53 protein-coding genes and 6 pseudogenes (1 of these 59 only partly in view) are annotated in these 56,514 nt (G+C 58.6%); 19 read left to right on the top strand and 40 right to left on the bottom strand.

What is annotated here, in order from left to right:
* Positions 1–254: 254 nt before the first annotated feature.
* Together WGT02_RS34275 and WGT02_RS34280 are read left to right on the top strand one after the other, a co-directional pair.
* Positions 255–458 carry a CsbD family protein gene (locus WGT02_RS34275; RefSeq protein ID WP_024314134.1) on the top strand — a complete coding sequence of 68 codons (204 nt, stop codon included), beginning with the start codon at positions 255–257 and terminating at the stop codon, positions 456–458.
* A 1,620-nt stretch (positions 459–2,078) separates the two neighbouring features.
* Positions 2,079–2,603 (top strand): adenylate/guanylate cyclase domain-containing protein, encoded by a 525-nt coding sequence (locus tag WGT02_RS34280; RefSeq protein WP_263623195.1) that lies wholly within the window; start codon positions 2,079–2,081, stop codon positions 2,601–2,603.
* On the opposite strand, the pseudogene WGT02_RS34285 reads toward WGT02_RS34280, so the two are convergent.
* The 19 genes and pseudogenes from WGT02_RS34285 to oiaX form a co-directional block, all read right to left on the bottom strand.
* Positions 2,584–2,730: pseudogene (locus WGT02_RS34285) on the bottom strand (transposase domain-containing protein); the annotation flags it as partial. The gene WGT02_RS34280 and the pseudogene WGT02_RS34285 overlap by 20 nt on opposite strands.
* Positions 2,731–2,788: 58 nt before the next feature.
* Entirely contained in the window at positions 2,789–3,859 is a 1,071-nt protein-coding gene (locus tag WGT02_RS34290) for an ABC transporter ATP-binding protein (RefSeq protein ID WP_208245473.1), read from the bottom strand.
* 21 nt (positions 3,860–3,880) lie between these two features.
* Positions 3,881–5,401 carry a DUF5060 domain-containing protein gene (locus WGT02_RS34295; protein WP_208245471.1) on the bottom strand — a complete coding sequence of 507 codons (1,521 nt, stop codon included), beginning with the start codon at positions 5,399–5,401 and terminating at the stop codon, positions 3,881–3,883.
* 34 nt (positions 5,402–5,435) lie between these two features.
* On the bottom strand, positions 5,436–6,320 hold the full coding sequence (locus tag WGT02_RS34300; protein WP_024314130.1) for a carbohydrate ABC transporter permease: 885 nt from the start codon (positions 6,318–6,320) through the stop codon (positions 5,436–5,438).
* On the bottom strand, positions 6,317–7,216 hold the full coding sequence (locus WGT02_RS34305) for a carbohydrate ABC transporter permease (protein WP_024314129.1): 900 nt from the start codon (positions 7,214–7,216) through the stop codon (positions 6,317–6,319). Before WGT02_RS34305 ends, WGT02_RS34300 begins: the two co-directional genes overlap by 4 nt.
* A 90-nt stretch (positions 7,217–7,306) precedes the next feature.
* The gene (locus WGT02_RS34310) at positions 7,307–8,560 is read right to left on the bottom strand and encodes an ABC transporter substrate-binding protein (protein WP_208245469.1); all 1,254 of its coding nucleotides are present in this window, start codon (positions 8,558–8,560) and stop codon (positions 7,307–7,309) included.
* A gap of 69 nt (positions 8,561–8,629) precedes the next feature.
* On the bottom strand, positions 8,630–9,277 hold the full coding sequence (gene dhaL, locus WGT02_RS34315) for a dihydroxyacetone kinase subunit DhaL (protein WP_208245468.1): 648 nt from the start codon (positions 9,275–9,277) through the stop codon (positions 8,630–8,632).
* Positions 9,278–9,280: 3 nt separating this feature from the next.
* Positions 9,281–10,285 (bottom strand): dihydroxyacetone kinase subunit DhaK, encoded by a 1,005-nt coding sequence (locus tag WGT02_RS34320; RefSeq protein WP_208245467.1) that lies wholly within the window; start codon positions 10,283–10,285, stop codon positions 9,281–9,283.
* A gap of 55 nt (positions 10,286–10,340) precedes the next feature.
* A complete protein-coding gene (locus WGT02_RS34325; protein ID WP_208245465.1) occupies positions 10,341–12,212 on the bottom strand; it encodes a hypothetical protein in 1,872 nt (623 codons plus the stop codon).
* The gene (locus WGT02_RS34330) at positions 12,209–13,243 is read right to left on the bottom strand and encodes a Gfo/Idh/MocA family protein (RefSeq protein WP_024314124.1); all 1,035 of its coding nucleotides are present in this window, start codon (positions 13,241–13,243) and stop codon (positions 12,209–12,211) included. The genes WGT02_RS34325 and WGT02_RS34330 overlap by 4 nt, the downstream gene beginning before the upstream one ends.
* A gap of 1 nt (position 13,244) precedes the next feature.
* Positions 13,245–14,309: an ABC transporter permease gene (locus tag WGT02_RS34335; protein WP_024314123.1), complete on the bottom strand. Its 1,065-nt coding sequence runs from the start codon at positions 14,307–14,309 to the stop codon at positions 13,245–13,247.
* A complete protein-coding gene (locus WGT02_RS34340) occupies positions 14,306–15,856 on the bottom strand; it encodes a sugar ABC transporter ATP-binding protein (protein WP_040680813.1) in 1,551 nt (516 codons plus the stop codon). Before WGT02_RS34340 ends, WGT02_RS34335 begins: the two co-directional genes overlap by 4 nt.
* Positions 15,853–16,497, bottom strand: a complete 645-nt coding sequence (locus tag WGT02_RS34345) for a DUF2291 family protein (protein WP_024314121.1) — start codon at positions 16,495–16,497, stop codon at positions 15,853–15,855. Before WGT02_RS34345 ends, WGT02_RS34340 begins: the two co-directional genes overlap by 4 nt.
* A gap of 73 nt (positions 16,498–16,570) precedes the next feature.
* The gene (locus tag WGT02_RS34350) at positions 16,571–17,512 is read right to left on the bottom strand and encodes a D-ribose ABC transporter substrate-binding protein (RefSeq protein WP_208245463.1); all 942 of its coding nucleotides are present in this window, start codon (positions 17,510–17,512) and stop codon (positions 16,571–16,573) included.
* A gap of 79 nt (positions 17,513–17,591) precedes the next feature.
* Complete coding sequence (locus WGT02_RS34355; protein WP_024314119.1) at positions 17,592–18,419, bottom strand: phosphogluconate dehydrogenase C-terminal domain-containing protein; 828 nt, start codon at positions 18,417–18,419, stop codon at positions 17,592–17,594.
* Between the two features lie 76 nt (positions 18,420–18,495).
* On the bottom strand, positions 18,496–18,942 hold the full coding sequence (locus WGT02_RS34360; protein ID WP_024314118.1) for an RpiB/LacA/LacB family sugar-phosphate isomerase: 447 nt from the start codon (positions 18,940–18,942) through the stop codon (positions 18,496–18,498).
* A gap of 11 nt (positions 18,943–18,953) precedes the next feature.
* Positions 18,954–19,742 carry a triose-phosphate isomerase gene (locus WGT02_RS34365; RefSeq protein ID WP_024314117.1) on the bottom strand — a complete coding sequence of 263 codons (789 nt, stop codon included), beginning with the start codon at positions 19,740–19,742 and terminating at the stop codon, positions 18,954–18,956.
* A gap of 1 nt (position 19,743) precedes the next feature.
* Positions 19,744–21,081 (bottom strand): four-carbon acid sugar kinase family protein, encoded by a 1,338-nt coding sequence (locus tag WGT02_RS34370; protein ID WP_208245462.1) that lies wholly within the window; start codon positions 21,079–21,081, stop codon positions 19,744–19,746.
* A gap of 5 nt (positions 21,082–21,086) precedes the next feature.
* Complete coding sequence (oiaX, locus tag WGT02_RS34375; protein ID WP_208245662.1) at positions 21,087–22,343, bottom strand: 3-oxo-isoapionate-4-phosphate decarboxylase OiaX; 1,257 nt, start codon at positions 22,341–22,343, stop codon at positions 21,087–21,089.
* Positions 22,344–22,520: 177 nt separating this feature from the next.
* Between oiaX and WGT02_RS34380 the strand changes: the two genes are divergently transcribed.
* From WGT02_RS34380 to WGT02_RS34390, 3 genes are all read left to right on the top strand, one after another.
* Positions 22,521–23,225 (top strand): transcriptional regulator NanR, encoded by a 705-nt coding sequence (locus WGT02_RS34380; RefSeq protein ID WP_024314114.1) that lies wholly within the window; start codon positions 22,521–22,523, stop codon positions 23,223–23,225.
* Positions 23,226–24,015: 790 nt separating this feature from the next.
* A complete protein-coding gene (locus WGT02_RS34385) occupies positions 24,016–24,420 on the top strand; it encodes a hypothetical protein (protein ID WP_208245461.1) in 405 nt (134 codons plus the stop codon).
* A gap of 49 nt (positions 24,421–24,469) precedes the next feature.
* Complete coding sequence (locus WGT02_RS34390; RefSeq protein WP_157997381.1) at positions 24,470–24,634, top strand: hypothetical protein; 165 nt, start codon at positions 24,470–24,472, stop codon at positions 24,632–24,634.
* A gap of 782 nt (positions 24,635–25,416) precedes the next feature.
* Here WGT02_RS34390 and WGT02_RS34395 read toward each other — a convergent pair.
* Positions 25,417–25,659, bottom strand: coding sequence for a hypothetical protein (locus tag WGT02_RS34395; protein WP_024314112.1), 243 nt, complete (start codon positions 25,657–25,659; stop codon positions 25,417–25,419).
* Between the two features lie 170 nt (positions 25,660–25,829).
* On the opposite strand from WGT02_RS34395, the gene WGT02_RS34400 reads away from it, so the two are divergent.
* Positions 25,830–27,830 carry a BTAD domain-containing putative transcriptional regulator gene (locus tag WGT02_RS34400; protein WP_208245460.1) on the top strand — a complete coding sequence of 667 codons (2,001 nt, stop codon included), beginning with the start codon at positions 25,830–25,832 and terminating at the stop codon, positions 27,828–27,830.
* Positions 27,831–28,197: 367 nt separating this feature from the next.
* On the opposite strand, the gene WGT02_RS34405 is transcribed toward WGT02_RS34400, so the two are convergent.
* The gene (locus WGT02_RS34405; protein ID WP_208245459.1) at positions 28,198–29,199 is read right to left on the bottom strand and encodes an NADP-dependent oxidoreductase; all 1,002 of its coding nucleotides are present in this window, start codon (positions 29,197–29,199) and stop codon (positions 28,198–28,200) included.
* Between the two features lie 56 nt (positions 29,200–29,255).
* A complete protein-coding gene (locus WGT02_RS34410) occupies positions 29,256–30,071 on the bottom strand; it encodes an oxidoreductase (protein WP_208245458.1) in 816 nt (271 codons plus the stop codon).
* Positions 30,072–30,162: 91 nt separating this feature from the next.
* Here WGT02_RS34410 and WGT02_RS34415 point away from each other — a divergent pair, with 91 nt between their 5' ends.
* Entirely contained in the window at positions 30,163–30,594 is a 432-nt protein-coding gene (locus WGT02_RS34415; protein ID WP_208245457.1) for a helix-turn-helix domain-containing protein, read from the top strand.
* A gap of 184 nt (positions 30,595–30,778) precedes the next feature.
* On the opposite strand, the gene WGT02_RS34420 is transcribed toward WGT02_RS34415, so the two are convergent.
* Entirely contained in the window at positions 30,779–31,150 is a 372-nt protein-coding gene (locus WGT02_RS34420) for a VOC family protein (protein ID WP_024314107.1), read from the bottom strand.
* A 975-nt stretch (positions 31,151–32,125) separates the two neighbouring features.
* Here WGT02_RS34420 and WGT02_RS34425 point away from each other — a divergent pair.
* Positions 32,126–32,521: a DUF1236 domain-containing protein gene (locus WGT02_RS34425; protein ID WP_024314105.1), complete on the top strand. Its 396-nt coding sequence runs from the start codon at positions 32,126–32,128 to the stop codon at positions 32,519–32,521.
* A gap of 101 nt (positions 32,522–32,622) precedes the next feature.
* Positions 32,623–33,525 carry a DUF1236 domain-containing protein gene (locus WGT02_RS34430; RefSeq protein ID WP_208245455.1) on the top strand — a complete coding sequence of 301 codons (903 nt, stop codon included), beginning with the start codon at positions 32,623–32,625 and terminating at the stop codon, positions 33,523–33,525.
* 556 nt (positions 33,526–34,081) lie between these two features.
* Here WGT02_RS34430 and WGT02_RS34435 read toward each other — a convergent pair.
* Positions 34,082–34,516 (bottom strand): hypothetical protein, encoded by a 435-nt coding sequence (locus WGT02_RS34435; RefSeq protein WP_024314103.1) that lies wholly within the window; start codon positions 34,514–34,516, stop codon positions 34,082–34,084.
* Between the two features lie 75 nt (positions 34,517–34,591).
* Between WGT02_RS34435 and WGT02_RS34440 the strand changes: the two are divergent.
* Positions 34,592–34,777: pseudogene (locus tag WGT02_RS34440) on the top strand (hypothetical protein); the annotation flags it as partial.
* A gap of 299 nt (positions 34,778–35,076) precedes the next feature.
* On the opposite strand, the pseudogene WGT02_RS34445 reads toward WGT02_RS34440, so the two are convergent.
* The 5 genes and pseudogenes from WGT02_RS34445 to WGT02_RS34465 all read right to left on the bottom strand — a co-directional run bounded on the left by WGT02_RS34445 (position 35,077) and on the right by WGT02_RS34465 (position 37,554).
* Positions 35,077–35,726: pseudogene (locus WGT02_RS34445) on the bottom strand (hypothetical protein).
* Positions 35,727–36,084: 358 nt separating this feature from the next.
* Complete coding sequence (locus WGT02_RS34450; protein ID WP_024314101.1) at positions 36,085–36,279, bottom strand: hypothetical protein; 195 nt, start codon at positions 36,277–36,279, stop codon at positions 36,085–36,087.
* Positions 36,280–36,289: 10 nt separating this feature from the next.
* Positions 36,290–36,436, bottom strand: a complete 147-nt coding sequence (locus WGT02_RS34455; protein ID WP_157997382.1) for a hypothetical protein — start codon at positions 36,434–36,436, stop codon at positions 36,290–36,292.
* Positions 36,437–36,751: 315 nt separating this feature from the next.
* Positions 36,752–36,991, bottom strand: coding sequence for a hypothetical protein (locus WGT02_RS34460; RefSeq protein WP_024314100.1), 240 nt, complete (start codon positions 36,989–36,991; stop codon positions 36,752–36,754).
* Positions 36,992–37,275: 284 nt separating this feature from the next.
* Positions 37,276–37,554: an HU family DNA-binding protein gene (locus WGT02_RS34465; protein ID WP_024314099.1), complete on the bottom strand. Its 279-nt coding sequence runs from the start codon at positions 37,552–37,554 to the stop codon at positions 37,276–37,278.
* A 373-nt stretch (positions 37,555–37,927) separates the two neighbouring features.
* On the opposite strand from WGT02_RS34465, the gene WGT02_RS34470 reads away from it, so the two are divergent.
* The 4 genes from WGT02_RS34470 to WGT02_RS34485 all read left to right on the top strand — a co-directional run bounded on the left by WGT02_RS34470 (position 37,928) and on the right by WGT02_RS34485 (position 41,162).
* Positions 37,928–38,851 (top strand): ArdC family protein, encoded by a 924-nt coding sequence (locus tag WGT02_RS34470; protein WP_208245454.1) that lies wholly within the window; start codon positions 37,928–37,930, stop codon positions 38,849–38,851.
* Positions 38,852–39,197: 346 nt separating this feature from the next.
* Positions 39,198–39,737: a hypothetical protein gene (locus tag WGT02_RS34475; RefSeq protein ID WP_024318498.1), complete on the top strand. Its 540-nt coding sequence runs from the start codon at positions 39,198–39,200 to the stop codon at positions 39,735–39,737.
* Complete coding sequence (locus WGT02_RS34480) at positions 39,730–40,146, top strand: phage holin family protein (protein ID WP_208245453.1); 417 nt, start codon at positions 39,730–39,732, stop codon at positions 40,144–40,146. Before WGT02_RS34475 ends, WGT02_RS34480 begins: the two co-directional genes overlap by 8 nt.
* Positions 40,146–41,162 (top strand): DUF3618 domain-containing protein, encoded by a 1,017-nt coding sequence (locus WGT02_RS34485; protein ID WP_208245452.1) that lies wholly within the window; start codon positions 40,146–40,148, stop codon positions 41,160–41,162. The genes WGT02_RS34480 and WGT02_RS34485 overlap by 1 nt, the downstream gene beginning before the upstream one ends.
* Before the next feature lie 893 nt (positions 41,163–42,055).
* Here WGT02_RS34485 and WGT02_RS34490 read toward each other — a convergent pair.
* Positions 42,056–42,157 (bottom strand): annotated as a pseudogene (locus tag WGT02_RS34490) (AzlD family protein); the annotation flags it as partial.
* Positions 42,158–42,278: 121 nt separating this feature from the next.
* On the opposite strand from WGT02_RS34490, the gene WGT02_RS34495 reads away from it, so the two are divergent.
* Both WGT02_RS34495 and WGT02_RS34500 read left to right on the top strand, forming a co-directional pair.
* Positions 42,279–44,057, top strand: a complete 1,779-nt coding sequence (locus WGT02_RS34495; protein WP_208245451.1) for an adenylate/guanylate cyclase domain-containing protein — start codon at positions 42,279–42,281, stop codon at positions 44,055–44,057.
* A gap of 19 nt (positions 44,058–44,076) precedes the next feature.
* A pseudogene (locus tag WGT02_RS34500) lies at positions 44,077–44,500 on the top strand (hypothetical protein); the annotation flags it as partial.
* 243 nt (positions 44,501–44,743) lie between these two features.
* Here WGT02_RS34500 and WGT02_RS34505 read toward each other — a convergent pair.
* From WGT02_RS34505 to WGT02_RS34520, 4 genes and pseudogenes are all read right to left on the bottom strand, one after another.
* A complete protein-coding gene (locus tag WGT02_RS34505) occupies positions 44,744–45,598 on the bottom strand; it encodes an aminoglycoside phosphotransferase family protein (RefSeq protein WP_208245450.1) in 855 nt (284 codons plus the stop codon).
* Positions 45,599–45,798: 200 nt separating this feature from the next.
* Positions 45,799–45,984, bottom strand: coding sequence for a hypothetical protein (locus tag WGT02_RS34510; protein WP_208245449.1), 186 nt, complete (start codon positions 45,982–45,984; stop codon positions 45,799–45,801).
* Between the two features lie 144 nt (positions 45,985–46,128).
* Positions 46,129–47,535 (bottom strand): adenylate/guanylate cyclase domain-containing protein, encoded by a 1,407-nt coding sequence (locus WGT02_RS34515; RefSeq protein WP_208245448.1) that lies wholly within the window; start codon positions 47,533–47,535, stop codon positions 46,129–46,131.
* Positions 47,536–47,992: 457 nt separating this feature from the next.
* Positions 47,993–49,870: pseudogene (locus WGT02_RS34520) on the bottom strand (ABC transporter ATP-binding protein).
* Between the two features lie 507 nt (positions 49,871–50,377).
* On the opposite strand from WGT02_RS34520, the gene WGT02_RS34525 reads away from it, so the two are divergent.
* The 3 genes from WGT02_RS34525 to WGT02_RS34535 all read left to right on the top strand — a co-directional run bounded on the left by WGT02_RS34525 (position 50,378) and on the right by WGT02_RS34535 (position 52,717).
* The gene (locus WGT02_RS34525) at positions 50,378–50,668 is read left to right on the top strand and encodes a DUF982 domain-containing protein (protein WP_024318507.1); all 291 of its coding nucleotides are present in this window, start codon (positions 50,378–50,380) and stop codon (positions 50,666–50,668) included.
* 138 nt (positions 50,669–50,806) lie between these two features.
* On the top strand, positions 50,807–51,847 hold the full coding sequence (gene ligD, locus WGT02_RS34530) for a non-homologous end-joining DNA ligase (RefSeq protein WP_024318508.1): 1,041 nt from the start codon (positions 50,807–50,809) through the stop codon (positions 51,845–51,847).
* A gap of 666 nt (positions 51,848–52,513) precedes the next feature.
* On the top strand, positions 52,514–52,717 hold the full coding sequence (locus tag WGT02_RS34535) for a hypothetical protein (RefSeq protein ID WP_024318509.1): 204 nt from the start codon (positions 52,514–52,516) through the stop codon (positions 52,715–52,717).
* Between the two features lie 121 nt (positions 52,718–52,838).
* On the opposite strand, the gene WGT02_RS34540 is transcribed toward WGT02_RS34535, so the two are convergent.
* The 6 genes from WGT02_RS34540 to WGT02_RS34565 all read right to left on the bottom strand — a co-directional run.
* Complete coding sequence (locus WGT02_RS34540; RefSeq protein ID WP_208245447.1) at positions 52,839–53,276, bottom strand: hypothetical protein; 438 nt, start codon at positions 53,274–53,276, stop codon at positions 52,839–52,841.
* Between the two features lie 314 nt (positions 53,277–53,590).
* Positions 53,591–53,962: a DUF2934 domain-containing protein gene (locus tag WGT02_RS34545; RefSeq protein WP_208245445.1), complete on the bottom strand. Its 372-nt coding sequence runs from the start codon at positions 53,960–53,962 to the stop codon at positions 53,591–53,593.
* 430 nt (positions 53,963–54,392) lie between these two features.
* Positions 54,393–54,674: a response regulator gene (locus WGT02_RS34550; protein WP_375680005.1), complete on the bottom strand. Its 282-nt coding sequence runs from the start codon at positions 54,672–54,674 to the stop codon at positions 54,393–54,395.
* Between the two features lie 475 nt (positions 54,675–55,149).
* Positions 55,150–55,290 carry a hypothetical protein gene (locus tag WGT02_RS34555; protein ID WP_208245441.1) on the bottom strand — a complete coding sequence of 47 codons (141 nt, stop codon included), beginning with the start codon at positions 55,288–55,290 and terminating at the stop codon, positions 55,150–55,152.
* A 339-nt stretch (positions 55,291–55,629) separates the two neighbouring features.
* Entirely contained in the window at positions 55,630–55,986 is a 357-nt protein-coding gene (locus WGT02_RS34560; protein WP_208245439.1) for a response regulator, read from the bottom strand.
* A 142-nt stretch (positions 55,987–56,128) separates the two neighbouring features.
* Positions 56,129–56,514, bottom strand: partial view of a PAS domain-containing protein gene (locus tag WGT02_RS34565; protein WP_318246600.1) — the 3' end only. The gene runs 601 nt beyond the window's last position; 386 of the gene's 987 nt are visible here — the last part of the coding sequence; the start codon falls outside the window, past its right edge; its stop codon occupies positions 56,129–56,131.

Raw genomic sequence — 56,514 nt, forward strand, 5'->3', positions numbered from 1 at the left:
GTGGTTGAAATCTTGCAGTGGCTTGCCTTCCCTTCCAGTCATGCCCGGCTGTTCGTGCTCATTTGCGGCGGGGTGATATGCAGGCATGCGTCATCGATTCCTACAGGCTTCGTTGCGCTGCTGAATGGCCAGAGCTCGCGCCGGAGCCATGTCTGAACTCCTTCATATCGCTTGGGCCAAAGGCGCTCGAGCCCAGGGAACACTAATGTTGCTGCCTCGTTACCTGCACAGTCGCAGCATGAAGGAGAAGCGAAATGGATTGGAATCGTGTCGAAGGAAACTGGAAGCAGATGAAAGGCAAGGTCAAGGAACAGTGGGGCAAGCTCACTGATGACGATCTCGATCAGATCGCCGGCAAACGCGACCAGTTGGAAGGCAAGATCCAGGAACGTTACGGTATTGAGCGGGATCGCGCTCGCCGCGACATCGACGATTGGTATGGCAGCCAGACCTGGTAGTAACGCTCGATCAGCCCGGATTTTTCGTCCGGGTCTATTCTGGCCGCGACGAGGCACGCGAAACGAAAAAGAATAGTGATTTGGCGTGCCTCCGCCTCACGATTTGCAAACATCATGATTTGGCTCGTCGGCGCGATCCGCGCCGTGATAGTCATGGAGGAGTCCGAGGCCGCCGCCGCAGCGGCGACCTGGCTGTAGAGACAGGCACACAAAGCCTGACAGGGGTTCGACGGCCTTGTGTGTTAATCCTGCTCACAGAGGGATGGATCTGAGGAGCCTTTAGGATAGCGTTTTGCAGCCGGAAAAAGGATGCATCCGTTCGCATAGGCGGCTTTAGCAAATTTGGTGAGGAAGGCGTGAAAAGTGAGAGGTCCGCAGGGGTGATAGCGGACCCTCAGCACTTTTACAGGGAAACTGGCCGTCTTTCGGCCGCCGCCATAAGAGCACAACCGGGCACGGCTCGCACGTACGCCTTTAGCGGTACGCGCACCTACCATGACGTGAGAAGACCTGAAGATCCGGGACGCAGTTGTTGCGCTCCAGCAGCTTGTTGTGCGTCGCGCTATTGCGAGCTATCGTCGGTCTCAAAGTGCCCTCGGATCAGGCGAGAGACAGATGTTGGAAGACTGGTTCACAATGATCGTCGGCAAAGGCAACGTAAACGAGGGCCTTCTTCGGATCATCGTCTTCATAGCCATATTTATCGGCGGTTTCGGAACGCTTTTTTGGTGGCTTCTGCGATAGTTCGCTCGACCCGAGTGAATGGTGGCGGACAAAAAGAGTACGCCGACCCCTCTCGCCGGGTTTTGCAGAAGCTGTCGCCGGGTCGTGGGACCCAGGCTGTGAGCGTAAGACAATTCTCAGGATCACCCGAATGGCGGGTGGCCGACGGGTAGCCTACATCAGTGCGCCTGCATTTTAGTCGGCACAGACGGTCCTGTATCTCGTTATCTCATGGTTGTGACTGCGAACCTGGTATGGCTGCCTCCAGCACCTCGGCTGTTCGTATCGTGACGGATAGTACCGATCGCGATAATACCGAGGAGGCGCACGGTAGAGCCTTGGTGAATCATCGTCGTAGTAACGCGGGCTATCGCCGAACTCAAAGTATATTCCTTGAGCAGACGCGGGCGAGAAGGGAACTAGACTCGCGCATGCGGCAACCGCTAACAGCAGTTTTTTCATGGGCTTTACTCCAAAAGTTCATCCGCTCTGATAACGCTTTGAGACGACGAATTGTTCAAGCCCAGCTCTTATTGTGACTTAGGAGTTTTCTTCCGGGCTAGTGCGAACACCAGGCCTGACTTTCAAATTTGTCAGGATTACCCAGGAGAAATTGCCTGACTGATCGCCGCAACCGAGGCCTGTCTTGTTCGTTCTGCCCGAGGGCAGCGTCGGAAAAGGCGGCACTTTGCGCAGGACACGGCATGTCTTCCGCCCCAAAGGATCTTTCAACGGTTCACGTTTTCAGAGCGGCGCTTTAATGGACTTCTCGGGGCGGCAAGAATACCAGTGGCGGGCCAACCACTGTCGAAGCGTGTCACAGAGATGGCTGATTTGCCCGTCCAGCGTCGACTTGCCGCCATCGCTGTCGCCGATGTGGTCGGTTACTCGCGGCTGATGGGTGCCGACGAGATTGGCACGCTGGCGGCGCTGAAGCAGCGGCGGACGGAGATACTCAACCCCACGGTGCGCGATCATGGCGGGCGCATTGTCAAGGTGATGGGCGACGGGGTGCTCGTGGAGTTCGCCATTGCGATGAACGCCGTCACCGCGGCGATCGAATTGCAAAGCAAGATGGCGGAGGCCAACGAGCCACTGCCGGAGAACCGTCGCATCGTGCTGCGTGTCGGCATCAATCTCGGAGACGTCATCGGGGAGGGCAGCGATATCTATGGCGACGGCGTCAACATCGCCGCGCGGCTGGAAGCAATGGCCGAGCCTGGTGGCGGTTTGCATCTCGGGCAAGGTATTCGACGACGTGCGAACCGGGTGACCGAGCGGTTTCGCGACTTGGGCGGAAGACGCTCAAGAACAGCCCGGCCGGTGCGCGCCTATGCTCTGAACACGGCGCCCGCGCCAGCAATCCCGCCCGTCGGGCACGAAGTGTTTCCCTCGCTCGCCATAGTTCATCGATCCTGTTAATCGGATGATCGGCAGAGACGTCACGAAGGTATGCTCCGGGATCAAGGCCGTTGAGCTTTACAGCCTCGATAAGCGACAAGCCGCGGCGGCGCGTTCACCGCCATCCGGCGAATATCCAGTTCATCCTCACAGCGCTGCGCTGACATTGGACGTGGCGGTGCCAGCGACAATCGCTCCAAACAACGTCAGGCGTTCAGGCGTTGCTGTGTCTGTCGGTCGAAGAAGTGAATCTTGGCCGTTTCGAAAGAAAGCTTCACCCGTTGCTCCGGTACCAATTCGACCCGTTCGCGCACGACCCATGTCAGCTCCTTGCCTTCGAGCTCCACGGCGACATGGGTTTCCGATCCCGTAGGTTCGACAACCTTGACCACCGCGTCCACGCCGTTCTCGCCGCCCAAGGCGATATCCTCCGGACGAATACCCAACGTCATTGGTCTCTTTGCCGAGTTGGCAGGAGCCCGCGACAGCTTCAGGCGTGAACCGCCCTGCAGCGACAGCGTGGGAGCTCCGGCGTCTTGCAGTGTTCCCTCAAGAAAATTCATTGCGGGAGAGCCCAAGAAACCTGCAACAAAGATGTTGCGCGGTCTGTCGTAGAGCTCGAGCGGGCTGCCGATCTGCTCGACGCGACCACCGTGGAGCACGACGATTTTGTCAGCCATGGTCATGGCTTCGATCTGGTCATGGGTGACGTAGACGATCGTGGTCTTCAGGCGTTGATGCAGTGCTTTGATCTCCGCTCTCATCTTCACGCGCAGTTTTGCGTCCAGATTCGAAAGAGGTTCGTCAAAGAGAAATACTTTCGGATCTCGAACGATAGCGCGACCCATGGCGACGCGCTGTCGCTGTCCGCCTGACAACTGCGCCGGCTTTCGATCGAGGAGGGGCTGCAATCCCAGAATTGCTGCAGCCTCACCTACCTTTTGCTCGATTTCCGGCCGTTTGGCGCCAGCGAGCTCAAGAGCAAATCCCATATTCTGGGCGACCGTCATTTGCGGATACAATGCATAGTTCTGGAAGACCATCGCGATATCGCGGTCCTTCGGTTGCAGATTGTTCACCACGCGACCGTCGATGCTGATTTGGCCAGCCGTGATCTCCTCGAGTCCCGCGATCATGCGCAGCAATGTCGACTTGCCGCAGCCAGACGGGCCGACGAGAATGGTAAATTCACCGTCGGCGATCTCGACGTCGACACCATGAATTATGTCCACCGCGCCGAAGGATTTCTTGACGTTTTTGATGCTCAAGCCAGACATTTTGGGACCTCTTGATATCCTCTAGCGCTTCCTGCGTACGCGCAGGGCCTGATATGGCTTGCGCGGAATCTTGACGCCGAAGGCAGCGTCCGGCTTGCCACCCCTGACAATCGCGCCATGGCGTGTGGGATGGGGAACAGGGGCCTCCACTTTCCGAAGCGGTGTGATCGTCATCTCCCATGTGTCGATGAGATCGACCTCATAGTCGTCGCTGTCGACCGGAAGTCCCGAAGACCAGATGACCGGCTGATGCTCGCCGAAATAGATCAGGCGGAAATCGCCGTCACCGTCACGCACGCCAGACACGCGGGACCAGGGCCACTCGCCGACCGACCCGAGCGGCTCGAGGCCGTGCGTCACATCCGCTTCCAGAAGATCCCTGAGGAAGCCGATGCGCTTCCATGCTTCGCCATGCAATTCTCCACCCTTAGCCCACCAGATCAGGTCGTCTGGATGGGAATAGGTTTCGCCATGACCGGCATAGCCGCCGCGCGCCATCGTGATCCAGAAGCGGTGCACGAGCTCCTGGGCGCTGAGGTTTCCCCATGACTGCAGGATGTCGCCCTCGTATTCCGGCTCGTCGTTGACAACAGGCTTGCCGTAGGCGTTGCGCCACTCCTGGGTCCGCTTGACGTCAGGATTTTGAATGCAGGTGTGCGTGACCCATGGCTTGCGATGATCGAAATTCGCAGTCACGTCGCCATTGTGGATGGAACGCAGGTGCTGGTAAGGGTCGTTTTCTTCCAGGATGTGGAAATAGCGATCCCACTGCGCCATCGGCTTCGTGTCGATGAGGAAATCATACTCGTTGGCAAGCGACCACCAGACATTGCGGTAGGCGGACAGACGCGCGGCCAGATATTCGACATAGCGGAAATCCTGTTCGGCCGACATATCCGCATAACCCCACCGGTCGTAGGGGTGGAACATGATGATGTCGGCTTCGATCCCGAGTTCGCAAAGTGTTGCGACCTGTTTGTCAAAATGCTGGAACATGGCGGGATTTGGACGGTCAAAGTCCTCCTTGCCATCCGCTCCTCGTTCGAAGCAGGCGTGTAGCGGCTCGTTGACGTTGTAGGGATAGTCTTTGGGAAATACGCCCATCCGGATCTTGTTGAAACGCGTCTTCCCAAGGGTCTCGAGAGTTTGCCTTTGCATCTCCAGCGGCTGGTGCGTCCAGGCATAGCAGGTCGTACCGAATGACAAAAATGGAGTTCCGTCGGCATAGGCGAAGTGGAATTTGTTGCGTACCCGGACCGGGCCGTGATTGCCTGTCGATGGTGCCGTTGCGATCAAGGAGCCCGTTTTTCCGGCGAGTGCAGTAGTTCTGGAACGCGTTACAAACGACCACTCGCCCTCAACGTCGGGCATGAAGCGCATCCGGTACGTCCCGTTTCCATCATAAAAACCGGGGACGCGCACGTCCCGGCTCTTGTGGGTGAACACGGCATCGAATGCCACGTCGAGATAGGGATTCCCGTCGGAGGGTCCATCAAAGGAGGCCTCGAACACGCCCCATTTTTCGACTGTTGCATTAGGCATAGAATTCTCTCCTCGTGGAATACTTTTATGGTCTCTAGCCCTTGACCGCACCGGAGGTGAGGCCAGACACGAAGTAGCGTTGGAATATGAGATAGACGATGGTCGCCGGCAGGACGGTCATCACGATGGCCGCATTGAGCTGGCCGTAGTTGCTTGAGAACTGCCCCTGAAACGACATCAGACCGAGCGGCAACGTCCACATGTGCTGATCCTGGAGCAGCACCAGCGCCATGGCGAATTCGTTCCAGGTGGAGACGAAGTCGAGAATGAGCAATGCCGCAAGGACGGGTAGGCACACGGGCAGAAATATCCGTCTGAAGATGGTGAAGTGGTTCGCACCGTCAATGAGTGCCGCTTCAGAAAGCTCTTTGGGAATTCCCTTGAAGAAGCCGTGCAGGATGAAAACCTGATACGGAACGCCGAAGGCGATGTAGGGGAGAATGACGCCTGGGTAAGTGTCGATGAGGCCGAACGAGTTTACCAGGGTAAACAGGGGGGCAAGCATCACCTGAAAGGGGATCATCGTGCCGAACACGACAAGAAGCAACAGGGCCTGTGTGACCTTCAGCTTGATCTTGGCAAGGGCATAGGCGGCCATTGCGGAAAGCAGGAGCCCAAGCGGCACCTTGATGACTGTAATGATGGCGCTGTTGAAGAAGGAGCTTGCGAAGTTGCCGCGGCTCCATGCGGCGCTGTAGTTTTCGAACGCGAGGTCGGTAGGTGGCACGAAAGCACCCGTGTTCGTCACCGCCGCAGGCGTCTTCAAGGACGTGAACACGATGAAGACAAATGGCGCCACCCAGACAAGCGCTACGATGATCAGGGTTATCCAGAGACCGATCAAAATCGGATCCCGCTTCATCGACGATGGTTCGACCTGGAGCCGCAAGAGGGTCGTGTCAGTTGGGACTGCTGTCACGATTCAACCTCCTCGTGCTTTTGGGTCCGTCTGAGATAGGGAATGACCACGGTCATGGTGATCAGGAGCAGGACGACGGAAATTGCGGCGCCTCGTCCAAAATCGAAGATCTGCATGGCCTGTGTGAACGCCCAGAGTGCCAGCATCTGGGTGGACTGCGCCGGGCCGCCGCCCGTCAGACCGTAGACGATGTCGAATGCCTTCAACGACGAGATGATGGAAAGAACCAGAACGATCGTCACCGTCGGGCGCAATGCTGGCAACGTCACATGCTTGAACACCGCCCAACGACCGGCGCCATCGATGCGTGCGGCCTCGACAAGCGTTTGTGAGACATTTTGCAGGCCTGCCAGGAACAGGACCATCGAGAAACCCACCGTCTGCCAGAGATACGCCAGGAAGACGGAATAAAGGGCGATATCCTTGTTGCCCAACCAGTCCTTGATCCAGCCCTGCATGCCCCACGACGTGAGCAACTGACTGAAAAGGCCGAAGAACGGATCGTACATCCATTTCCACATGGTGGCGACAGCGATCGGCGCGATGATGACCGGCAGATAAAAGATCGCCCTGAGGCTATTGCGGCCAAAGATCTTCTGATTGAGACTGAGGGCCAACAGGAGTCCGACCATTGGCGGGAAGATCAGGCTCATCACCGTCCAGATCACAGTATTCCTAAAAGCGACCCAGAAAACCGGATCTCTCGTGAAAATCGCGGTATAGTTTGCAAGCCCGACGAATTGCCGATGCGGATCCAGTCCATTCCATTTTTGGAAGCTCAGGATGATGACATTGAGCATCGGATAAAGGGCGAACACGGCATAGATTGCCAATGCCGGCACAAGCAGGATGAGCGCTTGCACGCGCGGATCGTGTGTCGATTGTCGAAGTGACATGCTTTCCTCCTGGCAATGAGAGCCGCTGCCAGCTTATGAAATGGGCCAGCCGATCAACACGAGGGTCGATCGACTGGCGCCTGGGAGGAATTAGGTTCGGCTTGCGATGAAGCTCTGCAGCTGCTTGGCCGCGTCAGCAGGTTCAGCGTTGCCGGAGGCGACGTCATTGATGACGCGGAAGTATTCCGTCGTGACATCAAGCGGGAACGCCTGATCGCCGTTCATGTACACCTTGCCGTACTTTTTGAAGATATCCAGCCATTCTGCCTCGAGCGGCTTCTGGTTGGTATACTCTACGTTCTTGTTGACGGAGGTCGAACTGAGCTGACCGAGCAGATCCTGCTGCACCTTCGTGGACAGGAAATAGTCAAGAAACTTCGCCGCCATATCCGGATTCTTGCTCTTGGTACTGATGTAGTTGTACTCGGCGAAGCCGTAGAGACGATCGGTATTGGTCGGGAACGGGAAAATGCCGTAGTCGTCGAGATTGGCACCGGAGCCGTTAAGCTGGCTGACCAGCCAATCGCCTTCGAGCATCATTGCTGCACGACCTGCCGTGAAGAGGCTGTAGGACTGTTTGTTGTCGATGCCCATGAACGGCTGCAGCGTGTAGTCCTTCGTCCACTTCGCAAACTCCCCGAACGCTTCCGTCGCGCAGGGTTCCTTCGTCCAGTCCAGCGTCATCGCTTTCAGGGCGTCATGCTTTTCAGCGCCGCACTTTGTTTCAAGGATAACGTCCATGAGACGCATGACGTGCCAGTTGACCGTTCCGCCGAACGTGAAGGCAGGAATTCCTGCGGCCTTCAGCTTCTCCGCCGCTGCAACGAGTTCGTCGTAGGTCTTGGGTTCTTCCTTGATGCCAGCCTGGTCAAAAAGCTTCTTGTTATAGTAGACGGCTTCACCCTTGAACGTGAAGGGAGCGCCATGCTTGCCGCCGGGATATAAGTCGGCGAAAGCCGCTGCAGAGGGAAGCAGTTCGTCGTTCCATTTGTACTCGGTGTAGTACTTGTCGAGCGGCAGCGACAGACCGGCTTTCACGTATTCGCCGCCAAGGCCAAGGCCCGCCCAGCTGAAATAGATGTCGGGTCCTTTGTCGGAGCCTGCAGCGACGCGCAAAGCAGTCTTGTGCTCATCGACGGCGCGCTGGACAATCTCGACATGTGTCCCAGGGTTTGCCGCTTCGAAGTCCGTTGCTACCTTCTTCAGGGCCGTATTTGCAGCATTGTTGTCGAAGTTGAGCGTCCAGAGCGTGATATCTTCGGCAAGAACCGGCGTTGCAGACAGGGACGCGATCGCCAGCGCAACGATGCTCGTAGACTTCAACGTCGTGGATAGGGTCAGCATTACGTCCTCCTCTTGTAAAGCCGGCCCGTTTTCGCAGATAGTCATTGACATGCCAACGGGTATGATGAGCTAACCATCATGTTGCTGTGCAAATTTCGATATCGCGGCAATTATGATGACGGCCGACGCAGCGCCCGGATCGATGTGACCGATCGCGCGATGCCCCAATCGCGAAGCGCGCCCCTTGCCTGCTGTCATGCCGCTCGTTGCTTCGCAGCCCTCGTGTGCCGCCTGCAGGGCAGCGTCGAAACATGCAGCGAGGGGCGTTCCCGACCGCCAGGAATCCTGCGCGGCGTCAGCTGCCGGCCTCCAGGCATCAAACATTGTCTTTTCTCCGAGCTCTGCCTTGCCGCGCTCCTGGATTCCCTGGGCCATTGCCGCAAAAGCGCGTAGGAAATCGTCATCGGTCAATGCCTGCTTGTCCTTGGCGGCCGCTCCCGCGCGCATGAAGGCGGTGGCGTACAATGGGCCAGATGAAGCGCCAACTGCATTCAAAAATGCCTTTGCTGCGACGTTGAATACAGCCGTTGGCGCAGTCTGGGCAGGGTCGAGCTCGCCGACGGCCTTTGCGGCCGCTTGGCATCCTGCGTCCATGGCGAGCCCGTGATCGCCGTCGCCGATGGCGCCATCCAACTCACAAAGATGGTCGCGTTTCTTTGCGATAGCCTCGGCAATCAGGACAAATAGGCGCTGCAGATCTTTCGTCGTGATCGTCATCGATCACCTCGTAAACATGGCGCAATCGCAGGGGTGGTCGATCAATCGCTGTAGCTCGTCATCGAGATGCATGACGGTCACCGACGCACCGGCCATTTCAAGCGACGTGCAGTAATTTCCCACGAGCGACGTATGGACGACGAGTCCGGCATCATCAAGCCGGGACTTCACGCGTCGCATCATGATGTAGAGTTCCATCATCGGCGTCGAACCGAGCGAGTTGACGAGCACTGCGACACGATCGCCGCGACTTGCCTTCATCTCCCGAAGAATGCTGTCCATCAGTTCGTCGGTCACTTCGTTTGCCGGTTTCAGCGGCTCGCGAGCCATCCCGGGTTCTCCATGGATTCCCATTCCGATCTCCATCTCGTCTTCGCCAATCAGGAAGTTCGGTTTGAGGGTCTGGGGCAGCGAACACGGCGAGAGCGCGACACCCATCGTGTAGGTTCGCGAATTGGCATGGCGGGCAGCCCGCTCCACGTCGTCGAAAGAATACAGCAGATCACAGGCCGCTCCAGCGGCTTTGAAAATGAAAACGTTGCCCGCCACGCCGCGTCGCCTGTGCCTCTGATCGGGAGGCGCGGAGGCGACGTCATCCGTTGTCAGGACAGTTCGCGCTTCAATGTCGTCCAAAGCGAGCATTTCAGCGGCCATGTCGAAGTTCATGACGTCGCCGGCATAATTGCCATACATGAACAGAACGCCGGCACCACCATCGACAGCCTTGGCACACGCGATAATGGGATCGGGGGGCGGGGAGGCGAATACATTGCCGATCGCGGCAGCGTCTGCGAGCCCCTTGCCAACAAAGCCCAGAAACGTTGGCTCGTGGCCAGACCCGCCGCCGATCACCAGCCCGACCTTGCCCTTGCGCGGCCCGTTTTTGGCAATGATCGCGCGCGGCATATCGTCGACCGCGTAAAGATGGTTCGGATGCGCCGAAAGCACCCCCTGCAGCATCTCATCGACGGCGTCTGCACCGGAATTGATAAGCTTCTTGGTCTTCACGCCATCCTCCCCAGAACAAGCTTCGTTGGCATAGATGCAATTGGTACCGAGCGGGTCAATCCGCCAGTCGCACGACGAGGCTAGCCAGTGGAGCGAGCAACAGGTTCGTACCTGAATTCTTTGATGCTGGCTTGCATGCACCGCAGTCGACCGCTTTTTCCTCGCTCGTCAAATTAACGATGCAAAGCTTTTCTCCTGTGGCATCCCCTGCAACGAAAGCCAGCACCTCGGAGGGGGAGGAGGAGACACATTCCTGCCAGGATGCACCAGCCAATGCAGCCAGTGCCCGTACGGTATTAAACAGTGGGCGCCGCCCGCCTTCCTCGATCGGTTCTGCCGGACCGGCGATCAAACCAAATGGACCGGTCAATGCAGAAAGTGTCAGGCATTCGAGATCGGCATCCAGTACCCGTATCGCGTAAGCCAGCGCGAAAACCTCTGCGAAGCGCCCGTTATGGCGCGGGTCGCGGTTGGCCATCGGTACGCGTCCGCCCGAAGGATTGTCCATCGTGCGGCTGCCATAAGGGTTCTGCCGTATCGCAATGGTCGACGGGCCGATCCGGTAGGGCTTTGCGTCGTAGATCGCGCGCACGGATCGGGTTATGAACGGCAAGGCTTCCAATGTCTGCATGACGCTGAGATCGTCTGCTGCGTGGACGATCGGATTGGTGCAGTGGCTGACGAAGTCAAGCTGTCCATCGGGAACGCGCTTTCTGTTGAGCTCAGTGAAATAGCTCAGCATGCCGCCACCGATGCGAATGCCTGGAAAGGCTAAGTGGGCTGCAGCGTAGATCTCTTCGAGAGGCGGGCAATCGGGCCATTTGCTACCGGGCGGCGTCGACTGCCGGTCGATGGCAGGCGAGATCATGATCGCATCCGGCTTGAACTTTGCCAACTGCATCTGGTGGGCGATCTCGCCCACCTCGATGGACGGAGACCGCTTGCAGGCAAGTGCTATCTCCAGCGTCGAACGACCGCAATGGGCGGCGGCGATTGCTGCGAACCGCTTGAGCACTTCGACGCCATGCCCGGCACCAGGATCGAGATGGAAGAGAAGTTCCTGGGGAGCGATCTCCGACAGGACGGATTTTGCCGACAAGGTCGCGTCAGCGTCTTCGGGTGCAATAATCAGGCCGATCGCCGGCATGGTGCCGCTTCGCGCCCCGGGCTCGAGGTTGATAGCTCCACCCGAGGCCCCAGCAGAAGGGTGCTCTCGTAAGGGGCTGCGGCTGTCAGTGATGATCAGTGACGTTTTTTGCCGAACGGGCTGGTTGGCGGCGATCTGGTACGGCCACGGAAGGGCGAGCGGTCTGACGTAGGTCTTGTAGGATGCGTCCGACCAGTTCCTCTGATCCTCCATTTCAAAGATGTCGCCCTCCATCCGGCATTCTGCCTTCACGTCAGGCATTACGTCGTGGGTGATGGCGCGCATGTCCTTGAACGGCTGCCAGGGCTCGATCAAATCCGGAAACCGTGTTGCCACGACGGCGCCCTTAACGTGCTCGACCGTCGCTGGTGCGCCGGCCACTCCGACGATCGGATGCAAAATACAGAAGCCGCAGCGGTTGGTTTCGAAGCCGGTCTTGGCCACGGCTTCGGCCTCAAAGTCAAGTCGGTCGGGGCTTCCAACGATGCGAACGTCGATGACGAGTGTAGTGTCGTTCGCTCCAGAGCAGCAGGCGCGATAGGTGACCTCGAAACGATCCTCATTCTGCTCGATCGTAAGATTGTCGATCTGCGGGCTGTAGGTGCCCCAATCCCGGTCGCGAACAAGGTAAGAAATTGCTCTGAGCACCTCGGTTCCATTGTAGCGGATGGTGCGCAGGTTGCCATTGGCAAAATCGGCTACCAGTTTTCCGGCACGTAGTCGAACCGGTGGCGTTTCGACGATATGGGTGCCGTAGAGCTGGAACAGGTCGATCGTCATCGCAGCATCGCTCCGACGTCGATTGTCTGCCCCTTGGCTGCACTGTCATAGGCGGCCTCGACAAGGGCAAACGTCTTCAGATTGTCGGCCCCGGATGTTGAGTGCTCGGCGCCGCGCTTCAACTGATCGACCCAATGCTGCTGGATCGCGTGGACGCTCTCTTGGATGTTGTGCCATGGCCGCGAGGCCCATGGCAGCAACTTTGGAGATACGTCCGTGGTCGTCGTGCCCTGCGCGTTTGTTACCTGGAGGCCGTAGCCTTGCGTCAGACGGATGGTGCCCTCGGAGCCATCAAGCTCGATCAATGTCTCCGGGAACGGTTCCTTGGAGAGCTTCGTCGCGTAGCTGACGTCTACCACCGAGGTGGCGCCGTTTTCGTGGTCAAGGAGAATGGTCGCCACGTCCTCGCCCTTGATCTTCGGGTTGACCCGTTTGGTGCGAGCCGTGAGTGAGGAAACATCGCCAAGGATATAGCGGGCGATATCGATCGTATGGATGCCGAGGTCTTCGATGATGAACCGCTCGCCCTCTGCCAGGTACGGCTGACCGGAGAAGACGTCGTAACCCGAACGGAAGGAAAAACGCCCCCAGAAGGGGGTGCCGATGGCGCCTGCATCCAGCGCCTTTCTGACCGCCTGTATCGGTGTTTGCCAGCGGAAGTTCTCGTGGATCATCAACGCTACGCCGGCATGGCGGCACGCCTCGACCATCGCCTTTGCGTCCGATAGCGTCTTGGCGAACGGCTTCTGGCAGATGGCCGCTATGTTGCGCCTGGCAGCCATTTCCACGAGGGCGCGGTGGCTCTGTGCTGTCGTGGCAATGTCGACGAAATCGAACCAGCCGTCGGCGAACAACGCCTCGGCATCGCTATAGCGACGATCGATACCGAACTGATCGCCGACAACCTTCAGCCTCTCGGGATCGCGATCGCAGATCGCGACGATCCTGGCGCCTTCGACATCGTTCCAGGCGTGCATCTGGTTGATCGCAAAGAAGCCGCAACCGATCAATGCACCTTTCAATTCAGTCATTTCAACCTGCCTTTGCCATCTGCATGAGAGTGACGCGTTGTTGCAGGCGGCGCTGCGCCTGGTCGACAACCACGGCGATGATGATCACCAATCCCTTGATGACCATCTGCCAGAAGGACGAGACCCCCATCATCACCAATCCATCCGAGAGAATGCCGATCACGAATGCTCCGATGATCGTGCCGCCGATCGTCCCTCGTCCGCCCGACATCGACGTGCCGCCAAGAACGGCCGCGGCGATCGCGTTGAGCTCGAAGCTCTCACCGGTCGCCGGGTGCGAGGCCATCAACTCCGACGAGATGATGACACCGACGATCGCCGCGCAAAGGCCGGAGAACATGTAGACGAAGATCTTTACCAGGTCGACGCGGATACCCGACATCCGTGCGGCGCGCTCGTTACCGCCGACGGCAAAGATATGACGGCCAATTGGCGTCGAGCGCGCGACATAGGCGGCGAGCAGCGCAAGTACGATCAGAATCCAGATCGATACCGGCAGGCCGAAAATGCGCCCCGCGCCGAAGAAGTCGAAGCCGGTCGTCGCATATTCGGGCCGGCCGACAAGGTTCGGAAAGGTCTGGCCGTCCGACGAGAGCAGCGCCAGCCCACGTGCGATGTAAAGGGTGCCGAGCGTCGCAATAAAGGGCGCGACGTTGAGCTTGGTAATCAGCAGACCATTGATGAGGCCGATGAGGAGGCCGATCGAAAGCGTGATGAATACGATCTCGAAGAGGTTGAAATAGATGGTGTAACCGATTGGCAGTTCGATGCCGTAAAGGATCAGACCGCCGGCGACCATGCCGCAAAGCCCGACGATCGATCCGACTGACAGGTCGATGCCGCCGGTGATGATGACGAAGGTCATGCCCATCGCCAGGAAGGCGTTGAGCGCGACGTGCTTCGACATCAGGATCATGTTTGCAGTCGAGGTGAAGTTCGGCGCGAAGATCGCAAAGAAGATGATTACGGCAAACAGCGCGATGAACGTCCTGAGCTTCATCAGCGTCAGCAGTACAGAACCGTTCGCGCTCGCAGGCGAAGTATTGGATGAGGTGGCCGCCGTCATGACGCGAGTTTCCCTTGATGTCCGTGTCCCTTGGCCGAAGCCGCGATGATGGCTTCTTCCGTGGCCTCGCTCCGGTCGAAGACGGCGACCAGCTGGCCGTTGCTTAAGACCGCGATTCGATCGGAAAGCGCCATGACCTCTTCGAGGTCAGACGTCGAAAACAAAATGGCGAGCCCGTTTGCCGCCAGCCGGCGCATGGTGCGAAAGACATCGGCCTTGGCGCCCACATCGATGCCACGGCTTGGCTCGTCCATCAAAAGCACCTTTGGATTGGTCATCAGCGCCTTGCCGATGACCACCTTCTGCTGATTGCCGCCCGACATAGAGGTTACTTCGAAATCCGGGTTGGGCGCCTTGATTGAAAGATCGCGGATCGCATCGCGAATGGCGTTCTTCTCGGCGCTGCCGTCGATATGGAAGAGGCGGGTGAAGCGGCCAAGGCTTGCCAGGGTTAGGTTGGAAGCGATGGAAAGGACCTGGACCAGACCCTCCCGCTGCCTGTCTTCCGGAATCAGGGCAAGTCCGCGTCGGATACGCCGCGTGGTATCGCGGGCGCGAACTTCCTTGCCATCGATGAAGATTTTGCCGGTCGAGTGCATGTGACGTCCGATCACGCATTCGAAGAACTCGCTGCGCCCCGCACCCATGAGGCCATAAATGCCCAGTATTTCGCCTGCCTTGACCGATAAGGAGACGTTGTTGACCGAAAGCCCACCCGTGGCTCGCGGCAGGCTGATGTTTTCGGCGCGAAAGACCTCGCTGCCGACGGCGTGGTCCACAGACTTTGCAAAATCCTTGGCGTCCGAGCCGATCATGGAGCGCACGATCCAACGCGTGTCGATATCGCGGACCATTGCCTGACCGGTGATTTGGCCGTCGCGTAGCACCGTGATGTAGTCGCCGATCCGCATCAGCTCTTCCAGTCGGTGCGAGATGTAGACGATCGCGACGCCCTGGGCTTTGAGTTCGGCAATCACCTTAAACAGGATTTCAACTTCAGCAGCCGAAAGAGCGGATGTCGGCTCGTCCATGATCAGGATACGCGCATTCAACGACATCGCCTTGGCGATCTCGACGAGCTGCTGCTGGCCGATGGGCAAATCCTCGACCATCGTCTCCCCGTCAATCCCGGCATCCAGACGCTTCAAAAATGCATTGGCTTTTTGGACCTGCGCCTTGTGATCGATACCGAAGAGGCCGCGCGTCATCTCGCGCGTGGCGAAGATATTTTCTGCGACCGACATGTTGGCAAAGAGATTGAGCTCCTGAAAGATCATACCGATGCCGTGCGCCTGCGCATCGGCCGGGCTGTTGAAAGATACGGGCTCGCCGTCAAGGATGATGCGGCCGTGCGTCGGGTGCTCGACGCCGGCGATGATCTTCATGAGTGTCGACTTGCCTGCGCCGTTTTCGCCCACCAGGACGTTGACCGCGCCCTGGCGCAGTTCGAGATGGGCGCGCTTCACCGCGACGATACCCGAATAGACCTTCGACACATCGTCGAGCCGCAGGATGATGCCGTGCGTCGATATCTTGTTTGCGGTCATGATCCCACCGTCAGTTCGGAGGGAGTGACGAATGGAAGCTGGCCGCCGTTGGGGAGCGGAAAGGCGCCAATCGCGGTTACTGTCTTGCCGACAAGGCCTTCGCGCGGGACGGCGGACAGGAAGGCCGCATTGGCCTTCTCGTTGAACGCCTTGCCGAACTGAGCCCACTCGATCTGGTTCTTGAATTCGTTGAAATTGACAAAGTCCAGCGTGTCGCGCAGCGCCGTGCCTCGCAGCGCCGGCCCGATCTGTACCTTCGCATCGGCCTTGCCATCGCCATCGGCGTCGACATCGAGCGTTGCCGCGCGCGAGGCTGTATCGGCAGCAATGACCTTGCCGTTGACTTTTACCGCATACGTCCACGGCGAGCTGCTCTGCTTGCGCGGATTGCCGTATTTCTCGCCCGCCTGATCGGGGCTGGAAGTGGCCAGTTGCACGACGTCTTTGAGTTCGCCGGAGCGCTTCTCGAAATAGGGTATGACCTCGGACTGCCAGATCGCCTCGACCTTTGCGTTCGGGTCGAAGGCGGTCTTGGCCGCTGCCGCCGCCTTTTCTTCTGCGGTTGGCGTCTTGATGATCTTGCAACCGGGCAACATCGCCACCACCACAGCAGCGAGTAGGGCGCCCTTCATTCTCAACATGCGGGTGAACCTCGACGTCATACGAAAGGAATTGCAGAGGGCGCAGCGCTGCCCCTCTGCAATTCACGGCTGATTAGTTCGTCAGAGCGAAGGTCTCGAGCTTGTCAACATTGTCTGCGTTGATGAGAACGCAATCCATCAACTGCTTCTCTTCCTTGGGCGTGGTCTTGTTCTTGATGTAGGCGTCTGCCTGCTCGACAGCCAACTGAGCCTGTGCATAGGCGGGCTGCAGAACGGTCGCCTTGATGCCGCCAGACCTGATGGAGTCGCGCACGTCGTTGGAGCCGTCGAAGCCGACGACGATCACGTCCTTGCGCCCGGCCGCCTGCAGTGCTGCGATCGCGCCCATGGCCATGGTGTCGTTGCCGGAGATGACGCCCTTGATGTTTGGATTTGCCTGCAGGATGGTTTCCATCTTCGAGTAGGCTTCCGTCTGGCTCCAGTTCGCCGACTGCTTGGCGACTGACTTCAAGTCCGGATAGTCGTCAATGACGTCGTGATAGCCTTGCGAGCGGATGCCGGCATTGGTGTCAGACTCCTTGCCGACCAGCTCGACGTAGTTGCCTTTCTCGCCCATCAGCTTGACGAATTCCTGCGCGCCGAGCTGCGCGCCCTGGTAGTTGTTCGAGACGATCTGGGCAACAGCCACGCCGGTTGCGTTGATTTCGCGATCGATCAGGAAGGAGGGGATGCCCGCATCCTTTGCCTTCTTGACGGCTGCGACAGACGCGTCCGCTCCAGCGTTGTCGAGAATGATCGCCTTGGCGCCGCGTCCGATCGCGGTGTCGATCATTTCGGACTGCTTGTTGGCATCGTCATCATGCGTCATGACGAGGGCTTCGTAGCCAAGTTCCTTCGCCTTTGCTTCGGCGCCGACGGCTTCTGCCTTAAAGAAGGGATTGTCATGCGCCGGCGTGATGATGGCGATGAGGTCGGCCGAATAGGCCGGAATGGCAGTTCCGAGCGCCAGTGCGCCGGCAAAGGCTGCAAGTGTCAGTCTACGCGTTAGTCTCATTTTTTCCTCCCGAGTGTGAACAAAGCCCCGTCTCCCTTGGGGCGGTTGAGGGGAAGCCTTAGGCCTTCCCCAAGCCGGTTCAGGTGATGCGCCGGATGCTTTCGGCGATCTCCTGTGGTTCGAATACCTTTTTCCAGTCGTCGCGCATCAGGGCTGGAATGCCGAATTCGATCGCCTTGTTGCAGGCATCTGAGAAGACGCCGTCGACTTCCTTAAAGATGACCGCGCCGAGCACGTTCATATGGCCGAGCAGGAAGTCGCGGGCAGCTTCTTCAGGCACGCCGCGTGCAACGCATTCATCCATGGCCTGTCGCATGACGACGAGCAGCGATGCGCACACCGTTTCCGACAGCCCAGGTTCGAGCATGGCAAGCTGGTCGACCGTGACCCGGTGCGAGCGCATGACCGGGGCCCAGATGAGCTTGGCGATTTCCTCACCGAGAGCGTAGGCGCTTTCGGGCCCCTGCATCAGCGCCGAGACAATGTGCTGCTTGGCGAACAGGCCGCCGAAGTGGTCCTTCTTCGCCGGCATGTCCGTTTCGTCGTTGAAGATTGGCGGATGACAGGGATGGGTGACGAAATAGGTGAGATCGTCGCGCTTCGGCAGGTGACCGGCAAAGGGGGCCGCAGCATCCAGCACGACAACCATGGTGTCGGGTTTCAGCTTGTCGACGACGCTTGCCGCGACTTTCCCGATCGCGCTGTCGGGCACGGCAAGGATAACCACTTCCGCGCCATCGAGGGCAGCATCGACCGGTAGGCAATCGAGGCCAAGATCATTTTTCAAACGGGTTTTACCTGCGTCGCTAACCTCAACGTGGCGCACGTTGAAACGCGAACCCTTGAGATTTTTCGCAAGCCGGTACCCCATTTTCCCGCCGGCACCGAAGAGGGCAATCTTAGTCATGTTTCCTCACCTTTTGAGTTTTGGATAGGATCATATGCTGGTATGATGAGTCAATCACCATATCACCACTTAATTGTTATGATGCGGGCTTTTCAGCGTCGAGCCTGTCAATTGCCTGGACATTTCCAGCCGACGGACCCTGCGGGTCGAATTCGGAGGCAAGCCAGACATCGACGATCGATTTGGCCAGTTCTGGTCCGATGACACGTGCGCCCATCGTAATGATTTGTGCGTTGTTCGATTTCGCCGCACGCTCTGCGGAATAGGTATCGTGCGTGAGAGCAGCGCGAATGCCTGGCACCTTGTTTGCAGAAATACAGACGCCGATGCCCGTGCCGCAAATCAGGATGCCGCGGTGATGTTCGCCGTTGACAATCGTCTGCGCGAGACGCTGGGAAAGGTCGGCATAGAAGCCGGATTGGCTAAGATCATGGACTTCGAGGTCGGCCTTGCTTCCAAGATGGGCAGCAATGACATCCAAGAGTGGTTTGCCGGCGCTGTCTGCGCCAATTGCGATCTTCATAACAGGTTCCTTCACTCGCCTGCGGGCACAGAAATTTTGCGTTCGATCGCCGCGCTAACGCGGTGAAGAATGTCGAGGTAACCGTCGACGGACCAAGCCGAACGGCCGATGAACAGGCCGCCGACGTGCGCCTGGCTGATCAGTTCCTCGCAGTTTTGCGGGTTGACGCTTCCGCCGTAGAGGACCGGCACCGAACGGCCAAGAATGGACCTGGCCAATTCGGCGATCTTTCCGTGCCGCTGCGAGACATAGTCGGCTGTTGCCGGAATACCGTTCACACCGATCGCCCAGACGGGTTCGTAAGCGAGCAGGATCGGAGCGTGGCCGGCTGCGCTGCCCACGCCCGCCAGAGCTTTCTCGACCTGCCGCCGCACGACAGCATCGGCTTGGCCTTGCTGGCGTTCCTGCAATGTCTCGCCGATGCAGATCACGGGAATGAGACCGTGACGGATAGCGGCCGAAACCTTGAGGCCGACGGTTTCGTCGGTCTCCCCGAAATGCTCGCGTCGTTCGGAATGACCCAACTCGACGATGTCGAGCTCACAGTCCTTCAGCATCAAGGGAGAAATCTCTCCCGTCCAGGCACCGGCATCCTCCCAGTGCATGTTTTGAGCGCCGACCTTCACCGAAGTACCGGCAAGCGCGCGTTTGACCTCGCCGACGGCGGTAAACGATGGAATGACGAACCGCTGTACGCGAACGTCGCGTTCGTAGTCTGTCTCGGCAAGGCGGCGCGCGAAGGCGAGCGCTTCGGCAACGGTCTTGTTCATCTTGAAGCTGGTGCCGACCCAGAAAACCATCTCAACTCTTCCTTCCGTCGCGTATCTGCGCGAAATAACCGTCTGTTCCGACCTGACCGCCTTTAAGAGCGATCTGCAGGCCGGTGGTCGGCGGATAGTCACCGTGAGCGAGGCAAAGCGGAGACCCCGGCGTCTGGGGAAGCGGAAGAAGGGTCGTCAATGCGTCGATCTTCAACTGCCTGAGTGCGTGACTGGACGTGTCGCCACCGGCAATGACGGCCCGAGCAAGCCCTTCTCTCTCGATCAGGCGACGCAAGACCGTGCCGAGTGCACGTCCGAGCTTGTGACGCGCGCCCGGATGTTTGTCGATGTCGGCACCGATGTCCGCAGATGGCCCGAGAGCGGTGTGGATGATCACGCTCTTGCCTTCCTTAAGCTTCTGGATGCCAGCCTGTACCGCTCCATCCACGCAGCGGTCGCCATCCTCCGAAACCAGTGCTAGCGGATCGAGGGCGACGCTCTCGAAGCCGTTATCGACTGCACTTCGGATTTGCCGCTCAGTCGTCGGCGATACGCTGCCTGACACGACCGCTAGGCGGTCGACGGGGCCGACGTCTGGAAACTCGACGCTGTTTTCGCTGATGAGGCCGTTATGGCGCCATGCACGCAGAAGGGCATATTCAACCCCCGATGAACCAGCAACGAAGCTCCCGGATCTGCTGGTGAGGCGGAGTAGCTGTTGGCCTGCAGCCTCTTGTGTCGCCGCAGAATCGACATCGATGAGCAGAATTCCGGGTGCATTCTGTGCCAGTTCGTCGATCCTGGCATCGGCGTCGGTCGAGGTGATTGCGTCAGGATCCGCGACCACGATCGGAACGCGGGTCTGTTTCGCCAGGTGGATTGCAAGATCGGCCTCGTCCATCGGTGTCACCGGATGGCGGCTCATCACAGGATGGCGATCGATGCGAAAGATACGGCCCTGGTAGGCGGCAAAGAGAGTGCCGAACGCCGTGTAGCGCCCCAATTGCGGCGCCCCGACGATGACGGGCGCGGTCGATTGCCCGAACGTCGCACGGCCTATTTCGATCGCCTTGCCGATACTGCCAATCTCGGGGCCGGAATCGAAGGTCGAGCAGACCTTGTAGTGACAGATGGCGGCACCAAGCGACTTTAGCCATTCGAAAGCAGGCGTCAGGTGCTGTTGCATCCAGGCGGGCGTCTCGCTGCGGCTTGTCCCAGCAATGCCGATTGCGCGACAATCTTTGAAGCGCGCCAGCATTTTGGGCGTGGGAATGTCGAGGAAGAGCACCGTCGCAACACCGTTCGATGCCAACGCCTCCATGACATCGGTGGATCCGGTAAAGTCGTCCCCGTAATAGCTGACGAGAAGTCGATCCATAACCGTCACGCGCCTTTGCCGTCGCCGAATTTTGCAATGGAGGCGGCGAGCTCCGGATGATCCTTCGCGTAGATGTCCAACGGGATGTCTGCAACGGCGGCCTGCCAGGCCTGCTGCACGGCCCGGACGCCAGCCGCCGGGCCGCCAGGGTGGCTGACAATGCCCCCGCCACACAGATAGAGAAGATCGGTGGTACGGCCGGTCCGTCGATAGGTCTCCGGGGCCTGTCCTCCCCACTGGCCGGAACCGGCAACTGGAAGCGGACAATCGGAGGCATCAAATAGCGGCGCGCTGACAGCCTTGAAGGACGAGACAAAGCTTTCGTCAGGCTCCCAATACTTGATCCTGATGCCGTTGATCTGAAACTGGTCGACCCCGAGCAGCCGCCAGAATTGCTGGTACACCTTGAAGTCCATGCCGGCGCCGGGATCGCGGGTCAGCACGTCCCAACCGTTTCGATGCGCATGCAACACCAGATTGGAGCGCTTGCGAACAAAGCTCATGCCGCCAAAGCCAATGGAGTTGATGTTGACGACGGCGCAGTTACCGCCAGCATTGGCAACAATGTCGTGGTTGCGCATCATTTCGTCGGGGTCGGCATGCGAGATGCCGAAGGCATACATCACCTTCTTGCCGGTCTTCTGCTCGTGATCGAGGATGCGCGGCATGATCGCTGCAACGCGCTCCTTGAGCGGCGAATAAGCCGGGCTCATCAGCTTCTCGTCGTCCTTGATGAAGTCGACGCCGGCCGCAATCAGCTCGCCGACGAGCTCTGCTGTTTCGTGTGGCCGCAGCCCAAGGGCCGGCTTGACGATCGTCCCGATGATCGGGCGCCCTGTAACGCCGGTCAAACGGCGGCTGCCTGATATGCCGAACTGTGGGCCCGGATGCGCACCCTTGAAGGCGTCAGGCAGCTTCATGTCGACGATGCGGATGCCGGTCATGCCCTTGATGGAATAGACGCCACCGATCGCGATGGTCATCAATGCGGAGATATCGGTCCCGATCGCATCCAGCGGAAAGGCGATGTCGACATCGGCGCGATGGATCGGTGTGCCGGGAGTGACCTCCGGCCAAGTCGGCTGGTTCGTACCTTCGAGCGGGCGGATCGCCAGCACGCGAGCAGCGACGCGTGATTTCAATTCCTCGGTCTCACCAGGAACGGGCACGAAGGTTCCGGTCGACTGGTCGCTTGCGATTTTGTCCGCCATCGTCTCGACGCTCCCAGGCGTCTCGATGCGGTAGGTCAGCGTAATCATCATGAATTGCCGGTTGCTCCTCTCGCCACGAAAGATTGTCATGGCGTCAACTCGTGATCTGGTATAATGAGTATTCCAACTGATGAAAAGCAAAATGTTTGGATGCGCGAATTTTCATCGCGAGCTTTGTTCTCAACATGGAAAATGCTAGGAGGAGACATTTTGAGCCAGCGAGATGTCATGACCCAACCCCTCGAACAAATCGTCCGTCGGAAACTGTCCGACGAAGTGTTTGATCGACTTGAGCGAATGATCACGTCGGGCGAGCTTCAGCCAGGCGATGAAATGCCATCTGAGCGCGTGCTCATGGAACGCTTTGGCGTTGGGCGGCCCGCCATCCGAGAGGCTATGCAGTCTCTCGCCAACAAAGGGCTTGTCAGTATTTCCCACGGTGAGCGGGCGAAGGTTCTCAGGTTGACGGCGAAGTCAATCTTTCGCCAGGTCGATCTGACCGCGAAGATCATGTTGTCACAATCGGCCGACTCGCTGGAGCATCTCAAAACTGCGCGCATCTTCTTCGAGCGCGGCATGGCGCGCGAGGCCGCCCAGCGTGCATCCGCAAGTGATATCGATGATCTGAGGAAGATCATCGAGCGCCAGCGCATGTCACTTGGGCGAGCCGAAGAGTTCATCGATGCGGATATGGAATTTCACACCCGCATCGCGCAGATTTCTGGCAATCCGATCTACGTCGCTGTCAGTGAAGCGATGCTCGCATGGCTGAAGGAATACCATACCGAGATGCTAATCTGGACCGGTAAGGAGAAGTTCACGTTAGCCGAACACGAGGAGATTGTGGACCGCTTGGCTGCGAACGACGTGGATGGGTCGGAGATGGCACTCCTCAAACATCTCGAGCGGTCGAGAGCGCTGTACGCGAAGTAGCACAATGTCACAGGCCGATCGGGCGTAAGCCACTGATTTCGTCAGAATTTAATCGAATGGTCCATTAGGAACACGACGTGTAAACCGGGTGCTGGTTTCGTCAGAGGCGGCTGAAAGCGTACCACCACGAGGTTTCGCGACGAATATCATCTCAAGCGTCAGGCGCGCTGAATGTGTTGCGACGGCAATCACCAGGTATTTGGCGCTCGCAGCACATGGCCAAAAACGTCGACCACGAGATCACCACCGACCTTCCCCCGCTTTGCACAGCCTTGCGCAATCCGACCGCCGTTCTGACCGGAGAGTCTACAGCAGATCTTCCTCAGCCCAAAAAACCGGAAAACCATCCCGCAAACAGCGCTAAAGCCACGGCCATCGCAACGAGTATCCATACACCGCAACCGCGCTTGGGCGGCTTCCCAGAATAGCGATCAGGATCAGCCATGGTGCTCGCCTCAAGATAGCTCGGACGCAAAGCCCAGCGTCAGTCAAGAACGATAGATGAAGGCTCTGCGTCCGGCTAGCGGTTCACTCGCCTCTCCCTTTACGCGGATTGTGTTCCCAGCACCACAGCGCGGCGGTAGTGTGAAACACAAAAGTCCTCGCAATGTCGGCGGCGCACATCGCCGACTGAAAGGTCGCGTCGAGAAGGGACAATCCGGACACGATCTATCCGGTAAACATACGGCTTGACGAATGGTTCTGTCGAACCGGGCTTCGGTTGCGTTCCTCAGGCTGTATCACCGGCTCAACGCCCCGGGTAGGGATGCTGGTCAGTCACGATATCGAGATGTTCGTCCGTGAGGTCGATGTTGGTTGGAAAGTTCATCCACGGCTCCTACGCAAAGGTAAGAGCACATATGATCTCCCAATCGACTCTGGCCGGAAAATTTGGCCGACATGCGCACTGCGGATGCGCGTCACGCGCAGAACCGTAGACCCACCGCCAGCCACGCCGGAAGAGCAGCTCGCCGCACCTGTCGAAGCTATGGAGGCGGGCATGATTGCGGTGCGTAGTCAGGACGTCCGCATCATCGGGAATGGCAACCACATCATCAGTTTTCTCGAGCCTGAAAGACCCCGCATCGTCGAATGGCAGGGCGATGGACGACGAGGTCGAGCTAACGAAGAAGCTCTGCCCATCTTCTGCATTGTTCGCTTCAGCGCCTTCGATGACTTCAAGGAAGACCGTTGATGCCGCCATGTGTTGCTGACGGTTAGTGGATCATACGAGGGCCGGAATAATGCGGAAGAAGGCAAGCTATCTCGTCTTCAAGGCCCCGACAAAACTCCTCACTTTCGACGATCGAATCGAGGCTCGCGAACTTTCGCTGCCGAAGCTGATCCCGTTGCTGGAGAGCCTGACTGTAGAACACAAACATGTCATGCATTCGGTCGGCCTTGCATAAGTATGGACGAAGGTCAGGTCGCCTCATCAAAAATGAGGCCAGGCCATGCTTGAACCGATCCATCTCACCGTCATTCATCGTATTCGCCCGATGAGCAATTTTGAACCCTGTCTGGTCGCGCAAGCCTGAAGAGCGCTAGAGACAGCTTACACGGCCATTCGCAAAACGAAGATGTAGGTGACACTGTTCCGAAAGAGAAACGGAGATTTCACCATAGCACGTCAGTGCCGGCTTATCATGAAGCGTTTTGCGAGTTACCAGCGGTCCGGGCGGCCAGCGCAAACCGGACGTCAATTGCTTCCGAGCCGCGATGTGAGTGGTCGTGGTGTGCCAACGGCAGGGCACTGGGCGAGCCCGTAGCCGCGGCTGCGCGCTGACCCACAAGCCGTCCCGTTGGGACGCTCGACGATCGATCTTCCCAACGATCTCATCAGCGAGCGTGTGAAATCGGGGCCTCGCCGCCGCTAAAGCGCGCGGCGAAAACTCGGACAACTGCCCGGCCAACGGCCCGAAGGCGGACAGGCTCGAGCCGAAGGTGCTGGCGTTCATCGAGGAAGGCCGCAGCTATCGGTGGATCGCTCATGATCTTGCCGTCAGCAAGAATACAGTGGCAGATATCGCAAAGCGAAACCGACACACTACGAATGACGCAGTTTAGTCGATACCGGCCATCTGGCCGTTTTCCCAGCAGCGACCGGGCGGGTGGGAACTGTTCGTTCCCGTTCACCCCGATCAAAAGGGAAGTCGCGCCAGGTAAGCCGTCATTTGGGCCTTCGCCAGCCTTATCTCATCGACATCAGATTGGTGATGAGGCCCGCCTTAATATTGAGAGTGGGGCGAGGCGCCTCGCTATGGCCGATGTCCTTCAGCAGATCGGGTGTCAGGTCTGCTATCGCCCTGCGCCTTGCAACGGTCTGCTGCCACGCCGTGAAGGCAGCGACCATTGTTGCCATGCTTTTCAACGCTGTCCCTAGCAGCAGCCGGTTCGATGCGCGGTTCTCCGCGAGAGTTTCCGTGTGAGCCATTTGTGCCTCCCGTTCCAGATTGCGGTCGGAGCTTGCCACACGGGCGATTTGTGGCTGTTCGGCTAGGCGCGAACCACTGAGGCAAGTCCGGCGGGCTGCCGTCAAATCTGCGTTAAATCGACCGGCTAAGATGCTATTCTGTTGGCGCGGTCGAAATCTGGAGATGAATCGTGCGCATCCGGTTGCTTGGCGGTCTCGAAATTACGTCCCCGGAGGGCGCCCCCATCCGCTTCGCCACGCGCAAGTCTTCGCTTATTTTTGCCGCCTTGGTCCTGGCAGGCAGCCGCGGCCTCCGTCGCGAGTTGCTTGCCGAAGCCTTTTGGCCGGGACGGGGCGATCTGCAGTCGCGTAACAGCCTGCGCCAGGCGGTTGCTGACATCAGACGGTGGTTTCCCAACGGCAGCGATGCCGCCATCTTTGTCGAGGGGGATCAGGAAACGGTCGCGCTCGCAGCTAGTCCGGATGAAGCGGATATTTGGCTTTTTGATCAGAAGCTCGTTGAAGGCAGGACGGCGGACCTCGCCTTCGCAGCCGACCTCTACCGCGACGACATCCTTGCGGGCGAAGCCATTCCCGACGGCCCGGGTGAATGGTTCGGCCCGTATCAGAGCAGATATCAGCAGAAAGCGCAGCAGTTGGTGGAACGGCTGAGCCTTGCATTATCCGGCGCCGGGCTCAAAGCCGAAACGGCTTGCGAAGGACTCGCGGAAAGGTTGCTCGCTTCGGACCCGACCGCGGAGGCGGCCCATCGCGCGCTGATGCGAATCCACGCTCTTAGGGGTCACGAAAACGCGGCCTTGCGCCAGTTCGAGCTGTGTCGAGCGACCTTGCAAAAGCATCTGGGAATGGAACCTGAGGCACAGACAAAATCCCTGGCGGCTTCAGTGCAATCACGGGAGCGGGGCGGATACAACCAGACCGAGTCGCCGCACAATTCCGCGTTGCCGCCGCAGAGTTGCCAAGACCCGGCGAGACGGCACGATCGGCCGTCGGTTGCGGTGATGCCGTTCGACAATCTCGGTGGGACGGATGACGAATATTTCGTGGATGGCGTCGTGGAGGAAATTACCGCGGCCCTGTCTCGCGTTCGCGATTTCTTTGTCATCGCACGCCAGTCCGCCTTCACTTATAAGGGACGCTTCGTCGACGTGCGTGAGGTCGGCAGGGAACTCGGCGTCAACTATGCGATCGAAGGCACCGTTCGCCGGGGCGGTGACCGGCTGCGCATATCCGTGCAACTGGTCGACGCCGAGACGCGGACCCAGCTGTGGTCCGAGCGCTACGAGGGCGCGATCGAGGACGTTTTCGAGTTCCAGGACCGGATCGCAGCGCAGGTGGCCGGTGCCATCCATCCGGCCATCCGCGGTGCCGAGATCGAGCTGGCCAAGCGCAAGCCGCCGGCCAGTCTGCGGGCCTATGACCTCGTCCTGCGCGCCTACCCGAACCTTTGGGGCCGCCGAAAGGATACCAACAACCAGGCGATCGAGCTGCTGCAGAAAGCGATCGCCATTGATCCGACCTATGGCCGCGCGCACGCACTTTTGGCGTGGTGCCACGCCTCAAGCGCCTCGTACCTCTGGACCGAGCATCCGAACCCCGAACTGGAAGAGGCGCTCGTCGCGGTTGAGGCTGCAGGCGCTATCAGCGATGATCCAACCGCGTTGGCCGCCGCCGGCGCGGCAATGAGCATGTGCGGCGACCAAGATCGTGCCACCACGTTTATCGAAAAGGCGCTGACGCTTGATCCGAACAATGCCTGGGCATGGGCACGCTACGGTTGGATTGCGATCTACATGGGCGAAGACACTCGCGCGACGGAACGGTTTCAGCGCGCGATGACACTGAGCCCAATGGATCCCCTCGCATTCAACATGAGATTGGGAATGGCCACCTCGCTAGCCAAGGCAGGCTCTCTTACCCAGGCGATCGCGATCGCCCGTGAGGTCATTGCCGGCCACCCTGACATTATCATGTCATATCGATACCTCGCCGCTTGGTCCGCGATGAGCGGCGACCTGGAGGCTGCCCGCTGGGCCGCGCAGAAGCTCTTGGCTGCCCAGCCAGGCTTCACCATCAACCAATATCGGTCGCTGCCTTTCTTTCGACACCTGCCGACATGGGCAGACCAAGTGGCCGAAGCCTTGAGGCAGGCAGGATTGCCTGAACGCTGATCGATGAAACGTCAGGCGAGACCGCGAGGTCCGTTGTGGCATGGAGAAATCCCCTTCGGCCGCAGTTCCCAGCGCCCGCTGCGGTGGCAACCGTTCCGGCTGCACTAGCACCGGCCCCAGCCAGCGACGTTTCGCGCGTCAAGGCAGCCCAATCCGTTAAATGACGAAGGCAATGCCGCTTACGATGTTACGGTCATCCACTCGCGCAATACCGCGTGATAATGAAACGTACGGCTTTGTTCGACGCATTTGCGCTTGGGATCACAGCATTAAATCATGCATTGCAGTGCCTCCTTCCACCGCAATTGAATTTCCCTCGATATGGCTGCAGTGGCAAATGCCGCCGGCTTCTATTTGCCCCCGAACGTCACTTCACAGCGACGACGACCTTCCCCTTCGCACGACCCGTCTCGACATAACCGAGCGCCTCGTTGGTCCTCGCGAACGGCAAGACCCGGTCCACTACCGGTCGGATGACACCTGCCTCGATGAGGGAGGTGATCCGACCAAGCTGCGAACCATTCGCTGTCATGAAGAGAAACGAATAGTCGATCCCCCGCCGTTTCGATTTTCTCCTGATCCCGAAGCTAAGTATGCGCATGACCTGTTGAAGCAGCCAGCCGGAGCCGCTTTGCCTCGCGAAGTCGGGATCAGGCGGACCGGAAATCGAGATCAGCTTTCCGCCGGGTTTCAGCACAGAAAGGGATTTCTCCAGCGTGTCCTTCCCAAGGCTGTTCAGCACGACGTCATAGCCCTGCAGCACTTTCTCGAAGTCATCCTTCGTGTAGTCGATCACGACGTCTGCGCCGAGACTTTTCACAAGAGCGATATTAGCCGTGCTCGTGGTCGTGGCGACATATGCTCCGAGATGCTTGGCAAGCTGGATCGCGATCGTGCCCACACCGCCCGAGCCGGCATGGATCAGCACCTTCTGCCCCTTTTGCACATTGGCCCGCTCGATCAGCACCTGCCATGCGGTTAGGGTGACAAGCGGAACGGATGCGGCCTCTTCCATCGTCAGATTGTTCGGCTTCATTGCCACATCGGCCTCGTCCATGGCGATATACTCTGCGAATGTCCCGATGCGATCCTGGGCCGGACGTGCATAGACGGCATCACCGGGCTTAAATTGCCGGACCTTGGCCCCGACCCGGACCACGATGCCGGCGACATCGTTGCCCAGCACCAGCGGAAGCCGGTAGGGCAGGATGAGCTTGAACTCTCCGTCCCTAATCTTGCTGTCCAGGACGTTCACGCCGGCGGCATGAATCTCGACCATGACGTCGTTCTCACGTAACTCCGGCAGGGCACTTTCGCCGAGCCGCAGAGCGCCGCCTTTCTCATAGCGATCGATCAGGAATGATTTCATCAGATTAGCTTTCGTTTGTGTGGTGCACCGGCAGCGTCGGGAGTGCAGCGGCAACGTCAATCGGGAAGTCTGTTGAATTTCCGAAGGTTCTTGTCGACGAAGGCCTCGGGCAGGAAGCGCCGTATGAAGCGGACCTGTCGTGCAGCCTTTCCAGCCGTGTAGCGGCGTTTCGGCGATGCCGCATTGGCGGCCATTACGACGGCTTCGGCGACTACCTCGGGTGCATCGCCCTTCGCGACAATCTCGCGCATCAACCTTTCTGCGCCGGCGCGAACCGTATCATAGATGCCAAGTGGTCGGTCCGGCCGCGTGATGTTCTCTTCGAAGGAGGTGCGCGTGACGCCCGGCTCGACAAGCACGATGCGGGTGCCCTGTGTACGCACTTCATGGTCGAGAGACTCCGAATAGCCTTCGATTGCGTGCTTGGTCGACGCGTAGAGTGCATTGTAGGGGGCGGGGATCAGCCCGAGAATTGAACTGAGGTTGATGATCCGGCCTCGACGCTGTCGTCTCATCACCGGCAGGACCGCATTTGTCATGCGTATGGTGCCGAACACGTTCACGTCGAATACGGCCTTGGCCTGTTCCGTCGTGGATTCCTCAGCACCGCCAAGCAATCCGATCCCGGCATTGTTGACGAGAACATCGATCCGCCCCGCGCGCCTTAGAACCTCGTCGACGACGCTCTCTACGGCTGCATCGTTGGTCACGTCGCAGATGAGCATCGTGATCCCATCGGCAGTGTCGGGCATCGGCTTTCGGCTGGTGCCGAAGACACGGTAGCCATCGCGCCGTAGCGCTTGTGCCGTCACCAGCCCGATGCCGGAGGAGGCACCCGTCACCAGTGCAATGCCGCGTTGTATTTTACTCATCGGGCTTCCGCTTTCAATTTTGTCATGGAACATCGTTGAGCAATCAGTTACTATCAAATCGATAGCAAGTCACTACTAAAAAGATATCGACATGAAGAATCTTTCGGACCAACCGTGCCTGATTGCCCGCAGCCTGGCGCTCGTGGGCGATGCGTGGAGCATGCTGATCATGCGCGACGCCCATGCCGGGCTGACCCGCTTCGACGATTTTCGCAGGAGCCTCGGTATCGCACCGACGATGCTGACGGGGCGGCTTTCATCACTGACCGAGGAGGGGTTGCTGGAAAAACGCCGCTATTCCGACCGTCCCCCGCGGGACGAATATGTGCTGACGGAAGCGGGCCGCGACTTTCTGCCGGTTCTGTTTGCGATCGGCGCGTGGGGGCGCAAGCATCGCGGCGGCGGCGAGGTGACCCGTTTCTTTGACGCCGAGACCGGAACGGAGATTGATCCCGTCACCATCGACCGCGCGACCGGCGCTCCGGTCGGAACACGTCCCATTCGTATCGCCGCACTTGAATGAAGGGCTCCACGCTGATGAAGCAGCGCGCTAACAGCTCCTGTTGAAAACGCTCTCTTGCGGCGCAAAGTTGCAGGTTGGTAGCCCGTTCGTCGGGCGATGCTTCATGGCAGTTGCTGCAAAATGCTGATGCCAGATTGTCGTGAGCTTAACAGCAGACGTAACAGCCCGCCGCCATCAGCTTACGTCAGGCTCCGTCCTTCTTGAACTCGAATAGCTCGATGACGTTGCCCGATGGGTCTTCGAGCAAGATGGCCCGGCCGGCACCGCCGTCGCTGATTTTGCCGCGGAATCTTGCATCAGCCCGGCGCAATCGCTCAATGAGGACATCGATCTCGTTCGTAACGATCATAAATCGGTTCCACCCGCCCGGCTTCGGATCGCCGCCCGCCTGACCACCGCTCCCCGCACCCGGGGCGCTGAGATACAGCGTCAAGTCGTCGCGCTGCAGTGCGGCGAACTTGCCCGGACTATGCTTGTCGATCTTGAAATCGAGATTGTCTCGATAGAACGCGACCGCCTCGTTGACGTCTGCAACGATGTATCGGACGGATGCCATCCAACCTTCTCCTCTGTCTTGTCGCTACAACAGTCAACTCGCGCAAAGGTTCCCTGTCGGTGGAGCCGAGTGCAGAAGCGGGCTGTCTGGATGCCAGCCGAAGCAGTCGGATTGAGGGTTTGGGACGTAGGCCGTATCTCGGCGGTGTTTATGGCACCCCATACGACCGACATTGGGTCGCTTGCCGGATGGCGGCTTTCATATCGTCCCCAGATTCTGGCCAGGCGCATGACGGACAGATCGCAGCACGCTGCTAGACGATCTCGGCCCGAGCCGATCGTGCTCGCAGACAGAGCCTATGATGCCGATCGCATCCGCTCGCTCGTTGAGGAGCAGGGCTTCGCTGCCCTCGATATTGAAGGAACCCGAACCGGACGTGGCGAAAACAGCGGAAGGTCTGCCCGACTATGCAGACTCCGGTTTGTATTTGTCAGGGGCCTCACAGAGGGAGATCGCAGCGGGGGTTCCGCAACAACAGCCGAGACCTCCCTCTATATCCTTCCAAGCGAGGACAGCGGGAGAACTAGGACCAAACTGGTTTTCGAAAAGTCGGACCTAAGTCTGACCAGGCCACCTTCTCATCTCGCTCCAGAACGGGTGATCGCGGCCGGTTGAGGCCAAATCAGGAGGATCATTAATCTCTACATTGAAAGCTTCACAAATCACCAACATTGGTGCGCAATGGGACGATAGCACAACGTTCATCGTGCCGAGAAACCCAACGCTTTCTGCCGGTCGGACCCTCGATAGCGTCGATCGCTGTGCGGCGAGGGGCCAAGTCCAGCGAGACCGATCACGACAAGGCCGATTCCATCACAACTCGTGGCGACGGCTTGGGCATAGCTCCTGCTTGCGATGCAGTGATCGGACAAAGGTCCCAGAGACCTCCGACTGAAGTCCGAGCGTTGGAACAGTCCCGACACTTGTCTGTTCAAACGGCGAGCGGACAATGCCGCTTCAAATGGAGGAAAACCAATGCTCATCAGAATGATTGGAACCGCGACGACTGTTCTCTTGCTGTCAAGTTCCGTATTTGCGCAGTCGTCCACAGTGACTGGTGCCGCTGGTGGGGCCGCGACCGGCGCTATTGTTGGCGGGCCTGCCGGTGCCGCCGTTGGCGGAATCGTAGGTGGGGTGGCAGGAAGCCTCCTCGATCCCCCGCCACAAAAAGTAATCACCTATGTCCAGCAAGCACCCGCGCCTACGACGAAGGTCGTCGTCAAGGAGAAGGTCGTTGTTGGTCAACCGCTTCCGCAGACGGTCATCGTCACACCGGTTCCTGATGACCCGAAATACGCATACGCCATCGTCAACGACCAGCGTGTGATCGTAGAACCTTCCTCCCGGAAGGTTATCCAGGTCATTCAGTAACCTATGGCGGCTTCGGCCGCCTTTCATCAAACACAAGGTGCACGCCCGCCGCATACAAGTTGCGGACGATAGGGTGCGCCCAAACACTCGGGAGATTCAAAATGAAGAGTAGTGGCTTGACGATGATCCTGGCGGCGCTGTCGATTGGCGTGTCGCCGCTCGCAACCGTTCCAGTCGTCGCCCAGCAGGACACACAGGGCAGCAGTCAGTCGCAATCCGGCTCTCAACCGGGAATGCAGCCCGAGGAGCTCCAGCCAGGCTCCAGCAACTCCGGGAAAGACTGTGCGTCGCCGGACGCATCGGGAGGTTGCCCGCAAGCGGGTGGGCAGTCGTCCAAAGGGAAGTCAGGCGAAGGTTCAGGCGTTCAACAGAACGCCCAGCCGCTCTCGACGGATGGTACCTCGTCAGGTGGAGCCACGTTGGGCAAGTCGTCCAGCGAGACCAAATCGAGCACTCAATCCGGATCGCAGGACGCTTCGGGAGACGCGGGCTCGATGAGCAAGCAAAAGCCGACAGCAGAATCCAGCGGCGGCGGGGGAAGTGAGACCACGACCTCGGGCTCCAAGACCAGCACGCAAGAGAGCTCAAAGCCTGCCGACGGCGCAAGCAACAACACCACAAAGGGCGGCGATGCGTCGAAATCGTCAGGCGATCAGAACGCGACGACAACGCAGAGGAACCCTTCCGAAACCAACGTCAACAGCAACACCACGACGAACAATCAGACGTCAACGAGCACGACGAATGTCAAAGTCTCCGTCGAGCAGCAGACCGAAATTCGGCAAGTCGTGGAGGAGGTTCACGTCGAACCGGTGCGCGAGGTCAATTTTGCCGTCTCCGTGGGCACGAAAATTCCCAAGAAGGTCCGGCTTGAGCCGCTGCCGCCACGAATTGTGAAGATCGTGCCGGAGTATAGAGGCTACCGCTTCTTTCTTCTCGCTGACGGCCGGATCGTCATCGTCGATCCTCAGGCGTTCACGATCGTCTACATCATAGCGGCCTAGCAACTGGCTCCTAGCGACGCGATCAGCGCCGCCGGGATCCGCAGGAGGATGAGATGCTTTATGATGACGATAAGCCGTCCGGCAGGGGCTTTCCACTCATCGCAATACACCTTGCAATCGCGGCGATTCTTTGCAGTCTTGTTATTGTCGGGGACCACCGCGAAGCCACGACCGATGTTTGGCTACCGGAGAATTCAACGGTGCCGTGATCACCTGGATCCGCCCGCAAACGCCAACGTCGGCAAGATATTCGCTAGCCAATTTCGAAGGCGGCTCAAAGCTGAGCTTTGCCTCAATGCGGGGCCAAGACATCGCATCTTGAGCGAAGCCCATCCATGTCTGTAAAGGTCGAAATGATCCGGTTCCATTTTGCTCATCGGTGCGCGAAAGTGTCCCTCTGTATTCCGGGAGGTTCCGGAGGGTTTCAATTCGCGAACATTCGCTCGGAACCTCCCGGGTGTCCAAATTGGGCTTGGACAAACGAAAGGTAGAACTTCGCCCTCGCTTGAAAAGCTGGACTAAAGTCCCGTACGATTCCGTACACACGGCCATTCTTTTAGTATTGTGCGCAAGGCCCCGATGACTTGGCTCTGTCGATTTTGACCTGATATATCCAGTGAAGCCCCATGACGGTAACGGGGGCGCCTTCTCCGCCGACGCCGAACTCGTGGCCTCCAAGACAGGGAATGATTGAACGTGCTAGACGTGCAAAGCTGTGCATGTCATCGCAGGCCCTGATTTGGGAAACGAAAATTGAGAAAAGCGTCTTCGATCGGAAGCGCTGCCTTCCCTTAACTTCGCTGGCGTTCTTTTCCAAACGTTCTTGCTGTAGCCCCGCAATACCCGGCGGAGCTTTTTCGCGGTGGCCGATCATCTTCGCACGCGGCTTGAAGCCGTGCCTTCGTAATATTAGAGTGTATGCATGTGCCGTTGGTAAAGACATCGAGAATGAAATGCCGACGTCAAATGTTTTTTGGTCTAGCCCTGTCATCGTTCGACTTCCGAGAAGTCATTTGAAAGTGCCTACGACACACTCGACTTCCTCGAACATGAGTGGCCAAGAGCCGACGGTGCCTGTCACGATGCCGCAGTCGTTAGCTGTAGACGTGTCCTAGGCAATCATACCCCGCCCGCAGTGGCTAAGGAGCTCTTCCTTGCGGCCTGTCTCGAGGCTAGTCTTACAATTCAGCGCAACAAACTGCTGGACCGCCATCCTTTTTCGTTCCCTCCAAGAACGGAGAAAAGCGTGTAAGACCGTATGCGCCCTCGCTGGCTCGGGCACATCCGCGAAGAAAGCTGGTTGAGCCAGTGGCTCCTTCCTGACGGAAGCCCTCAAGGGTTCAACACAGACCGCCGCGGGCGTCCCGCGAGGATTGCCGAGGAAGGCCTGGATATGCGGGGGTCCGATCCGCAATCCAGGCTCCCGCCATCGCCCTCGGAGAGAGGATACAATTCGATTGTACGCCCGCGAATGCACGATGGTAGTCGGACTAAAGTCCCAGGGACAAAGCCGCCTCAAACCCGGGGTCGGTTCGTCCGAGTTTTAGCCGCCTATTCGTCTGCGGCATCATCAGTCACTGATACGGCGAGCGAATCTCGAATCTGATCGATCTTGCCGACCGCATCGCCAACACCCAAGATCGTCTTGGCTTCATTGAGAACTGCCGGGCTGACAATGCCAGTCTTTGTGGCCGCCAACGCTTCTTCAAGAGCGTCGTCTCCAAGGATCGGGTCGTCTGAAGCAGGCTCAGTTCCGTTGTCCAGTTCGTACTGTGCATAAGCGGTGGCGTAGGCTGCAATGGCAGTCATACGTGGATCAGACGTATGCATCAGCGCCCTGAAATTCCGCTTCAGCGAGTCCAAACCTGCAAGATTTGCCGGGAGGCTTTTCTCTTTTCTGTCGGTTGCAGCCTTTTCAGTTTTGGTGGATTGAGATTTGCTGCTCGCGCCAGATTTGCCTTTCGTGCCACTCTCCGACTGACCACCGCTGGTGCCATGGGACGCCGTGCTGCCGCCTTGATTGCCGGCATCGTGGCTTCTCCCGTTCCCGTTGTCACCGCCGTTTCCACCCCGCCGCTGCCGCTGCCGCTGTTGCCGCCGCCTTTCGCCAGCGCGGACATACCCGGTCCGGCAACCGTTACCGGGCTAACTGCGACTGCCGAGGACAGTGCTGCAAGGGACGCTAAGGTTGAAATACGCATAGTTTCCTCCGAATCCGGCCTGGGTGATCTTAGCCGATTATCGTTAGGCGGGGCACAGCTCGAGTCTCGAGCTCGCCTAGAGATGGCAGGAAAGTTAGAGGGTCATTGGCGTGTTGACATCGGGCCGAGGTCCGGCATTCGGATGGACTTAGGTCCTGTCCAGTTCCAAAGGCCTAACAATGATCGATGAGCTCGAACTCTGTCTCAAAAAACAGGTTGAGCCGCAGCCCGGGGCACCGGATGATCCCGTTGGGTGAAGCGGCCCCCGCCCGAACGCCTTATCACCGCCCGGAATCACTTTGCATGGGTTCGTTCGAAGCGGAGGAGCGCGTCGCCTCACTTTTCAGGTGTTGATCCTTTATGCCGCATCTGCGCGAAGCTGGTCGATCGCGTCCAACGCTTCTTCGGCTGACCACCCGGCACGAAGCGCCGCCGCCACCAGGCGAACCTCGACCTCTTGCTCAAGCTTCAGATAAAGCCCTTCGAGAGCTTCTCTAGCTGTCACGACGTGATCTCTTGGCGGTGTTATGTCAGGGATTCTTGCGGCTGGCATAAGGGATCCTTCAGTGGGTATTATTCTCGTGCGCTTGCATCCGAGCGGCCCGGAGGCGCTCGGTTTTTTCAACGCGCTCAAGACGTTCTTGCTCGATGATTTCCTTCACGATCCGCTCTGTTTCTTTGGCTCGTTCGATGCGTTCTTGCTGGAGCATTGGAATCCTCGTCGACAATGCGCCCCCAATTCTTGACCTAGGGTAGGTGGCGATGGGGTCAACCGAAAAACCGTAGCAGCGAGGCGTACGCGACCCGCTTTCGGCGCTTCGCGCCGAACTTTTTTGAAGCCATGCGGGATTCCGAGCGACGACCGACGACAGTCCCTATCCGACTTGAAGACCAAGCGGAAGGTGGTGTCGCTGGCCAGCTGCTGCTCCAACTGTCGGGCACACTAAACGCTCGAAAGGCCTGAGCTCTTTCGATTTCGGCTCGGATACCCTCTAAAGGCGCCAATCGTGGTGGCGCCGCATCCATTAGTGGTGAGCGTGGTGTTCGTTTCGTTTGCGGGTGGCTGCTGCTTTTTTGCCGGAAGCAGAACGCTCTTCCTTGGTTCTCGACGCAGCTGCTGCGCCGCCTTTACGTCCACCTTTTTCAAAAGAGGCACGGCGCTCGGCTTCCTTTTCAGAAACACCACGATCCTCGTAGCGTTCTTCAATATGCTCGGCCTTGCGTTTCTGCTTGTCGGTGTATGCGAACTTGTCACCACGGGGCATAGAACGTCTCCGTTACAGAATGTGACGTAAAGAAACTGGCCCTTTACATCAAAGTTCCGTATGAGCCTGAGCCGGCGCGGTGCGCCCCGTGGGACCGTTGGACGTAAATAGGCGCCATGGGGGCGCTAAGTGCGCAGCACAAGCGGGCGCGGTTCATCTCTGCTGCCGGAGGCGGCGCCGGCAGGCGAAGCGCCTGGAACCGGCCCGGACCGACTATTCATCCGCCCGCCAGCCCTGAGTCATAACGGCGTTGCATAAATGCACGTGAACGAAGCAGGATCGGCTTACTTGTTCAACGCGTCCTTGAGCGCCTTGGCTGGTGTGAATGCGAGCTTCCTTGCAGCCGCAATCTTGATCACCGCGCCTGTACCCGGATTGCGCGCTTCCCGCTCTGGTGTGGCCTTCACCTTGAACTTGCCAAAGCCCGGGATGGAGCTTTCGACGCCAGATGCCGCAGCTGTTGTGATTGCTGCAAACACCGCTGCGACGATCGCCTTGCTTTGGGCCTTCGTCAGGCTGTGTTCGGTGGCGATCTTGTCCGCAATTTCGTTGGTTGTGGTCATTGTTTCGAACTCCTTCTATCACGAAAGCCTTGGTGCGGCTTTTGCCGCCTATCACGTTGCCGCCGTCTTCTGCACGGTGTTTGAGAGCTTTTTCCACAATTTCCGCGCTAACCGTGCGATTTTGCGAGATGGTTCTTGGCCTGCCTGACGGATGCGGCGCCGTGTTGCCCCGTCGAACAATCCCCGCCTTGCCAGCGACCATTGCGTCCTGCCCCGGCTTCAGGTCCTGCCGGGCCCCGCGCCGCCCCGCAACGGCGTTGCCGTCCTCCACCTGCGTTGCGGCCCTATCGGGTGCGGGCCGGCCCTTGCAGCCCGGCATTCGGACCGCCGTAGCAGGTCGCGATGGTCGCGACCTCGAAACGGAGGTTTCAACATGAGCCGGCAACAAACCCACCAACGAGCCGATCTCTATAGCCGCATCACCGACAAGATCATCGCCGAGCTCGAGCAGGGCGTGCGGCCTTGGATGCAGCCGTGGAGCTCAGCCCAGGCGACCGACCGGATCACCCGGCCCTTGCGCCACAACGGCCAACCCTATTCCGGCATCAACGTTCTGCTTTTATGGTCCGAAGCGATCGCCCGCGGCTTCACGGCGCCAACCTGGATGACGTTTCGCCAGGCCCTTCAACTGGGGGCGGCGGTGCGCAAGGGCGAGACCGGCACCACGGTCGTCTTTGCCAGTTCCTTCATCCGCACCGAAACCAGCGACACCGGCGAAGCGGTCGAGCACGATATCCCGTTTCTCAAGGCCTACACGGTCTTCAATGCCGAGCAGATTGCCGGACTGGACGCGCGCTTCCATCAGCTCGCAGCCGTTCAGGATCCGCTGGTGCGTATCGGCCATGCCGACCGCTTCTTTGCCAACACCGGCGCCCTGATCCGCCATGGCGGATCGACGGCCTACTATGCCCCGGTCCGCGATCACATCCAGATGCCCGCCTTCGAAGCCTTCCGCGACGCTGCCTCCTATGTTGCGATCCTCAGTCATGAACTGACCCACTGGACGGCGGCGCCACACCGACTGGATCGTGATCTCAGCCGCTATGCCAAGGACCAAAGCGAGCGCGCCCGCGAGGAACTGATCGCCGAACTCGGCAGCTGCTTCCTCTGCGCCGATCTCGGCATCGTTCCCGAACTCGCCCCGCGGCCCGATCATGCAAGCTACCTTGCCGCCTGGCTCAAGGTTCTCTCCGGCGACAAGCGGGCGATCTTTGTCGCCGCCGGCCATGCGCAGCGCGCTGTCAGCTACCTGCACTACCTGCAGCCCGATCAGATAGACGACGGGGAGGCGGCGTAAAGCCGCCTTTCCCATCTCATCCGACCGTCGACGCGTTTAAATGACATACGCGGCCCCGCGGGATATCGCTCCGAGCGACATGACTGACCTGTCGAGTGCGAATTCGGTCAGGCGCAAATGTCATATCACGCCTCAAGGCTTCAATCTGTAGGACCCGACCGGTCAGACATTTCATCGATCGATCACCCTCTTGTGGGAGAGAGCGGTAACCGTTGATGCACCTACATCGGCTCTTCCACCCTAAATCCACCGTCGAAAAAACTGTCGCTTATGTCGGGGAACAAACCTTCAGGCCGGTGGTTCGTAGACGCGGCAGTTGCCGTTTGTTTCAGAAGTGGAGGCTTCTATGTCAAACGAGTTTTCAGGAATGGAGGGCGGCGTCGGATCGTCACCCCACTCGACGAGCGGCGAGTTAATCCCGCCCGCGAAGAGGCCAGCGGGGGTGGGAGATCTAAAGGAGCAGATCGTCGATGATCTCAGCGCTGCGCGCGACACCTTGAAGGAGGACGCGACGACCGCCGTCGATCGAGTGAAAGACGCAGTCTCGAAGGAGACAAGTTTTGCAGCCCGTCAGGTTGGCGGTATCGCCACCGCCCTCGAAAAGGTTGGCTCGGAACTCGAAAAATCCGACCAGCCCGAGGTCGGCCGGTATGCCAGGCAAATCGGAAGCAGCGTGCAAACCCTTGCAAAGCAGATGGAGGGCCGAGACCTCGGCGAAGTAGCCACAATGGCCGAAGACTTCGGACGCAAGCAGCCGCTGGCGTTCCTTGGTATCGCCGCACTTGCGGGCTTGGCGGCCAGCCGCTTTCTGACCGCATCGGCCAAACGATCGACGAGCGCAGCGTCTGGTTCTCCCTTGAAAAGCGGAGAATATACAAATGGCTAGGTCACCTGAAAACACACCCTTGTCCGAACTCCTGGGCGGATTGGTGACTGATGTTGCTGGACTGCTGCGCAAGGAGATCGACCTTGCGAAGACCGAGGCATCGGAGAAAATTTCGCAGGCACTCAGCGGTATCGAGGTTCTGATTGTCGGGCTGATACTCGCGATCGGTGCAGTCGGCATATTGCTGAGCGCCCTCGTCGAGGGCTTGGCGGCTGTCCTCGTCAACCACGGCATGACACAGTCCAACGCGAGCGCGCTTGCTGCACTTATTGTCGGTCTTGTCATCGCCGCCGTCGCCTGGGCAGTGGTGTCGAAAGGATTGAATGCATTGCGCGGAGATAAGTTGAGGCTGGATCGCACGACGACCTCACTACGGCGCGACGTCAACGCTGTGAAGGAAAAGATCTGATGGAAAACTCAATCGAAAGAACATCCTCGGAGCTCCAACACGAGATCGACGCCGATCGCCGGCGTATCGAGGATCGGATAGACGCCATCCAGGAGCGAATGTCACCGGGGCAACTCATCGATGAAATGCTGGCCTACGCCAAGAGCAGCGGCGGCGGTGAATATGTTAGGAATCTCGGTCAATCTCTTAAGGCAAATCCGCTTCCGATCGCTCTCATGGGGGTCAGCTTGGCATGGCTCATGGCGAAACAGGAAACCCCGTCATCTGGGGGCGCTGCATCTCGTCCCGGTTTCAACGGTGACTATCCTCTCTATCAGGTCGAAGGACCTGTGCGGCGTATCGGCCCCCCAGAAACAACGGAAAATGGCGCCCGCTACAGCCATTTCACGGATGCCTCCGGAAAGCGACTGAAAGCACTGACCGACGATGCCGGACGACGTGCAGGCCACTTCATGGACGAGGCAGGAAGTTCCTATCGAGGCTTCGCGGATGCCAGTGGCAGGCAGCTCGAGGAAATTGTCGACGAGACGGGGGCAATTTTTGACGCTGCGTCGGGATGGGCGTCGAAAACATGGGCTCAGGTCAAAGACACCGCAAGCACTATTGGGGCGCGAGCGTCGGATGCTGCCGGTTCACTGTCGGAACGATCCGCCTCGGCCGGCGAAAGAGTGCAAGAGCATGCGAGCAAGTTAAACGCGGCCATTCTCACTCACTTTCGGGACCAACCGCTCGTCGGCGGTGCGCTTGCATTTGCTGTAGGGGCTGCGATTGGCGCGGCGCTTCCACATACTGAGACGGAAGACGAGTTTCTCGGCGAAACCGCCGATGCGGCACGCAACGCTGTCTCGGCACAGGCGTCGACCTTGGTCAATCAGGGGGCGGAGATCGCGTCCGACGCCTATGATAAGGCAGTCGCAGTCGCGTCTGACGTTCATGAGGTTGCCAGAGATCGCGTGGTCGAGGAGGTTGACGCGTTCAATTCAGATATAGGCAGGCAAGAGCCACAGTCCTCGTGAAACCGTCGACGGGCTGGGAATGCCCGTGCCCACTCAGATTGTCGAGCACAGCCGCCATCCGAGTTGGGGCGAGAGTGTTCGTCGCACTGAGTAGGGCGAATATCGATCCTTTCGACAGATCCACGCCGGGTCAAGCCGAAGCCGGCTAAGGAAGGAACGCGGCGTGTCCGAGGCCGTACCCGCGAAGCTGTTCATTCTGCAAGAAACCGCAGCAGACCTGTACATGCAATCGTAGGCACTCGCCCGAACGCTAAAGCGCATTTTGCCGTCATTCAGCACGAGCGATAGCGGAAGACGGCCTTGGCTTGAAAGCGCCACATCCGGACCGGGATGCCGCGAGTCGCCGCTCGACTCGACGGGGTCATTCCTGCTGAGGGCGAAATGACGCCCTAAGCCTCGGTCAGCGTTGGCTCCGGGATGATCGCCAGATCAATAAACGGAACGTATCGCTTCCACCGCTATAAGCTTTGCAATCTTCTCGGATAGTACCGGGTCCGATACAGCCCGAGCAAGTGTGACGCCGCCGGTAAGCAAGGTGACGCTGACCTTCCGCGAGACAGCTCAATGTACCTTGCATTGAAGACTTGGGTACGCGTTCCCTCGTGAATACGGAACTTTGCGATCTGGCGCTTCGTGCCGACAGGCTATGTCATCGATCTCCGGGAAATTCCGCCGCGAATGCCTGACCGCCGAGGGCAATGGCAACTGATCTTGGAAGCTCTCTCCGGAGCGCAATGCAACCAAGTGAGTCGTGGAAAAGGATAATCGATTGCTGTGAGGTCAGGTCGCGTGGCATCCACGACTTGGAATAGAGAGCTTTCCCTCAGGACACCCGACCCAGTGTTCCACCTCTTCAATCTCGGTCATCCAAGCCTCCGCCATCGAGCGTCGCATCAGCCAAGCACATGCCGGAGAATGCCCGCCGTGACAATTCCAATAATGACAGTAGGAAGAAGGGGCAGTCGCGGGGCGGCCAGCACGGTGACGCCCAAGGCATCAGGTCAGAATCGGCATTCGGCCGATGGCTTATTGGGGACTTTCTCAGCGAACGAATTCGAGATTGGGGAGCGTTGGCCGGGCCAGTATGCTAGTCTGTGCATAGCAGGAACGGGCGCTATGAGCGAGACGCGAAAAATTGCGGCGATCCTGGTCGCGGATGTAGTCGGCTACAGTCGTCTCGCTGGTGCGGACGAGGATCGCATTCTGGCGCGGCTGCGGGCACTGCGCAGCGATCTGATCGATCCGACCATCGCCGTGCACAACGGCCGCGTGGTTAAGCGCACCGGAGACGGAAGTCTCATCGAATTCCGCAGTGTCGTCGACGCCGTACGGTGTGCGATCGAGGTTCAGAGCGCCATGCTCGAGCGCAACGCCGGCGTACCGCAGGAGCGCCGTATCGAGTTCCGGATCGGCATCCATCTGGGCGATGTCGTCGAGGAAAGCGATGGCGACCTGATGGGCGACGGCGTCAACATCGCCTCGCGATTGGAAGGAATTGCTAAGCCCGGCGGTATCTGTCTATCTGAAGACGCCTACCGCCAGGTGAAGGCTCGGCTCGAGCTTCCTCCAACCGATCTCGGTGCGACGCAACTCAAGAACATCGCTGAGCCGATCCGGGTCTATTCGCTTCAGGTCGGCATCGTCGCGCAGCCAGAGCCGGCGATAGCAGAGACCGGTGTGCCCGCAGGACCTTCGGTGCCGCCTGTTCCTGGTAAGCCATCTATCGCCGTGCTTGCGTTCAACAACATGAGCGGCGATGCCGAACAGGAGTATTTCTCCGACGGTATCAGCGAGGACATCATTACTGACCTTTCGAGGCTGTCCGAGTTGCACGTGATCGCTCGCAACTCGTCTTTCGTATACAAGAAGGCAGCGGTCTCCGTGCCAGAGGTAGCAAGGGCGCTTGGCGTCCGCTACGTGCTCGAGGGCAGCGTGCGCAAGGCGGGCAACCGGGTACGCGTCACAGCGCAATTGATCGACGCGAGCAACGGCGGACATGTCTGGGCCAGTCGGTTTGATCGCGATCTCGTGGACATTTTCGCAGTTCAGGATGAAATCACCCAGGAGATCGTGGCTGCGCTCAAGCTGAAGCTGACGGCCGGCGACAAGGATCGCCTTTCCCAAGGGCGCGCAGTCAACGTGGAGGCGTACGAATTCTACTTGCGTGCTCGGGAGCGAGCGTCGGCGCATACCCGAAACGGCAATATCGCCGCGCGCAGTCTGGCAACCGCAGCCCTCGGTCTCGATCCGGGCTATGTGGCGGCCCACGCACTGATTTCGTTCACCCATGTGCTCGACTACGTTAACGCCTGGAGCACCGACCCGGAAGGCTCGCTCCGGATTGGGCGAGAGCTCGCGCAACAGGCAGTGGAAATGGCCGAGGAGCAGCCCAACGGTCACTTCGCGCTGGCAGTGGCTAGCATGTGGAGCCGGCAAATGGACCGGGCGTGGGCCGAGGTGGAACGCGGACTCGCGCTTGCGCCAAACTCCGTCGATCTCCATATGGCGAAGGCCCATATGCAGATATTTTCCGGCGATCCGGGCGCTGCGCTTGAAACGCTCGATGCCGTGATGCGGCTGGACCCGCACTATCCGGAAGTGCTGCTCCAATTTCGCGCGGAGGCGCTGTTTTCCCTCGATGAGTATCAAGAGGCGATTGATGTGATCAACGAGCGGCTCGAACGAAACCCGCAATCTGAGACGGCCTATGCCCTGCTTGCGTCGTGCTATGGTCACCTCGGTCGGCCGCAGGAGAGCCGGATGGCTTGGGAGCACGCGCTCCAGATAAATCCTGGTTTCTCTGTCGAGCGTCGCCGCCGCGTCCTTCCGTTCCGGAACCCCAACGATTTTGAGCGCCGCGTTGAAGGACTGCGCAAGGCGGGGCTGACGGTCTAACGCGCGCGGAGGTCGCACGGAATGCGCCAGATGCGACGAGGGAGCCGATAAGCTCGTAATCGGAAGCTTCTGCTCAATCGGATCGAGCGCCTCTTTCATTATGGCGGGTAATCAGGGGCACCGTAATGAATGGATCAGCACGTTTCCGTTTTTCTGGATGCCGGAGGTGGCCGAATTCAGCGGAGCGGAAAACGGATATCGGCGACACCGTGATCGGCAACGATGTCTGGATCGGCTTTGAGGTTATCGTCATGCCTGGTGTCGAGGAGCTACTTGAAGTGAAGTGGTGGGATTGGTCTGATGCCCAGTTGAGGGAGACGATGCCGATCTTGACGAACGGCGACGTGGAGGCACTTCATCGCCACTGGCGTCGCCCAATCGCCAAGCCTGACACGAACAGGTCGTCCGGAATTCGACCGGGGCGGACCGTCACACCTGCCTGACAAGTTAACATAGCGGTCTAGAACATTTGCTCCCACCAGGGTCGGCCGAAAAGCGCGGGTTGCCGCGAACTTGGATTTCTTCAATACGATCCGCCAAAATCCGTCATCGCGGGTGATTGGAGAGCCTTCCGCGTTTCCACGTAGCGTCGAGGAAGGCAGGCGGTCTCAGTCGCTAAGTTCCGCCTTTTCCCGTTGATTTCGCCTCGCCGACCAAGCAGTCGATCCTACGCCCCGCAGGGCCGGTCACTTCCGGGATGCGCGAGCAGCAGCCTTCATCGGGATAGGTCGCGACCCCACAAGCGCTGCAGCGTGCTCCACAATCCAGGCGATCTCAAGCGCCGCCTCATCGAGCACACCGCGACGAGCGAGTTCCACCTCCCACTTGGAACCGTCGGCGACGAGCTTCCACATGTGTTCCTGCAATTGCCGCACCCGCTCGATTGCCGCTTGCACGACACCGACTTCAGACTCCAGCCCGTATGCGTGAAGCAGCAAACGAAAGCGGCGGGCCTTTTCGTCGACACCGGTCGCAAGTCCGTGTGCTCGACACTTCGCGTCACGCCAGAACGGCACCCAACGCCAGGCAATGAACCCGAGGTCCCACGCGCGAGGCCCTGGTGCCGCGGCGTCCCAATCGATGAAAGCAACCGGCAGGCCTGCGCGAAAGACGACATTCCATGGCGTGAGATCGTTGTGACAAACCGTCTCGACAGGTTGCTGAGCCTTTAAGCGCCACTCGCGGTCAGCCCACGGAAAGGTCGCCGCCGCATCGTGATAGGCACGTACGAGCGCGCCGAGATGCCCGAGCACGTCGTCGCGCCAGACATAGTCTGGGAGACGGACGTCGAAGCGGCCACCTTCGTCGGGGATGAACCCGGCGCCTTGGCCGACCTCGCCCTTGATATAGGTCAGAACCTCTCGCCCCTGGTCATCAAAGCCATGCGCACGCGGCGCCCCAGCAAATCCTTCACGTTCAATGTGCTGCACAAGATCAAGGACGGCGGGAGACCAAGCGCGACCGCTGCGCCGAACTGTTTGACCGACCCGAACGACTCTCGAGTCCGCACCGCCCTCTAGGGGAATCTCTGGCTCAACCATACGTCCAACTACCTAGCTCTCACTGTCGCGCGCTTGCGGTCTGGAAGCTTAGGCGCGGAGCAGATGATCGGTCAAATCGAAGATATCCTCGGTCCGAGAGCGGTCGGTCACTTCCGGATTGCGCCGCCAGAAATAGACGGTCGCGGCAATATGCTCGAACCTAGTGCCTTATCGAATAGGCTCGGCGACAACGGGCCGCATCACTCGTTTTTCGCATGCTTATCGCCGTTCGGAGCGTTCCGCTTGCGGGCCGGACGTAGCTTGTCGAAGCCCATATAGTGGTCGAGATCCGACGTGTTCCATCTGCCGGCCAGATCGCTGATTGCAATCACCGCGGCAAAGATGATCCATATCCGCAATGTAGCGCGCAAGGATCGGTTAGACACCTGTTGGCTTTTCGCTGGCACAAGCCCCGTTGGCATCACGGAACTGCTTGTGGCTGAGCTCGCTTATCGAGAGGGGCATGCCTGAAAACGACCGCTGTGGGCAACAACTCAAGTGCCCATGAGACAGCGAGGGGCAGACAAAGCTCACGACAGGGCGAAGATTCTTACCTCCCGCCCGATGCCCTGAAGTTCCTCCATCCGCGACACCGATGTGATGCCGCTGTCTCGTAGGATCTCTGAAACTTGGGCATCACCGACAATCGCCTCCGTCGTCAGGATCACATTGGGATCAGCAAGGCCCTGTACGCGGGAGGCGATATTGACAGTCTGGCCGAAGTAGTCCTGCCGGTCGTTGAGGTTGACTGCGAGGCATGGTCCCTCATGGATGCCGATCTTCAGGAGAAGATCGTCGCTGCCGTGTTCGGTATTTAACCGTAGCATCGCCTCTCGCATCCGCAGCGCGGCCGCCACCGCGCGGTCCGGGCTCGGGAAGGTCGCCATCACTGCATCGCCTATGGTCTTGACAACCGCTCCGGCCTCTGTGGCGACGATCTCGTGGAGAACCCTGAAATGCGCTCGCACCAGATCGAAAGCTGCAAGATCTCCGATGCGCTCGTAGAGAGCGGTCGAGCCCCTCAAGTCAGTGAAGAGGAAGGTCAGGCTTGTGATCTTGAGGCGCTGGTCGACGTCAATTGTGTCGGTCCGATAGATGTCCCGGAAGCTCTGGTTCGTCAGTAGACGCTTGGCTGTCAGAAAAGCCCGCCTGCGGCCCAGTAGGTCGTGCAGCTCGTCTCCTGCGACGCAAACGTTCGGTACCACTCTGCGATCGGTGTGGTTCTCGAGGGTGAGCCGCAGTAGGCCAGGATGGAGGGTAACCGTTTCGTTCAACGCATGCACCTGACTGATGACCATTGAGAGGTTCTGACGTTCGTCGGTGGGGTCGCCCTTTACGTCGATGAACTGCGCCGAGTGTGTCACCGCATCGAAGATGATGACGAATTGCGCTGGCAGTTGTAGTGAGACGAAAGCCTTTTCGCCCGGATCCAACTCGATCATCTCCAATAGGATGCGTTCGAACCTCTCTTCGAAGTTCTCTGGCAAGTCGACTCCGGAGCTGAAGAAGATTTGGCGGTAGTACTCAAGTGGAGGCAACCGATCGGGATCGTGGGCAGCAATCCTGCGCACTCTCGGGCTGACCGTGAACGTTACCTCTACCATCTCGTCGAGGGTTGGTTCGTATCCGGCGGCGCAGAGCGCGCAATGGTACGCCTCTCGGTCGACTGCTTTCAGGGTTGTGCCGGTGTCAAGGACGCCGCCGCATCCTGGGCAAAGGACATTCCAGGTCATCTCGAACGCGCCTATGCGTGCTGCATGTAGAAGCGCTGCGATCGTTTTCTCTTCATCGAGATGATGCGCATCGGCGAAGGCGAGCGCATTGATGCGGTTGAGTTCGCGATCCGAGCCACCCATGACTACGTTCTCGATACACTCCACCGTCTGCGGGTCAGCCGCCTGTCGCAGGGCAGCAAAAAGCACGTCCACTTCGCTCATTAGACAAGCCTCTGTGCACGGAACGCTACGGCGGACGACGCCAGGTAACCGGGACTATAACACGGGAATTTCCTGATAGAAATCTCGACGAATGGACGCTGCTGGCTTCCCGATCTCCTTGGATTGTCGATACCGTCGTAAGCGGTCACGGATCGGTATTGCTAGAATGGCACCTTGAGCCGGTAAACACTCTTTCGATTTTGGTTGGCTGGACATTTCCGGTGTTCGACGAACGCGGAGCCCCTATTCGGGAACGGGCGTCACCAACTGCGCGAATTTGTATTTCCTTGGCTGCATTGGATGCACACTTTCAAGTCCAGCCTGCTCTTTGGGGTTGGTGAAGAGGCTGCCTACATTGCCGATCACATGGTCGCGAGAAGCCACGCAATTCAATGACGAGCGACCGCTTTGGCCGGAAAGCACAGCCTCGCCGACACAATAAGCCTCAGCCGACCGGTTAGGTCGCTGGCGATGCCGGCAAAGGTTCGTTGATTTCTTCAGGAATAAAGCCGCCGGTCTGGCGTTTCCACAGACGGGCAAACAAGCCATCCCGTTCGACCAGTTCGTCCGGCCTGCCTTCTTCTAGGATACGGCCCTGATCTAGCACGACGATGCGGTCCATCATGGCAATGGTCGAAAGGCGATGTGCGATGGCAATCACCGTCTTGCCCTCCATCACCAAGTTGAGTTTTTCCTGAATGGCGGCCTCAGATTCGCTGTCGAGGGCGGAGGTCGCCTCGTCGAGCACGAGGATCGGCGCGTCCTTCAGCAAAACGCGGGCGATTGCTACGCGCTGCCGTTGACCACCGGATAGCTTGATGCCGCGGTCTCCGACGAAGGCGTCATAACCCTTACGGCCTTCGCCGTCCGCAAGATCGGTGATGAATACATCGGCCCTTGCTGTCTTCGCGGCGTGTTCGATCTCATCCTTTGTCGCCTCCGGTCGGCCATAGCGTATATTGTCGCCGACCGATCGGTGCAGCAGCGCGACGTCTTGCGCGATGACCCCGATGTTGCGGCGAAGACTTGCCTGCGTGACCGTGCGGATGTCCAGACCGTCGATCAGGATCGCGCCGTCCCCGATGTCGTAGAAACGCAGCAGCAGACTCACCAGCGTCGTCTTGCCAGCCCCGGAGAGGCCGACCAGCCCCACCTTCTCGCCGGGCCGAACCGTCAGAGACAGATTATCGATGACGGGCTTTCCAGACTTGTATGCAAAAAAACGTCTTGGAAACGAATTTCGCCGCTGTTGACCGTGAGGCTCGCCGCGTCAGGCCGATCGATGATGGTGGGCGGCGTCGTCATCACCGGCATCGCGTCCTTGATCGTCCCTATCGCCTGGAAGATCTGCTGGCCCATCTGCAGGAAGGTGAAGATCTGCGTGGAGAGCCGCTGGAGAATGTAGACCGCGCCGACGAACTCGCCGACCGTCAGAAAGCCGTTGACGAGACCCGAGAAACCGATCGCCAGCATCACCAGCCAGAGCGTCGTGTTGAGGACCACGACAATCAGTTCCGAGGTGCGGTAGATGCGCTGTTCTCCGTGCTGCGTGTGTATGGCCTTTCGGATGATGCGGCTGATGGCGCCGGCTTCGCTGTCTTCGGCGGCGAACTGCTTGATCATCTGCATGTTGGTGTAGAGATCGGTGATGGCGCCGGCCACCAAGCTGCGCTGCTTGGCGGTGCGGCGCGAACGCTCGGCAAAGATCGGCGCCATCTTGATGGTGAGCGCCACATTGAGCGCGATCCAGATTACGACTGGCAAGGCGAGCTGCCAGGACAGGCTCGACAGCAGGACCACTGAGCCGACCAGCTGCAGCAGGAAGCGCGGAATGGACTGGAAGCCAGCAATGATCTGCTGCTGGACGGCGGACGATACCTGCTGCAGGCGCGAGGCGACCTGTCCGGCGTAGAGATCATGGAAAAAGGCGAGATCCTGCCGCTCCACCGCCTTGTGCCCCTGCCACTGGATGGCGGCCGGTGCCGATGCCGAGCGTATGCGAGTTGAGTGTGTTTAGAAGGAAGGAGGCGATTGGCATGGCCGGAAAGATCAGAAGCCCGAGAAACGTCAGGAGTGGCCATTCGCGGTGCAGGAAGGCGGATGCGCCCTGCTGCGATACGCCATCGACAATGACCGAAAGCCCCCAGACGATGGTCAGGTTGATGGCCTCCATCGCCATGGATGAAAGTGCGAGGGCAAACAGCACGCCACGGAACATCGAGATGAAGTGCACGAGGACGGCTACGGGCCCCTTGGAAGGCAGCGGCCGGTAGGGAATATCGAGCGGGCGGATCAGCGTTTCGAAGGGACGGTAGATCGCATCTGAAATCGACATGGGCCGCTCGGGTCAATAATCGGGAGGAGGGCGAGGGGACTCAGCTATGCAGGTCGCATGGGACCATCTTCCGATTGCAATCTCAATCAGAAAATCTCCGCAAATCTCCTGGAATGGGAAGGGTCGCAAATGTCGGATCTGAGATCGTGGGAGAGTGCCTGGGGCGTCCGACGTTCCTGCCTCGTTGATCTAAGGAACCTGCTGAACACCTGTCGGCCCGTGAACGTCCCTCGGGATCGATAACGAAAGGGCCGGTCTCTTCCGGAAAGTGTCGACAGCGTGTGTAATCCGCCGGTCCCACGAGGGCGATCCCAGTATCTCCCAGCCGAGATGAAGGGAGAGGACGATATTTTACGCTGCGTCAGACGTGTCGCTACGCTCAGTGACGAACTGCATGATCCATGTTCCATTTCTGTTCTAACTATTGACTGAGGGAGCTCCTAATGGGGCATGGCGGGGCTGGACGAAACGGGTCGCCTTGCCATTTACTCGAGGGAGTTTAGGAGCATGGCTGGCGAGATCCCCGTTTTTATCAGCCCGATAGATGTCGAGATTGAAGGCAACACCGGCCGCTATCGACACGCTGATACAGTCGAGGATCTCGCCGCCATGCTCCTAAGCAGCAAATTCACGTTGTCAAAGGCACCTTCATTCCATCGTGCCCTCATGACTTCGCTGGAAGCGCTGGAATTCTTTACAGATGCGGCATGTGCCCGAGCGGCTTTCGTTGCCGCAGCCCATGAGGTAGGGCTGCACGTCCTGCCGGACGATGTCGCGGAAACGCGAAAAGCAGGCTGAGAAAAGAGAGCCCCACAAAGAGGCAGGGCTCAGGAAATGATGAGCAGTGCCCTAGAGCGGGCAACACGCGGACGATACGCCTCACATTCGAGGCCTTCAAGGTAAAGAACTCCCATCTTCATTTCGTGATGAGCATCAATGACCAAAACTCCGCGTCCTAAACCTTTGCTCACTGGGGAGGAGCCACTTCGCTCCAGTCCAAGAAAACCTCGTGACCCGTCGCAGCCACAGTTGCCCTTTGACCCTATGGCAACGCGCGTCGAGCCATGTCTGGCGCTCGTCAAGCAGCGTCCGCCCGCTGGTCCGGAGTGGCTCTACGAGATCAAATGGGACGGGTATCGGATTGCGGTGCATCTCGACAATGGCAATGTACGCATCCTGACGCGCGGGGGACATGATTGGACATATCGTTTCCCGGCGATCGAGGCAGCGGCCAAGAGCCTGGGTGTCGGAACAGCTATCATCGATGGGGAGGCAGTTGTCCTCGACGAGCAGGGGCGGCCCCACTTTGGCATGCTGCAGAATTCGCTAGGCGGTCGACGTGGGAAGCTTCCCTCGGGGCAGGCGATGATGATGGCCTTCGATCTTCTATACTTCGATGGGCACGATATCCGAAACATGGAGCTATCATCGCGTCGGTTCTTCCTAGAGTCTCTTCTGCGGGGCGAGGAGGGCGCTATTCGGCTCTCGGAGGCAATTGACGGAGATGGCCGGGAGATATTCACAGTTGCCTGCGAGCAGGGGCTTGAAGGTATTATTGCGAAGCATCGCGACAGCACTTACCGGTCAGGACGTCTTGGCGATTGGATCAAGGTCAAATGTGTGCAGAGCGACAGTTTCATCGTCGTCGGCTACGAGCCCTCATCGGTGGCGCGGGCAGGGATCGGTAGCCTCCTTCTTGCAGCCAGCAAGGGCCGCGAGTGGGTTTACGTCGGAAACGTCGGTACGGGCTTCACCGAAAGCAACGCGGAGTCGCTGCGCAATACGCTGGACCGCATTAGAGCGAAACGGCCGCCGGTCGAATACGATGGGCCGCGCAGTGACGTCGTGTGGGTGCAACCGACACTGATTGCCGAGATCGAGTACCGCGCCTGGACACATGACGGCAAGCTACGGCACGCGTCGTATAAGGGCCTCCGCGACGTGCAGGATAATGCAGCGGTCTACGAAATCGAGTGATCAGTCCCGACCTTGCGACCAAGGACAACGGCCCTGAATTCGGCCCGCTTCGCGACGCCTGGGCAAATGCGGTGATCGTGAACATGGTCTCGTCCGACGACGAAAGCTAGACATCGACACAATTCGTCATTCACTGCGACATCAGAGGAAGCCCTTCAGCGCCGCGCATTGAAACCATTTACATTGATGCCGACCCTGGCTCCGCTTTGCATACCTTCTGCGCGGCGGTGGCAAATCCGCAACCATTGCTATCTCAAGGCCGTGCGTTGACGGACCCGCGTCCCGACATAGTGTAGGATCTGGCCGCGCTGCTTTTTCTAGATGCCGCCTCCGTAGTATAGTCTCTCTTATTCGCAGGTGCGGTAATAGTAATACTAAAAGAAGTACTAAAAATATAAAGATAATAGTTGCTTGAAGGAGAATCCTAGGTTAGCTTTTGTCGTCAGAGGGACAAAGTATTTGACACATGAGCGTTCAGCGGTCGGCGAATGGCGACCGGTGGGGAGGAACGATGACAAGATCCGTTCGAATTCTTCTTAGAGCCTGGATGCATCGAAGAGTACACGTCTTCAATTCGATGCGAAGCGACGATCGCAAACATAGCGCGTCGTAAACATTTCATTCCAATTTGCTAATTTTGATCCGCGTCTCGGATTGGAGTGTTCTATGCAAAGGCAAGCTGTCGTTTTCAATGGTCAGGAAGTCGGTATAGCCGTTCCCTTTGACAACCGCTTGAAGTTCATCGCCGTCCGCTTTCATGTGATAGATCTTGACAACAAGCTGTTCGACACGGTCACGGATATCCGTCGGGCGATCACGGATCACCTAGCCGCCAGGACCAAAGGTGAACCACGCGCTGCAGTGCACTGATCTAAAGGGGCGTCAGCACACCATAGGACGCTGGCACCCTTTCAGCGGGTTCTCCGGTTCGGGTAGGATCTGCATTATCTCATCCCGGTCGAGGATTGGGGAGGTCGGTCTTCCCGTTCTCCTAATTGTAGGATTGGACGCACACACGCCGATAGAACTCACACAGGTGAACCCGTTCTTCGGCCGTGGCGATCAGTATGCGTTCCAACCTCCGTTCTAATGCGCAGGATCGCCATTGCGGGGATCGGCCGTGCGGGGTCAGTGGCGTCAGCCTGATCCGGTTGCCAAGACCAATTCGAAACTGAGCCAGTGTCATCCCCGCCTTAATGAGCAGCGCTCGGACAGTCGGCTGCCTCTCGGCAGCGATGGCGATGCGAAAAGCTTCGACAAGTGCATTCTTTTGCACAGGAAGCTCGATTTCGTCGATCAGGTCATTCCCGATCTCGTCCTCCTTCATGAAAAGCAAAAACTCATCGATCAAGTGATTGGCCCTCAGGACATCGTCCAGCACGTCCTGGCTGACTGTATAGACCGTTTGTCCCCGTACGTTCAGGCCCATGCGGATCTCCTTCAGCAAAGAAACGCCGTCGGGCGGCATTCGTTCGAACAACGGCTCTCAAAAGTGCAGGGTGCATGGAAGTTCCGCGTGTATTCGAGTGGTCGAGGCGCTCGGCGCAACCAGGTCTCCTGCTTCAAAAAACGGTGTCAAACACCATCTGTCGCCGAGCGGGGCAGCACCAGACGATCTGTTTCAACGACGAAATCCCTGCGTGCTAAATGCAGCTCGTGTTTCCTTCTATCGCTTGTACGTCCACGAGTGTCTCTTCGGCTGCGTAAACGTCCCTTCCGCCTGAAGCATCGGGATCACCGCAATCATTGCCGTCGTTTGGATTGTCCTGTCTGTTCGTCCACGGCTGGTGTCGTTTCTCGCTTCTCGGCGCCCCCGGGGTCGGGTATGACCGCGTCGGAATGCTGCCTGGCCGATTCAAGCATGGTATCCAGATCGGAATCGTCGTCGGTTTTGAGTTCGTCGTTTCCATCAAGGATTTCACGCTCGGCCTGAAGCCAGTGATCGTCGTGTTGTCCAGGCGGGCTACCCTCGCGCTCCCATAGTTCGTAGGCCCGTCTTCGAATGCGTTCCGTGCGGTTTCCAACTTGGACATCATCACACCTTTCGCGCGATGTTGCGATGGCCGTTTCATCCGGACGTGTGCCTTGAATGGGAACCTTTGTTTCTCTTGCCATTTTCGCGCTCCTTTTAAAAGGTTGCGCATGCTAACGATGCCAAATCAAGGATGTTCCCTCCGGGCAAAGCTTCGTAATGAATCGTACAACGATGACGCAGCAAGCCAAGACTTTCCAGCCACTAGGCTTGGAGGGATGACGTCCATGCCCGGCAGCGAGGTTGGCGCCATATTTTCTTGTCTGCAGACCCAGCAAGCGACTTTCGGGAGGCATTCAGCCACGTGAGCCTCGAATTCGACGCCGCATGTGCACGAGTTCCGAATGACGAATGTCCCAATATTTGAAGTAGGCGCTGCTCGGGAACGAAGCCGTGATTGCGCAGTCCAGAGGGTGCAACTCGCTTCGCCGCGCGAACGCAAATTGCGTGGACGACGGCGAATGCTGACGACACGGGTTTGCTTGCTCGGCGCCATCTTAAAGTTCTTTGAATTTAGGCTGACTGCAACCGCCTGGGAACCTTGAGCATTTTAATCAAGGCGTCGAAAGTGTACGGCTTTGGAAGGAACGAAACATCACTTGGCAGGTCGAAATGGCCGAGCTGAACATGCCCTGACGTCACGATGACCCGCGCGTCGGGAAATCGGGCTCGAATTAGGGAAACAAGGCCCAGGCCGTCAATCGAACCAGGCATGTTGATGTCGGTGAAGACGGCATCAGTCGAGCCGTCTTGAAGAAGCACCAGCGCCTCATCAGCGTTTGCTGCTTCAACCACATCGAAGCCATCCTGCTCAACCGCGTCGACGGCCGCATAGCGGATGAGAGGACCCACACCTTCTCAACCTTCGTATGGTCAGCACAATGGCCTTGATCCTCGCGTTCTAGCCCTTCGAACTCGGACATTGCCTGCAACCAGTGCTCGCGATCGCACCCGAGGGACAGCCTTCCTGCTGCCAGATCTGATGGGGCCTGTCGGCTGATCCAATTGTATCTGTCTCCATCCATTTCCTGCCTCCGCTGATCCGAACGTGGCGAAGAGGATCCGGTTCCGCCGACGTATAAAAATCGGCCGAAGGTCGCGGCTCGTGTCGCTGAAAGAGTTTAGACAAAGCCGAAGAACGTCGCCAGGCGGTACACCCGTCGCTATTAGCAGCATATCTGCTGTCAGGCGTAGGTCTCCAAGCCCTGGCCAAAGGATGCGCCGCGCTGCGGTTGCTGGACGCGTTCTGATTGCCAGGCGAGAATCGGTGTCACTCGATCTCGACCAAAGCCGGCCGATCCCGGTACCCCTCGTATTGACTACCAGCGAGTGCTCCAATCAGGATTGTGATCCCAATAAGGACAATTCCGCTAATGTAGATCAACAAGGGAAGACGGTCTTGCGTGGTCATGTCTTTGTCTCCTTTCCCTATTGTTATGAACCTTGCGAAATCAGCTTGGTTCCAGATCCGCAAAATGATTAGCGGATCCGATTCCACATGGCCCGAGCACTACAAACCGCCTTGGATTAGCTGCGATATAAAGTTGAAGTACCTCTGGCCTGGACGGGGTCCGTCCTGGATTCGGCGTCGGCTGTCGCTTCGGTGGCTTACTGTCGAGCCGCAACCTTGAAAAGCGACCTCTCGTTCAACGCGTTCATCACCACCCCCGGGTAGGGCCGTTCTCCAACATTACAACAATGCTGTATTCGCAATCAGACGCTACACGCACGTGGTGCAAACCGGGTGAGGTCATCGTCCGATCAGGCTATCCAAGGCGCTGAGTAAGTCTCGCTCCTCGGCAAGCTTTGAGACGAGTGGTCGCTGTTTGAAGCGCTCGGGAAGATCGCGTTCTGTATAGCCCGTTACAAACAAGAACGGCACGCCGATTTCACCAAGCCGATCTGCGAGCGGATATGTCGGTCCGTCGGGGAGCTGGATGTCAAGTATCGCGGCACGGGGACTTTCGTCATCAATCATTTGAAATGCTTCATCAACTGACGCGACGGGGCCAATCACGGCAAAGCCCGCGTCTTCCAGCCGCTCTGCCAGGTCTATAGCGAGGAGATATTCGTCCTCGACGACCAATATTCGGTACGGATCGCTCAACTGGCATCCTGTTGTTGAAGGGGCAGGTCCATGGAGACCGCCAAGCCCTCCGGATTAAACTTCTTTTCCATCTTACCACGCAATCGATATTCGATTTCGCCGTGAAGCAGGTCAAAACCGAAGCCGTTCGTCTTGGGCTCGTTTACCGGCGGTCCGCCCCGTTCTTGCCAGACAAGACGAAGGCGACCGTTTTCTTGCTGCCAGTGGACTGCAACCGAACCCCCGTTGTTGGAGAAAGCCCGTGTTTCGAAGCGTTTGTCACAAGTTCATGGGCGACCATCGCCAGTGACAAGGACAGCTGTGGTCGCAAACGAATGTCAGGACCGGACAAAGAAAAGTTTTCTGCCCCGAAGGGTTTCAATTCTTCGGTGAACAATGCACGGAGGGACGCATCTTGCCAATTCTCCTGTGAAAGGGTTCCGTACGCACGTGCCATCGCCCGCAGGCGGCCAAGGAATGTGTCTCGGAAGGCTTCCAAAGGGGGCGCTTTTGCCAGCGTCTGCTTGGCAATTGCGGTCACGACGAGAA

Origin of the sequence: Rhizobium sp. T1470 (assembly GCF_042140505.1) — a bacterium.
Taxonomy (GTDB): domain Bacteria; phylum Pseudomonadota; class Alphaproteobacteria; order Rhizobiales; family Rhizobiaceae; genus Rhizobium; species Rhizobium favelukesii.

Excerpts from the sequence above, each read along its gene's own strand:
- WGT02_RS34275 (WP_024314134.1), top strand. The coding sequence starts at position 255 with ATGGATTGGAATCGTGTCGAAGGAAACTGGAAGCAGATGAAAGGCAAG.
- WGT02_RS34280 (WP_263623195.1), top strand. The coding sequence starts at position 2,079 with ATGGGTGCCGACGAGATTGGCACGCTGGCGGCGCTGAAGCAGCGGCGG.
- WGT02_RS34290 (WP_208245473.1), bottom strand. The coding sequence starts at position 3,859 with ATGTCTGGCTTGAGCATCAAAAACGTCAAGAAATCCTTCGGCGCGGTG.
- WGT02_RS34295 (WP_208245471.1), bottom strand. The coding sequence starts at position 5,401 with ATGCCTAATGCAACAGTCGAAAAATGGGGCGTGTTCGAGGCCTCCTTT.
- WGT02_RS34305 (WP_024314129.1), bottom strand. The coding sequence starts at position 7,216 with ATGTCACTTCGACAATCGACACACGATCCGCGCGTGCAAGCGCTCATC.
- WGT02_RS34310 (WP_208245469.1), bottom strand. The coding sequence starts at position 8,560 with ATGCTGACCCTATCCACGACGTTGAAGTCTACGAGCATCGTTGCGCTG.
- dhaL (WP_208245468.1), bottom strand. The coding sequence starts at position 9,277 with ATGACGATCACGACGAAAGATCTGCAGCGCCTATTTGTCCTGATTGCC.
- WGT02_RS34325 (WP_208245465.1), bottom strand. The coding sequence starts at position 12,212 with ATGACGATCGACCTGTTCCAGCTCTACGGCACCCATATCGTCGAAACG.
- WGT02_RS34330 (WP_024314124.1), bottom strand. The coding sequence starts at position 13,243 with ATGACTGAATTGAAAGGTGCATTGATCGGTTGCGGCTTCTTTGCGATC.
- WGT02_RS34335 (WP_024314123.1), bottom strand. The coding sequence starts at position 14,309 with ATGACGGCGGCCACCTCATCCAATACTTCGCCTGCGAGCGCGAACGGT.
- WGT02_RS34340 (WP_040680813.1), bottom strand. The coding sequence starts at position 15,856 with ATGACCGCAAACAAGATATCGACGCACGGCATCATCCTGCGGCTCGAC.
- WGT02_RS34345 (WP_024314121.1), bottom strand. The coding sequence starts at position 16,497 with ATGTTGAGAATGAAGGGCGCCCTACTCGCTGCTGTGGTGGTGGCGATG.
- WGT02_RS34350 (WP_208245463.1), bottom strand. The coding sequence starts at position 17,512 with ATGAGACTAACGCGTAGACTGACACTTGCAGCCTTTGCCGGCGCACTG.
- WGT02_RS34355 (WP_024314119.1), bottom strand. The coding sequence starts at position 18,419 with ATGACTAAGATTGCCCTCTTCGGTGCCGGCGGGAAAATGGGGTACCGG.
- WGT02_RS34360 (WP_024314118.1), bottom strand. The coding sequence starts at position 18,942 with ATGAAGATCGCAATTGGCGCAGACAGCGCCGGCAAACCACTCTTGGAT.
- WGT02_RS34365 (WP_024314117.1), bottom strand. The coding sequence starts at position 19,742 with ATGGTTTTCTGGGTCGGCACCAGCTTCAAGATGAACAAGACCGTTGCC.
- WGT02_RS34370 (WP_208245462.1), bottom strand. The coding sequence starts at position 21,081 with ATGGATCGACTTCTCGTCAGCTATTACGGGGACGACTTTACCGGATCC.
- oiaX (WP_208245662.1), bottom strand. The coding sequence starts at position 22,343 with ATGATGATTACGCTGACCTACCGCATCGAGACGCCTGGGAGCGTCGAG.
- WGT02_RS34380 (WP_024314114.1), top strand. The coding sequence starts at position 22,521 with ATGACCCAACCCCTCGAACAAATCGTCCGTCGGAAACTGTCCGACGAA.
- WGT02_RS34385 (WP_208245461.1), top strand. The coding sequence starts at position 24,016 with ATGTTCGTCCGTGAGGTCGATGTTGGTTGGAAAGTTCATCCACGGCTC.
- WGT02_RS34390 (WP_157997381.1), top strand. The coding sequence starts at position 24,470 with ATGCGGAAGAAGGCAAGCTATCTCGTCTTCAAGGCCCCGACAAAACTC.
- WGT02_RS34395 (WP_024314112.1), bottom strand. The coding sequence starts at position 25,659 with ATGGCTCACACGGAAACTCTCGCGGAGAACCGCGCATCGAACCGGCTG.
- WGT02_RS34405 (WP_208245459.1), bottom strand. The coding sequence starts at position 29,199 with ATGAAATCATTCCTGATCGATCGCTATGAGAAAGGCGGCGCTCTGCGG.
- WGT02_RS34410 (WP_208245458.1), bottom strand. The coding sequence starts at position 30,071 with ATGAGTAAAATACAACGCGGCATTGCACTGGTGACGGGTGCCTCCTCC.
- WGT02_RS34415 (WP_208245457.1), top strand. The coding sequence starts at position 30,163 with ATGAAGAATCTTTCGGACCAACCGTGCCTGATTGCCCGCAGCCTGGCG.
- WGT02_RS34420 (WP_024314107.1), bottom strand. The coding sequence starts at position 31,150 with ATGGCATCCGTCCGATACATCGTTGCAGACGTCAACGAGGCGGTCGCG.
- WGT02_RS34425 (WP_024314105.1), top strand. The coding sequence starts at position 32,126 with ATGCTCATCAGAATGATTGGAACCGCGACGACTGTTCTCTTGCTGTCA.
- WGT02_RS34430 (WP_208245455.1), top strand. The coding sequence starts at position 32,623 with ATGAAGAGTAGTGGCTTGACGATGATCCTGGCGGCGCTGTCGATTGGC.
- WGT02_RS34435 (WP_024314103.1), bottom strand. The coding sequence starts at position 34,516 with ATGACAGGGCTAGACCAAAAAACATTTGACGTCGGCATTTCATTCTCG.
- WGT02_RS34450 (WP_024314101.1), bottom strand. The coding sequence starts at position 36,279 with ATGCCAGCCGCAAGAATCCCTGACATAACACCGCCAAGAGATCACGTC.
- WGT02_RS34455 (WP_157997382.1), bottom strand. The coding sequence starts at position 36,436 with ATGCTCCAGCAAGAACGCATCGAACGAGCCAAAGAAACAGAGCGGATC.
- WGT02_RS34460 (WP_024314100.1), bottom strand. The coding sequence starts at position 36,991 with ATGCCCCGTGGTGACAAGTTCGCATACACCGACAAGCAGAAACGCAAG.
- WGT02_RS34465 (WP_024314099.1), bottom strand. The coding sequence starts at position 37,554 with ATGACCACAACCAACGAAATTGCGGACAAGATCGCCACCGAACACAGC.
- WGT02_RS34470 (WP_208245454.1), top strand. The coding sequence starts at position 37,928 with ATGAGCCGGCAACAAACCCACCAACGAGCCGATCTCTATAGCCGCATC.
- WGT02_RS34475 (WP_024318498.1), top strand. The coding sequence starts at position 39,198 with ATGTCAAACGAGTTTTCAGGAATGGAGGGCGGCGTCGGATCGTCACCC.
- WGT02_RS34480 (WP_208245453.1), top strand. The coding sequence starts at position 39,730 with ATGGCTAGGTCACCTGAAAACACACCCTTGTCCGAACTCCTGGGCGGA.
- WGT02_RS34485 (WP_208245452.1), top strand. The coding sequence starts at position 40,146 with ATGGAAAACTCAATCGAAAGAACATCCTCGGAGCTCCAACACGAGATC.
- WGT02_RS34495 (WP_208245451.1), top strand. The coding sequence starts at position 42,279 with ATGAGCGAGACGCGAAAAATTGCGGCGATCCTGGTCGCGGATGTAGTC.
- WGT02_RS34505 (WP_208245450.1), bottom strand. The coding sequence starts at position 45,598 with ATGGTTGAGCCAGAGATTCCCCTAGAGGGCGGTGCGGACTCGAGAGTC.
- WGT02_RS34515 (WP_208245448.1), bottom strand. The coding sequence starts at position 47,535 with ATGAGCGAAGTGGACGTGCTTTTTGCTGCCCTGCGACAGGCGGCTGAC.
- WGT02_RS34525 (WP_024318507.1), top strand. The coding sequence starts at position 50,378 with ATGGCTGGCGAGATCCCCGTTTTTATCAGCCCGATAGATGTCGAGATT.
- ligD (WP_024318508.1), top strand. The coding sequence starts at position 50,807 with ATGACCAAAACTCCGCGTCCTAAACCTTTGCTCACTGGGGAGGAGCCA.
- WGT02_RS34535 (WP_024318509.1), top strand. The coding sequence starts at position 52,514 with ATGCAAAGGCAAGCTGTCGTTTTCAATGGTCAGGAAGTCGGTATAGCC.
- WGT02_RS34540 (WP_208245447.1), bottom strand. The coding sequence starts at position 53,276 with ATGGGCCTGAACGTACGGGGACAAACGGTCTATACAGTCAGCCAGGAC.
- WGT02_RS34545 (WP_208245445.1), bottom strand. The coding sequence starts at position 53,962 with ATGGCAAGAGAAACAAAGGTTCCCATTCAAGGCACACGTCCGGATGAA.
- WGT02_RS34555 (WP_208245441.1), bottom strand. The coding sequence starts at position 55,290 with ATGACCACGCAAGACCGTCTTCCCTTGTTGATCTACATTAGCGGAATT.